We start from the raw sequence: 57671 nt of genomic DNA, 5'->3' as shown, positions 1-57671 counted from the left end.
CCGTCCAGCCCGGAGCAGATCGCGCCCACGTCGGCGGCGTTCTCCTCGGTCAGCGCGAACTCGTGGTTGACCGCCGTGCAGCGGTCGACGAAGAGGCGGACGGCATCGGCGCGCAGGCAGCCGTCGAGGGGGTCGCCGGCGTCCGGGCTGGGCAGCGAGAGCCCGGAGAGCCGGTAGACGACCTCGCCCGACAGGCGCCAGGGCTCGCGGCTGGTCGCGACCACCCGCAGGCCGGGGAACCGGAAGAGCAGGCCGACGACCGAGGGCCCGCACACCTCGAGGACTCGCTCGCAGTTGTCCAGCAGGATGAGCTGCTCCTCGGTGCGTGCCGCGTCGCGCCGCAGCACGGGCGCGACCTGCTCCTCGACGGTCGCGGTGAGCGCCTCGACCATGCCCGCGGGCTCGAGCGCGGCCATCTCTGGGGCGCAGAAGTCGATGACCACGGTGCCCCGGTGGCTGGCTCGCTGTTCCTTCTTGGCCAGTTCCATGGCGACCCGCGACTTGCCGACACCGGGCGCCCCGGTGAGCGTGAGCAGGCGGGTGTTGCGCAGGATGCGACGCAGCTCCACCAAGTCGTACTCGCGCCCGATGAAGCTGCTCAGCTGGGTCGCGTTGTTGGCCGAGGCCACCACGGTGCCGACCTTCACCCGGCGCCGATAAGCGCGCTGACGGCAGGCGTTGGAACAGTAACGCGCGAGGGTCGTATTCTTTCTGACATTTCGCTGCGGGGCTATGGCCGCCTCGCAGGTGGCGCATCGTGGTGTCTCGTCGGCTGTTTTTTGCATACGCTTTCCCCTGCGGTGGAATTGTTTGCTGAACGTTGCGACCGGCGGTGACGGGAATTCATCTTCCGTGCCGCTGCCATTTTCCGGGAAAAGTGCTGATCGGCGGTGCCGAACCTCTGAAGGCGTTAGTCGAGCGATGGCTAGTCGATCAATGCCGGATTCTCTCGGCCTGAGTCAGCCGTCCGCCTGTCCATCCACGGTAGAACGCTCGCTCCCTTGGGTCGAAGACCTCCGCACCGGCTGGACGCGTTTGACTCTCCCGACATCGGCACCAACCGGCAAGATCGACCCGGAAAATGCTATCCCGGCGGTCAATTCCATTGCCCGATGGGGCAATTGAATTGCCCGATCGATCAATTCCATTGCCCGATCGGTCGGTCAGGCTTTCAGTGGGTGTTCTGCGAGACTTCGTCTCTTTTTAGCTTGAGTTGGCCTCTGGGGTGGCCGGTGGCCGTTTAGTGAGGGTGAACAGGCCGGATTCGGTGAGGATGCCGCGGTTGGCCAGGCGGTTCGGCTTGGCGCGCATGCCTTCGGTCTGCCGCGGTTCGGTGCCGGTGCCGAGGGTGCGGCAGACATCCCTGGCCCGCAGTCCGTCCCCGTTCTGCCCGAACGGGAGGCTGAACGGGACCTGTGCGGAAAGCCCGCTCCCGCGCGCCGGACCGATCGCCGTAACGGCGGCTGGCACCGAGGCAGCCGGGTGGATCAAGCCGGTTACCGTGGCCCGGTGAAGTTCGTGCGGTACGAGAAAGACGGTCACGTCGCCCGCGTCACCCTGGACCGGCCCGAAGTGCTCAACGCCATGAACCTCGCCATGCACGCCGAACTGGCTGATGTCTGGGACGACTTCGAGCGCGACGACGAGCTGTGGGTGGCCGTGCTGACCGGCGCCGGCGACCGGGCCTTCTCGGTCGGGCAGGACCTCAAGGAACTCGTGGAGCGGACCCGCGCGGGGACGGCGGCGCCCTCGACCTTCGGCAGCCGCGGCAAGCCCGGCTGGCCCCGGCTGACCGAGCGGTTCGACCTGGTCAAGCCGGTCGTCGCCCGGGTGCGCGGGTGGGCCCTGGGCGGCGGCTTCGAGCTTGCCCTGGCCTGCGACATCGTCGTCGCCGACGACACCGCGACCTTCGCGCTGACCGAGGCGCGGCTCGGGCTGATCCCGGGGGCCGGTGGCGTCTTCCGGCTGAGCCGGCAGCTGCCCCTCAAGGCGGCCATGGCTTATTTGCTGACCGGCCGGCGGCTCTCCGCCACCCGCGCCTGCGAACTCGGCCTCGTCAACGAGGTGGTGGCGCCGGAGGACCTGGATGCCTGCGTCGACGGATGGATCGCCGACATTCTCGCCTGCGCGCCCTTGTCCGTGCGTTCGATCAAGGAGGTCGTCGGCCGGTCGGCGCACCTGCCGCTGGCCGAGGCGTTCGCGGGCCACTACGACGCCGAGGACCTGCGGATGCACAGCAACGACGCGCTGGAGGGCCCGCTCGCGTTCGTCGAGAAGCGTGCGCCGAAGTGGACAGCGACCTGACCGGCCGCTCCGTCAAGCGCTGAGCGGCGCCGACTGCTCGGCGACCAGGGCCGCGAGCCGGTCGAGGCCGGTGTCGATCTGATCGGGGTACAGGGCGCTGCAGGACAGTCGCAGGCTGCGCGCGCCGGAGTCCGACCCCGGATAGAACTGGCTCATCGGCGTCCACAGGATGCGGTGCCGGCGGGCCGAGTGCTCGAGCAGCGCCTCGTCGGCCCGGAACGGCACCCGTACCGTGATGAAGAAGCCGCCGTTCGGCGACGTCCAGCTCAGGTCCGGCCGGCCGCCGAACCGCGCCTCGAGCCCGCGCAGCATCCGGTCCAGGTTGTCCCGGTACACGGCGGCGACCCGCTCGTTGGCGCGGACCAGGCTGCAATCATGGGCGAGCAGCCGGCCGCCGACGACGGCCTGACCCACTGCCGACGTGTTGACGGTGACCATGCTCTTGATCTTGGCGAGCTCGTCGGCGAGCCGGCCGATCCGGCGGCCGCCGTCGGTCACCGGCTGGTCGGCCACGACGAAGCCCACCCGGGCGCCGGGCATCACGGTCTTGGCGAACGAACCGAGGTAGACGACCTGGCCGCCCCGGTCGAGCGCCTTCAGGGTCGGCAGCCGTTCCCCGTGCGCCACATAGGTGCCGTACGGGTTGTCCTCGATCAGCAGCAGGCCCTGTTCGGCGCCCACCTCGATCAGCCGGTGCCGGTCCGCCACCGGCAGACACAGCCCGGTCGGGTTGGCGAAGTCGGGGATCACGTACAGGCAGCGCGGCCGTAGCCCGTCGGCCCGGGCCCGCGCGGCCACCCGGCGCAGGTCGTCGAAGTCCACGCCGTCCGGACCGGACGCCACCGGCAGCACCGGCATCCCGACGATCCGGGCCGCCCCGGTGAAACCCGCGTAGGTCGGCGCGACCGCCAGCGCGACGTCCGTGCTCTCCCGGCGCAGCGCGCGCAGGACGAGCACCATCCCCTCCTGTGCGCCGACGGTGACCACGAGCGACTCCGGCCCGGTTTCGATCCCCTCGTCGACCCGCAGGTACCGGGCAACCAGGTCGTTGATCATGCCCTTGGCCGGTCCGTACGAGAACAGCCTGCCGATCACGGCCCGTTCGTCGCCGCCGGAGGACTCCATCAGATGGGCCCGGTAACGCCGCAGGTCCTCCTCGGCGTCCTCCAGACCGGCGAACCGCTCGTCAGGCCGGCCCGCGGCGAACGAGATGGCGTCGGGGAACCGCATGGCGACCTCGTTGAGGAAGTTCATCGCATCCAGCAGCGGGTCGGACAGGGCGTCGGCCAGCTGCGACCGGGTGAGCTCCATGGCGCCACTGTTCGCCTGCCGCCGGCCGGCGCAGATCGGTACTGGCCCCCGTTACGAGCGGGCCCGGCGGCGCGCACCGTGTAACGGGGGCCAGTACCGATCTGCGTGCGTCGGCCCGGCTCCGACCATGAGGTCCCGGCGACCCATCCGGAAGCGAGTGCCACGCGTGGCGGGGAGACAGGTGATGTGGTGCGGCCTGCGCCGACGACGACAAGCGGGCGGAGCCTCGCGACGATCGGGCTCGACCTGGCCCGGGGCCTGACCCCCGGCGTGGTGGCCGGCCTCGTGCGGGCGGTCGAGACCGCCGAAGCGGGCACGGTCCTGGTCGTCCGCCTCGACGGCACGACCGGCGCCCCGGACCCGTGGCCCGGACCCGTCGGGACCGACCTGGTCGAGGACTGGGAACGCGCGCTGCACCGGCTGGAACACCTCGACGCCTTCACGATCGGGGTGCTCTCCGGCCGTGGCACGCAGGGCGCGCTGGAGGTGCTGCTGGCCACCGACCACCGGCTCGCGCTGCCGGACGCGGTGGTCGAACTCGCCGGCCGGCCCGAGGGCCTGTGGCCCGGGCTCGGGCTGCACCGGCTGGTCCAGCAGGCCGGGCTCGCCGGCGCCCGCCGCCTGGCCCTGCTGCCGCGCGACCTCGACGCGGCCGCGCTGCTGGCGGCCGGGCTGCTGGACGGCGTGGTCCCGGACGCCGACGCGGAGGTCGCCGAGATCGCCCACCGGCTGGCCGGTACGGAGGTCGCCGTCCGCCGCGGGCTGCTGCTCGACGCCGGGACCCGGGAGTTCGAGGACGCCCTCGGCGCCCACCTGACCGCCTGCGACCACGCCCAGCAACGATCGGCCGGCGCGCCGGACGGGGCGCGGGCATGACCCGGGCGATCGCCACGACCCCGGTCCTGTCCGGTGACCTCGCGACCGACCGAACGCTGCTGCGCGAGTTCCTCGGCGAGACCGACGAGCGGCTCGCGGCCCTGCCCGAGCCGTCGCAGCGGGACGAGGCCACCCGCGCGGAGGCCCGTGACCTGCACTCGGTCGCACGCCACCTGCGCACGGGCTTCCTGGCCGCGTACGCCGATCGGGTCTATGCGGAATTGACCGCGGGCCCGGCCGGGGCCGGCTACCGGGGCCTCGCCGACCTCGCGCAGAGCGCCGCGGAGTTGTTCCCCGGCCTCGCGCCGACGCCCGCCCAGATGGCCGAGGAGGCCCGGTTCGCGCAGAGCCACCGGGAGGGCCGCGAGATCGACCAGGGCATCCTCTTCGGCGGCCTGCTCGCCTCGCCCGGCTCCGGCCGCGCGCTCACCCGCGCGATGCTGCTGCCGGTGCCGCGGGCGATCGACCTGCTCGACGCGTTCCGCACCCGCGGCGAGGTCGTTCTCACCGCCGCCCGCCTGGAGCGCCGCGGCCGGGCCGGCCACATCACGATCACCAACGCGCACTGCCTGAACGCCGAGGACAACCAGCTCGTGGCCGACCTGGAGACGCTGGTCGACCTGGTGTTGCTCGACCCCGGCATCACCGTCGGCGTGCTCCGCGGCGGGGTCATGACCCATCCCCGCTACGCCGGGCGGCGGGTGTTCAGCGCCGGCATCAACCTCAAGGAGCTCAAGGCCGGGCGGATCTCCTTCGTGGACTTCCTGCTCCGCCGGGAGCTGGGCTTCCTCAGCAAGATCATGCGAGGGTTGCGGACCGGCGACGACTGGCACTCGGGCACCGTCCAGAAGCCGTGGCTCGCGGCCGTCGACACCTTCGCCATCGGGGGCGGCGCCCAGATCCTGCTGACCTGTGACCGCGTGGTCGCCGCCGGTGATGCCTTCTTCAGCCTGCCCGCGGCCCGGGAAGGCATCGTCCCCGGCGTGTCGAACCTGCGCCTCACCCGTTTCCTCGGCGCCCGCCCGGCCCGCCAGGTGATCCTCGGCGGACGCAAGGTGTGGGCCAAGGAACCCGATTCACGGTACGTGTTCGACGACGTCGTCGAACCGTCCGCGATGGACGCCGTGGTCGACGCCGCGGCGGCGGAGCTGGACAACCCGGCGGTGGCGGCGAACCGCCGGATGCTCAACCTGGCCGAGGAGTCCGAGGACGGCTTCCGGCTCTACCTGGCCGAGTTCGCCGTTCAGCAGGCGCTGCGCGCGTACGGCCAGGACGTTCTCGCCCGGATGCCGGGCTGACCGGGCGTAACGGTGGCGGGCGCCGATGCCCCCGCCTCGCGCCAGCACCGAGACTCGCAAAAGACCGACGTAGGGAAAGGGGCCCGGAAATGGTCGAGCTTCACGACGAATCCGTCTCTGGCAAGGCCACGGAGCCGCTCGGCATGCACGGACTGTCGGCCATTCTGTTCGGTCATTCGGCCTTTCAGTATCTCAACGCCGCCAACGAGCTAGGGCTGTTCGAGGACCTGCTGGCGGCCCCCGGGTCGAACCGGGAGCAGGTCGGCGCCCGGCTCGGGCTGGGCCGCCGTCCCATCGAGATGCTCCTGCTCGGCTGCACCGCGCTGCGGCTGCTGACCCGCGACGCCGACGGCGGTTACCACGTCTGCCCGGAGATCCGGCAGTTGGCCGACGACGGCGACTGGCAGCGCTTCAAGGACGTCGTGGACTTCGAGCAGCGCATCACCTACGAGGGACAGGCCGACTTCACGGAGTCCCTGCGGCGCGACACCAACGTCGGGCTCGACCGCATCCCCGGCACCGGCCGCGACCTCTATCACCGGCTCACCGAGAACCCCCGGCTCGAGACGGTGTTCTACCGGTACATGCGCTCCTGGTCGGAGCTGGCCAACCGGCACCTCGTCGAACAGGTCGACCTCGGCTCGGCGACGAGCCTGCTGGACTGCGGCGGCGGCGATGGCGTCAACACCATCGCCCTCGCCAAGGCCAACCCGCACCTGCGCGCCACCATCCTCGAGATCGAGGCCACCGCGCCGATCACCGAGAAGCGGATCATCGAGGCCGGCCTGGCCGACCGGGTGAACGTCCAGGTCTGCGAGATGTTCGAGGAACCGTTCCCGGCCGGGCACGACACGGTGCTGTTCGCCCACCAGATGGTCATCTGGCGCCCGGAGGACATCACCGTGCTGCTGCGCAAGGCGTACGACGCGCTGCCCGAGGGCGGCCGGGTCGTCATCTTCAACTCGATGTCCGACGACACCGGCGACGGCCCGCTGATCGCCGCGCTCGACAGCGTCTACTTCGCCTGCCTGCCGGTCGAGGGCGGGATGATCTGGCCCTGGTCCCAGCACGAGGAGTGCCTGCGGGAGGCGGGTTTCTCCGGCATGGAGCGCTTCAAATGCCCCACCTGGACCCCCCACGGCATCATCGTCGCCACCAAATAGCCCTCCACAGGAAGCGCGGCAGCGGTCGGCGGCCCCTCGCCTGCTGTGTCGCGCTGTTCTGTGTCATCGCGTATCTCACCGGGACAGCGAGGTGGAGCGGGTGTTCGCCGCCGATCAGGATCTCTTTCCGCTGACGAGCGCCCAGGAGGGCCTCTGGTTCGCCAACAGCCTGGCGTCCTACAGCAGCTTCCACCGCGGCGCCGAGATCGTCGAGATCCACGGTCCGATCGACGAACGGCTGTTCCGCTCGGCCGTGGACCGGCTGCTCGACGAGGCGCAGGCGGCCCGGCTGCGGATCGTAGAGGCCCCGGACGGACTGCGCCAATATCTCGGCCCGGCCGAGCCGCTGCAGGTCGTCGACATCAGCGCCGAGAGCGACGCGCGGCAGGCGGTGCGGGACTGGTTCGCCGCCGACGTGGGACGGCCGGTCGACCTGGCCAACGGCCCGAACCACACGCTCGCGCTGTTCCGGGCCGCCGACGACCACTACTTCTGGCTGCAGACCTTCCACCACTGCCTGATGGACGGCTTCGGCAACGCGTTGTTCGTCTCCCGGCTGGCCGAGATCTACACCGCGAGCGCCGTCGGGGCGGGTATCCCGCCGAACCCGTTCCCGCCGTTCGCCCGTCTGGTCGAGCACGACCTCGACTACCGTGAGTCGGCCCAGTTCCGCGCCGACCGCGACTTCTGGCGGGAGCGGCTGCGGGACCGGCCCGAGCCGGTCTCGCTGTCCGCCTCGGCCGCGGCCGCCGCCACCGTGAACGTCCGCGCGGTGGTCGAGATCCCGCCGGCCGACGCGGCGCGACTGCGCGCCGGCGCGGAACGGCTCGGCGTGCGCTGGTCCGCCTTCGCCTTCGCCGCGACCGCCGCCTACCTGAACCGGTGCACCGGCGCCACCGACCTGATCATCGGGATGGCTGTCAAGGCCCGCAACTACCCGGACGCCCGCGAGACACCGGCGATGCTGTCGAACATGGTGCCGCTGCGGCTGTCCGTCGATCCCGCGATGCGGGTCGGCGACCTGGCCGGGCAGACCAGCGCGGCGATGACGGCCGCGCTGCGCCACCAGCGCTACGGCTTCGACCGGATCCGCCGGGACCTCGGCCTGGTCAACTCGACCGAGATGCTGGTGCCCCTGATCGTGAACATGCTGTCGTTCCACCCGGCGATCAGATTCGGGGAGGCGGCCACCGAGGTCGTCGACCCGACCAACTTCCCGGTCGACGACCTCACGTTCCTGCTCCACGGCCACCGGGCGGTCGACGACGGCATGCGCCTGCTGGTCGACGGGAACGCAGCCCGCTACCGGCCCGCAGTCGTGACCCAGCACGCCGAGCGCTTCGTGGAATACCTGCTGCGCCTGGCCGACGCCGGCCCTGACGCGGCGCTGGACTCGGTGCCGGTGCTGGGCGCGGCCGAGCACGAACGGGTGGTGTCCGGCTGGAACGCGACCGCGGCGCCGGTCCCGGCGGTGACGCTGCCGGAGCTGCTCGCCGGGCCCGCGGCGCGTACGCCGGACGCGGTGGCCCTGGTCTCGGACCGGGAGCCGATGACGTTCGCCGAGTTGGATGCGCGGGCCAACCGGTGGGCGCGGTTCCTGATCGGTTGCGGGGTGGGCCCGGAGTCGGTGGTGGCGGTCGCGTTGCCGCGCTCGGTGGACCTGGTGGTCACCCTGCTCGCGGTGGCCAAGGCCGGCGGCGCGTACGTGCCGGTCGACCCGGACTACCCCCGGGAGCGGATGGAAGCGATGGTGGCCGACGCGGACCCGTCCTTGCTGGTGCTCGCACCCGAGGTGGCGGCGTTCGCCGGCCGCCGCTGCCTGAGCGTCGGCGACCCGCAGGTGACCGGCGCGGTGGCCGGACTCCCTGCCCATCCGGTCACCGACGCCGACCGGCGCTCGCCCCTGCGGGTGGAGCACCCGGCGTACGTGATCTACACCTCCGGCTCGACCGGGGTGCCCAAGGGCGTCGTCGTCTCGCACGGTTCCCTGGTCAACCTCATCACCTGGGTGCAGAACCGTTACCGGCTGACGCCCGCCGACCGCGGCCTGATGAACCACTCGCCGAGTTTCGACCCGTCCGCGCTCGAGCTGTTCTGGCCGCTGTCGGCCGGGGCCCGCGTCGTGCTGGCCAAGCCGGGCGGGCAGCGGGATCCGGAGTACCTCGTCGAGCTGATCCGCGACGAGGGGGTCACGGCCGCCCAGTTCGTCCCCTCGATGCTCGGTCACGTGCTGGACGTGCCCGGGGTCGCCGCCTGCCGGACGCTGCGCGTCGTCATCTCCGGCGGGGAGAGCCTGTCGGCCGAGCTGCGCGACGACTGCCGGCGCACGCTCGGCATCGACGTGCAGAACGCGTACGGTCCGACCGAGACGACCGTCGCCGTGTCGATGTGGGGCTGCACCGCCGAGAAGGACGGGACGTCGCTGCCGATCGGCGCGCCGGACCTCAACAACCGGGTCTACGTGCTCGACGCCGGTCTGCGGCCGATGCCCGTCGGCATGACCGGTGACCTCTACATCGCCGGGGCGCAGCTGGCCCGGGGCTACCTGCGCGCACCCTCCGGCACGGGGGCGCGGTTCGTGGCCAGCCCGTTCGCCCCGGGCGCCCGGATGTACCGGACCGGGGACCGGGCGCGCTGGACACCGGACGGCGTCCTGGAATTCGCCGGCCGAAGCGACGACCAGCTCAAGATCCGGGGCTTCCGGATCGAGCCGAAAGAGATCGAGGCGGTCGTCGTCACCCACCCGGCCGTCGCCTCGGCCACGGTGGTCGCCCGCTCCGAGGGCTCGGGCGACCTGCGCCTGGTCGCCTACGTGGTTCCCACGGCCACCGGCGGGGACGCGCCCGCACCGGCGGAGCTGCGCGCCTACGTGGCCGGCCGGTTGCCCGCGCACATGGTTCCGGCCGCCTTCGTGCTCCTGGAGACGCTGCCGTTGCTGGTGAGCGGCAAGGTCGACCGGGAGGCACTGCCCCGGCCGGACTACGCCGCCGGTCAGGCCGGCCGGGGTCCGCTGACCATCCGCGAGGAGGTGCTCTGCCAGGCCTTCGCCGAGGTCCTCAAGACCGATGTGACCAGCGTGCACGACAGCTTCTTCGACCTCGGCGGCCACTCCCTGCTGGCCGTGAAGCTGATCGAACGGCTGCGTACGGCGGGCGTCGCGATCGACATCCGTACGCTGTTCGCCGCGCCCACCGTGGCCGAGCTGGCCACCGCCGCCGGGCGTGCCGAGGTCACCGTGCCGCCGACCGTGATCCCGCCCGGTGCCACCGCCCTGACCCCGGAGATGGTGCCGCTGGCCGGCCTCGGCCGCGACGACCTCGCCCGGGTGGCCGCCGCGGTGCCCGGCGGGGTGCCGGAGATCGCCGACGTCTACCGGCTCGGCCCGTTGCAGGAGGGCTTCTTCTTCCATGCGCGCCTGGCCGGCGACCGGGCCAACCCGTACCTCACGCCGTTCGTGTGGGTGTTCGCGTCGAAGGACGGGGCCGACGCGTTCCTCGCCGCCTGGCAGCAGGTCGTCGACCGGCACGACGTCCTGCGCACCGGGCTGGTCTGGGAGGGCATCGAGCACCCGGTTCAGGTGGTCCGCAAGCGGGCGCGTCTGCCGGTGACCGCGCTGACCTTGCCACCGGGCGACGGCGACGACGACCTCCAGGCCGACGCGGACCGGCTCATGGCGATCTGCGACGGCCCGATGGACCTGCGGACGCCACCACTGCTGGACGCGTACGTGGCGGCGCGGCCGGGAACCGGGCAGTGGCTCGTGGTCCTGCGCCCCAACCACCTCGTCGCCGACCACGAGGGACTGGACGTCCTGCTCACCGAGGTCGACATGATCGTACGGGGCCGGGTCGGGGAACTGGGCGAGCCCCTGCCGTACCGCACGTTCGTCGGTCAGGCCCGGCTCGGCGTGCCGGAGCGGGAGCACCTGCGGCACTTCGGCGAGGTGCTCGGCGACGTCACCGAACCGACCGCGCCGTTCGGCCTGCTCGACGTCCACGGCGACGGCAGCGGTGTCGCGGAGGCACGGCTCCCGCTGACCGGCGAGCTGTCCGACCGCGTCCGCCGGCTGGCCCGCGCGTGCGCCGTCACGCCGGCGACCCTCTTCCACGTCGTCTGGGCGCGGGTCCTGATGGCGATCTCCGGCCGCGACGACGTGGTGTTCGGGACGGTCGTCCTCGGCCGGACCCAGGGCGGCTCCGGCAGCGACCGGGTGCCCGGACTGTTCATGAACACCCTGCCGGTACGGGCCAGGTCCGCCCGCCGTACGGTCCGTGAGAGCGTCCGCGACATGCAGCTGTCCCTGGCCGACCTGATGGTCCACGAGCACGCGCCGCTGCCGGTCGCCCAGCAGGCCAGCGGGCTGCCGGCCGGGGCGCCGCTGTTCACGAGCATCTTCAACTATCGGCACCTGAGCGAGGCCGACGGTACGCGCGACGGGCGATGGCCGGCCTTCTGGAAGGACGGCACCAACTATCCGCTGGCCGCCGCGGTCAACGACGCCGGCCCCGGGCACCCGTTCCTGGTGAGCGTGCAGTCGGTGCCCCGGATCGACGCCGCCCTCGTCGCCGCCCTGATCCGTGCCACCACCGAGCACCTCGCCGACGCGCTGGAGGACCGGCCGCGGGCGCCGCTGGGCTCCGTGCAGGTCCTGGGCGGCCCGGAACGGCGTCGGGTGCTGGACGAGTGGAACGCGACCCGGGTGGAGGTGGGCGAGGCGTGCCTGCCCGATCTGCTCGCGGCCCAGGTCCGGCGTTCCCCGCAGGCGACCGCCCTGGTCTTCGGCGGCACCGAGATCTCCTACGCCGAGCTGGATGACCGCGCCAACCGGCTGGCGCGGCGGCTGATCGACGCCGGGGTGGGCCCGGAGTCGCTGGTGGCGGTCGTGCTCCCCCGATCGGTGGAGCTCGTCACGGCGCTCCTGGCCGTCCTGAAGGCCGGCGGCGCCTATCTGCCCGTGGACCCGGAGCTTCCGCGTGAGCGTGTCGACGCCGTGCTGCGGGACGCGAACCCGGTGGCGGTCGTGTCGGACGTGGACGCCCCCGGGTTCTCGCCGGAGCCGGTGACCGACGCCGAGCGCCGCGGCCCGCTGAGGCCGGACCATCCGGCGTACGTCCTCTACACCTCGGGGTCGACCGGTGCGCCGAAGGGCGTCGTGGTGCCGCACGGCGGCGTGGTCAACCTGCTCGCCTGGATGCAGCGCGCCTATCCGCTGACCGCCGCCGACCGGGTCCTGCAGAAGGCACCGGCCGGTTTCGACGCGTCGGTGTGGGAGTTCTTCTGGCCGTTGGCCGTGGGCGCGCGGATGGTCCTGGCCGCACCGGGCGGGCACCGGGACCCGGACTACCTGGTCGAGCTGATCCGCCGGGAGGGCGTCACCGTCGCCCAGTTCGTCCCGTCGGCGCTGGAGATGTTCCTGGCCGCCGAGCACGTCACCCAGTGCACCAGCCTGCGCCTGGTCTACGCCGGAGGAGAGGTGTACTCCCCGAGGCTCGCCCGCGCGGCGCTGACCCTGCCCAACGCCACCCCGGTCAGCCTGTACGGCCCGACCGAGACGATCGTCCAGATGACCTCGTACGTCATCGCCGACGCCGACGTCGAGACCATCTGTCTCGGCCGGCCGGCCGACAACGTCCAGGTCCGGGTGCTCGACTCCACGCTGAGCCCGGTGCCGCCGGGCGTGGCCGGTGACCTGTACGTCAGCGGTGCCCAGCTCGCCCGGGGATACCTCAACCGGCCCGGCCTGACCTCGGGGCGTTTCGTGGCCGACCCGTTCGGCTCCGGCGGCCGGCTCTACCGCACCGGCGACGTGGCCCGCTGGACCGCCACCGGCGAGCTCGACTTCGTGACCCGCGCCGACGACCAGGTGAAGATCCGTGGTTTCCGCGTCGAGCCGGGCGAGGTGGCCGCCGTCGTCGGGCGCTGTCCCGGGGTACGGCAGGCCGTGGTCGTGGCGCGCGAGGACACCCCGGGCGACCGGCGGCTGGTGGCCTACGTGGTGGCCACCGCCGGCGTCGCGGACATCCTGGCCTGGGCCGGCGACCACCTGCCGGAGTACATGGTCCCGTCCGCGGTGGTCGTGCTGCCCGCGCTGCCGCTGACGGCCAACGGCAAGGTAAACCGCCAGGCTCTGCCGGCGCCGGAGTTGGCCACCGACGACGAGCGGCCCGGCCGGGGACCGTCGGATGCCCAGGAAGAGCTGCTGTGCCAGGTCTTCGCGCAGGTGCTGGGCGTGCCCGCCGTGGGTCTCGACGACAGCTTCTTCGACCTCGGCGGCCACTCCCTGCTCGCGACCCGACTGGCGAGCCGACTGCGCTCGGTGCTGGCGGCCGAGATCCCGATCCGGGCGGTGTTCCAGAACCCGACGGTGGCCAAGCTGACCCGATGGCTGCATTCGGCGGCCGGTACGGCACGGGCGCGGGTGACGGCGGAGCCGCGGACGGGCCCGGTGCCGCTGTCCTTCGCGCAGCAGCGGCTGTGGTTCCTGGACCGGCTGCACGGCGCCTCGTCGACGTACAACATCCCGTTCGTGGTGCACCTGGCCGGCGCGGTCGACGTGCCCGCGCTCGAGGCCGCGCTGTCCGATGTGGCCGGACGGCACGAGAGCCTGCGGACGGTCGTGACCGAGGAGGGCGGCGTGCCGTGCCAGCGGGTGTTGCCGCTCGCCGAGATCCCGCCGATCCTGTCCGTCCTCGACGTTCCCGCAGCCGGCCTGCGGGAAGCCGTCGCCGCCGTCTGGGAGGTCCCCTTCGACCTGGCACGCGACGTGCCGATCCGGGCGCGCCTGCTCGTACTCGGCCCGTCCGAGCGGGTGCTTGTCCTCGTCACCCACCACATCGCCGGGGACGGCTGGTCGATGGACCCACTGTGGCGGGACCTGTCCACGGCGTATGCCGCCCGCCGCGAGGGCCAGGCGCCCGGGTGGCCGCCCCTGCCCGTCCAGTACGCGGACTACACCCTGTGGCAGCGGCGGCTGCTGGGCTCCGCCGACGATCCCGGCAGCCTGGTCTCGGCCCAGATCGCCTACTGGCGGCGGGCGCTGGCCGACGCGCCCGAGGAGATGCCGCTGCCGTTCGACCGCCCCCGTCCGCCGGTCGCCTCGCACCGCGGGGCCCTGTCGCCGCTGTCGGTGGACGCCGGCCTGCACGCCCGCCTGGTGGAGCTGAGCCGGCGGCGCGACGTCACGCTCTTCATGGTCCTGCAGGCGGCGCTGGCGGTGGTGCTGTCGCGCTCCGGGGCCGGCGACGACGTGGTCATCGGGTCGCCGATCGCCGGGCGCACCGACGAGGCGCTCCACGACCTGGTCGGCTTCTTCGTGAACACGCTCGTGCTGCGTACCGATCTGCGTGGTGACCCGTCCTTCGACGAGGTGCTGGACCGGGTTCGCGAGACCGGGCTGGCCGCCTTCGAGCACCAGGAGCTGCCCTTCGAGCGGCTGGTCGAGGAGCTGGCGCCGGCCCGCTCGCTCGCCCGGCACCCGTTGTTCCAGGTCAGCCTCACGCTCGAGAACTCGGGCGGGCGGGAACCGCACCTGAGCGGAGTCGAGGCCGCCCTGCTGCCGCCGCAGGGCCCGACGCCGGTGCGGTTCGACCTCGACATCAGCCTCACCGAGAAGCACCACGAGCGGCACACCGCGGCCGGCCTGGACGGGGTGATCGTCTACTCCACCGACCTGTTCGACCGCGACACCGTCGACGCTCTGGGCCGCCGCCTGCTCACCGTCCTCGATGCCGTCGCCACCGACTCCACCGTGCCGGTTTCCGGCGTACCGGTGCTGAGCGAAGAGGAACAGCGCCGGGTGATCGAGCTCTCCGCCCCCCGGCCCGCCGCCGGCTTCTCGCCGCTCACGCTGCCTCAGATGTACGCGCGGACAGTCGCGCGTCCGGTGAATGCCGTCGCCGTGCGGCACGGCGACCGGGAGTTCACCCACGAGCGTCTGCGTGAACGGGCGAACCGGCTGGCCCGGCTGCTGATCGAGCGTGGCGTGGGCCCCGAGTCGTTGGTCGCCGTCCTGATGGACCGGGGCACCGAGGTGATCGTGGCACTGCTGGCCGTGCTCGAGGCCGGCGGCGCGTACGTCCCGATCGACCCGGCGTATCCCCGCGAGCGCATCGGCGCCACGCTCGCCGACGTCGCACCGGTGGCGGTGCTGACCACCGAGTCGTTGATGGACAAGGTGCCCGAGACGTTCGCCTCCGTGGTGCTGGACGATCCCGGTGTCGAGTCGGACCTGGCGGGCCGGCCGGGCTCCGCGGTGACCGACGACGAACGCCGCGCCCCGCTGGCCCCCGCCCATCCGGCGTACGTCATCTTCACCTCCGGCTCGACCGGGCGTCCCAAGGGCGTGGTCGTGCCGCATGCCGCTGTCGCGTGGCTGCTGGCGGCGACCCGGGAGCGCTTCGCGTTCACCGCCGGCGACGTGTGGTCCTGGTGCCACTCGTACGCCTTCGACTTCTCGGTCTGGGAGATCTGGGGCGCGCTGCTGACCGGGGGCAGGGTCGTCGTGGCCGACCGGGACGTGGCCCGCTCCCCGGATGACCTGCTGCGCCTGCTCGCCAGGGAACGGGTCACGACGCTCAGCCAGACGCCGTCCGCCTTCTACGAGCTGATCGCCGCCGACGCCGCCGCGCCCAGCACCGGCCTCGCCCTGCGCACGGTCGTCCTCGGCGGTGAGGCGCTGGAGCACGCCCGGCTGCGCGACTGGTACGGGCGCCACCGCGCGGACGCTCCGGCCCTGTGCAACATGTACGGCATCACCGAGACGACCGTGCACGTGACCGCCGCGTCCGCGTCCGTGACCGGTGCCGGGGAGGCCGCGGCCCGGACGGGATCGGCGATCGGCCACGGGCTGCCCGGCACCGGCACCTGGGTGCTCGACTCCCGGCTGCGGCCCGTCCCGCCGGGCGTCGCCGGCGAACTGTACGTCGCCGGCGGCGGCCTGGCCCGGGGCTATCTGCGGCAGCCGAGCCTGACCTCGGGACGGTTCGTGGCGAGCCCCTTTGCCGCCGGCGAACGGATGTACCGGACCGGCGACGTCGCCCGCCGCCGGACGGACGGAACGCTGGAGTTCCTCGGCCGCGCGGACGAGCAACTGCAGCTCCGCGGGTTCCGGATCGAGCCGGGCGAGGTCGAGGCGACGCTGCGCCGCTACCCGGGCGTGACGGGGGCTGCGGTGGTGATGCGCGAGGACGCCGCGGGCGATCGGCGTCTGATCGGCTACGTCGTGGCCCTCGGCGACGCGATCGAACCCGCGGCGGTGCGTGCCTTCGCCGCCGCCCGGCTGCCGGAACACCTCGTGCCCGCGGCGGTGGTGCCGTTGCCCGAGCTGCCGCTGACGGTCAACGGCAAGCTCGACCGGCGGGCCCTGCCGGCGCCGGTGTACGCGCCGGCGAGTACCCGCCGACCGGCGACCGACCACGAGAAGCTGCTCTGCGGCGTGTTCGCCGAGATCCTCGGCCTGCCCGCCGTGGGCCTCGACGACAGCTTCTTCGACCTCGGTGGCCACTCGCTGCTCGCCACCAGGCTGGTCAGCCGCCTGCGGTCGGTCCTCGGGGTCGAGCTGTCGCTGCGTGCCGTCTTCGAGAACCCGACACCGTCCGGGCTGGCCGGCCGCACCGCCGCGGGCACGGGCAAGGCCCGCAGCCGGCCCCGCCCGACGCCCCGCCCACGCCTGTGACCGGCGCGATCGTCCGGCCCGGCGTAACGGTGGGCAGCGCTGAACCGGTTGTTTCCGAATCGCCAAAGGATGGTTCTGTGGCCGCCGCACGGCGACGCCGCGGGACACGGCAGAGGATGGATGGTCGTATGGACGCTACGCGGACTGCGGAGTCGGCCGTCACGCGCGGCGGCCCGGCGGTGCGGCAGTCGCCGGTGATGACCGGTCTGGGTACGGCTGTGTCGCCGGACAGCTATACCCAGGCGGAGGTCCTCGACTACTTCGGCGTGACGGACCGGCGGGTGCGGCTGCTGTTCCACAACAGCGCTATCGAGACTCGCCACCTCACGCTGCCGGCCATCGGCCCCGACGGGCGCCCGGTGCACGAGACCCAGGGCGAACTGCTGCGCAAGCACGCGACGATGGCGGTCCGGATGGGTTCACAGGCCGTCCGCGCATGCCTCGCCGATGCGGGCCGGGACCTGTCCGACATCGACTACCTGTGCTGCGTGACGACCACCGGCCTGCTCTCGCCGGGACTGAGCGCCCTGCTCATCGCCGAGTTGGGCCTCGGCGGCGAGGTGGGCCGCCTGGACGTGGTCGGCATGGGCTGCAACGCCGGGGTGAGCGCGCTGAAGGCCGTGGCCGGCTGGAGCGCGGGCAACCCCGGAGCGCTCGCCGTGATGGTCTGCGTGGAGGTCTGCTCGGCCATCTACGTGTTCGACGACACGATGCGGACCGCCGTGGTGAACAGCCTGTTCGGCGACGGCGCGGCGGCCGTGGCCATCCAGACCGGCGTCTCGCCGCCACTGGCGACCGGCGGCCCCGAGGTGCTCGCCTTCGCCGGTCAGGTGCTGCCGGAGTTCTCCGACACGATGCGCTTCGACTGGGACGACGAGCAGGGGAAGTACAGCTTCTTCCTGAGTCCGGACATCCCGTACATCATCGGGGCCAACGTGGACGGCCTGGTACGCCGGTTGCTGGCCGGTGCCCTGGTCGACCGCAGCGACATCAAACACTGGGTCGTGCACTCCGGCGGCAAGAAGGTCATCGACTCCGTCCGCGTCGGCCTCGGGCTGACCCGGCACGACGTACGCCACAGCGTGGCCACGCTGCGCGACTACGGCAACCTCTCCAGCGGCTCGTTCCTGTTCACCTACGAACGGCTCCGGAGCGAAGGGGTCTGCTCGCCGGGCGACTACGGCGTCCTCATGGCGATGGGCCCCGGCCCGACCATCGAGACCGCCCTGGTCCGCTTCTGAAGGCCGCCCCGGCCGCGGTGAATCGGTGAGGCAATCACACTCGAGGAGGCACGATGGGAGTCTTCGACGACCTGACGATCGACCACGTCGGCATCGCGGTCACCGACCTCGTCGCGGCGGCTGAGTGGTGGACCACGCGGTACGGGTTCGCCGTGCTGCGGCCGGCCGCACCGGACGACGACGGCACCGGCTCGCGCTCGACGGATATCGGGTCGGCGCGGTTCACGCTGCGCCTGACCGAGGCGGAGGGCCTGGACCACCCCGCCGCGGCCTACCTGGAACAGCACGGCGAGGGCGTCTACGACATCGCGCTCGGTGTGCCGGACGCGCGGCAGGCCTTCGCCGAGGCCGTACGCCGGGGCGCGCAGCCGGTCCGGACACCCCGTGACGGCGCGGACGGCGACGTCACCGCCTCGATCATCGCCTTCGGTGACGTCCTGCACACGTTCGTCGAGCGGCCCGGCGACCCGCGCCCGGCCGCCCCCGCCGGCGAGGGGCTGCACACCATCGACCACTTCGCGGTGTGCGTGGAGCCGGGCCGGCTGGAGCCCACCACCGAGTTCTACGTCGACGTCCTGGACTTCGAAGCCGTCTTCACCGAGCACATCGTCGTCGGCCGGCAGGCGATGAACTCCATCGTGGTGCGCAGCCGCTCCAAGCTGGTCACGCTGACCGTCCTCGAACCCGACCTGACCCGCGATCCCGGGCAGATCGACCAGTTCCTCAAGGACCACGACGGCGCCGGGGTGCAGCACGTCGCGTTCGCCACCGACGGTATCGTGGCCGAGGTCGCCCGCCTCAGCGAGCGGGGAGTGGAGTTCCTGTCCACCCCCGCTGCCTACTACGACCAGGTTCCCGACCGGCTCGAGCTGCGGCGCTACTCGGTCGAGGACCTGCGGGGGCTCAACATCCTGGTCGACCAGGACCACAACGGGCAGCTGCTGCAGATCTTCGCCCGCAGCGTGCACCCGCGGGGCACCCTGTTCTTCGAGGTCGTCGAGCGGCTGGGCGCCCAGACCTTCGGCAGCGGCAACATCCACGCGCTCTACTCGGCCGTGGAGCTGGAACGGGCCCGGAATGGCTGACCCGATGGACCCGGCACCCCAGCGCGTGGAGGACCTCGAGGCGGCGGCCCGCGACCGGCTGCCCGCGCCGATCTGGGACTACCTCAGCGGCGGCAGCGGGACCGAGGCGACGCTGACCTCCAACCGTGCCGTTCTCGACGCGTACGAGCTGCTTCCCCGCGTCCTGGTCGACGTCTCGGCCACCGACCCGGGCTGCACGCTGCTCGGCCGTGAGCTGGCGCTGCCGGTCGGCATCGCGCCGATGGCGTATCACCGCCTGCTCCACCCGGAGGGCGAGGTGGCGACCGCCCGGGCCGCCGGCGTGGCGGGGGCCCTGCTCGTGGTCAGCATCTTCGCGAGCCGCACCGTCGAGGAGATCGCGGCGGCGGCCACCGGCCCGCTCTGGCTGCAGCTCTACTGGCTGCACCGGCGCGAGGAGCTGGCGACACTGATGCGCCGGGCCGAGGACAGCGGCTTCGAGGCCCTGGTACTGACCGTGGACACCCCGCGGGTAGCGGTGCGGCTGCGCGACCGGCGCTCGGGCTTCACCCTGCCCGGCGACGTCCGGGCGGTGAACGTGAGCCCGTCGGTGATGGCCGCCTCACACGCCCACGCCGGTGACACCTCGGCGATCGAACGGCATTCCGCCCAGCAGTTCGATCCGTCGCTGGCATGGCCGGACCTGGCCTGGATCCGGGCCCGTACCGGCCTGCCGCTGGTGCTCAAGGGAATCCTGACGGCCGCCGACGCCGAACTCGCGGTGGAGCACGGGGTGGAGGCGATCGTCGTGTCCAACCACGGCGGCCGCCAGCTCGACGGGGCCGTCCCCAGCATCCGGGCGCTGCCCGAGATCGCCGCCGCCGTACGGGGTCGCTGCCAGGTTCTCGTCGACGGCGGCATCCGGCGGGGAGCCGATGTCTTCAAGGCGCTGGCCCTGGGCGCGGACGCCGTGCTGATCGGCCGCCCGGCCCTGTGGGGCCTGACGGCGGCGGGTGCGGACGGGGTCGCCGCCGTCCTGAGGATGCTCGGCGACGAACTGCGGGAAGTGATGATGCTGGCCGGTCGTCCTTCCGTCGCGAACGTGGGCCCCGAGGCCGTGCGTGAGGTGCCTCTGTCATGACCACTCAACAGACATCCGGCCTGCTGCTCGCCCTGGGGGCCATCGCGCTGCTCGCCTTCGGGGCCGGCGCGCTGGCCCGCCGGTTCCGGCAACCGCCGGTCATCGGCGAGGTACTGCTCGGCGTCCTTCTCGGACCCACCCTCTTCCACGGTGCCGTCGCGAACGCCCTGTTCCCGGCGGACACCCGCCCGTTCCTGACCGCGCTGGCCGACATCGGCGTGGCCCTGTTCATGTTCACCGTCGGCGCCGAACTGGACGCCACACTGCTCAACGGGCGCAAGGTCGTGGCCGGGACGGTCGCCTCCGGCTCGATCGCCCTCCCGTTCGCTCTGGGCAGCCTGCTGGCCCTGTACCTGTTCTCCGGCCACCCGACCGGCAACAAGACCAGCTTCGTCCTGTTCATGGGCGCGGCCATGTCGGTGACCGCCTTTCCGGTGCTGGCCCGGATCCTGGTCGACCGCGGCATGAGCCGTACCTGGCTCGGCAACATCGCGCTGGCCTGCGCCGCGATCGACGACGTCCTCGCCTGGACCCTGCTCGCCGTGGTGGTGGCCATCTGCGGGGCCGCGACCGGATCCCAGTGGCTGCTGCTGCTCTTCATCCCGTACCTGGCGCTCATGGTCGCCGTCGTACGGCCGGGCCTCAAGCGCCTGATGTCGTCGCCTCGCGTCCTCGGCTCCCGGCAGCCGGTCCCGCTGGTCGTCACGCTCGTCGGCCTCCTGCTGTCCGCCGCGTTCACCGAGTGGATCGGGCTGCATTTCATCTTCGGTGCCTTCCTGTTCGGTGCCGTCATGCCCCGCGGCATCGCCCGGACGGCGCGGACCGAGGATCTCAGCGAGGGGATCGTCGGCCAGATCTCCGATCTGACCGGCATCATGCTGCTGCCGATCTACTTCGTCGTGGCCGGTCTCAAGGTGAACCTGTCCGGCATGAACGGCAGGGACTTCGTCGACCTGGGCCTGATCCTGGCGGTGGCGGTCGGCGGCAAGTTCCTCGGTGCCTATCTCAGCGCCCGGCTCGCCGGCATGGGCACCCGAGCCGCGACCGCCCTGGCCGTGCTCATGAACACCCGGGGCCTGACCGAGCTGATCATCCTCACGGTCGGCCTGCAACTCGGCGTCCTGGACGGACAGCTCTACTCGTCCATGGTCGTGATGGCCCTGGTCACCACCGCGCTGGCCGGACCGCTGCTGCAGGCGCTCTACCCGATCCGTACCCCGGGCGCTGCCATCGAGATCGCCGCCGACGGCACTCGGACCGCGGTGGTCTCGACCACGGGCCTCCACCGCTGAGATTCCACGGGAGATTGGGTCGGTGAGTTCCGTGAAGGTGCCTCCGGCCTGGTATCGGGCCAGGTCAGAGGCACCTTCAGGGATGCCTAGAAGAAGCCTAGCTTCTTCGGGGAATACGACACGAGAAGATTCTTGGTCTGCTGGTAGTGCTCCAGCATCATCTTGTGGTTCTCCCGCCCGATGCCGGACTGCTTGTAGCCGCCGAAGGCGGCGTGCGCGGGATAGGCGTGGTAGCAGTTGGTCCACACCCGGCCGGCCTTGATCTCGCGGCCCATCCGGTACGCGGCCGTGCCGTCGCGGGTCCACAGGCCGGCGCCGAGTCCGTACAGCGTGTCGTTGGCGATCTTCAGCGCCTCGTCCGCCGAGTCGAAGGTGGTCACCGACACCACCGGGCCGAAGATCTCCTCCTGGAAGATCCGCATGTCGTTGGTGCCGTGGAAGATGGTCGGCTCGATGTAGTAGCCGCCCTCCAGGCCCTTGACCGTACGGGTCGCCCCGCCGGTCAGCACCCGGGCGCCCTCCTGGCGGCCGATGTCGAGGTAGGACAGGATCTTCTCGTACTGGTCGTTGCTGGCCTGCGCGCCGATCATGGTGGCCGGGTCCAGCGGGTCGCCGCCGGTGATCGCCTCGGTGCGGGCGATGCAGCGGGCCATGAACTCGTCGTAGATCCCGGAGTGGATCAGTGCCCGGGACGGGCAGGTGCACACCTCGCCCTGGTTGAGGGCGAACATCACGAAGCCCTCGACCGCCTTGTCCAGGAAGTCGTCGTCGGCCGCCATCACGTCCGGCAGGAAGATGTTAGGGCTCTTGCCGCCCAGTTCCAGGGTGACCGGGATGATGTTCTCGCTGGCGTACTGCATGATCAGCCGCCCGGTGGTGGTCTCCCCGGTGAACGCCACCTTCGCCACCCGCGGGCTGGACGCCAGCGGCTTGCCGGCCTCCACGCCGAAGCCGTTGACCACGTTGACCACGCCCGGCGGCAGCAGGTCCGCGATCAGGTCCATCACCAGCAGGATGCTGGCCGGGGTCTGCTCGGCGGGCTTGAGCACCACGCAGTTGCCGGCGGCCAGCGCGGGCGCCAGCTTCCAGGTCGCCATCAGGATCGGGAAGTTCCACGGGATGATCTGCCCGACCACGCCCAGCGGCTCGTGGTAGTGGTACGCCACCGTGTCCGCGTCGATCTCCGCGATGCTGCCCTCCTGGGCCCGGATCGCGCCGGCGAAGTAGCGGAAGTGGTCGATCGCCAGCGGCAGGTCGGCGGCCAGCGTCTCGCGCACCGGCTTGCCGTTGTCCCAGGTCTCGGCCACGGCGAGCATCTCCAGGTGCTCCTCCAGCCGGTCGGCGATCTTGTTGAGCAGCACCGCCCGCTGGGTGGTCGAGGTACGGCCCCAGGCCCCGGCCGCCGCGTGGGCCGCGTCCAGGGCGCGCTCGATGTCGGGGGCGGTGGACCGGGCGACCTCGCAGAAGGTCTCGCCGGTCACCGGGGAGGGGTTCTCGAAGTAGCGGCCCTCGGCGGGCGCGACCCATTCCCCACCGATGAAGTTGTCGTAACGCCGGGCGAAGCTGACGAGGCTGCCCTCGGTTCCGGGCTGCGCGTAGACCATGACGGCGGCTCCTGAAAAGGGGAGGTGACGGAACGGCGGCGGACATCCGCGCTTTCCACTGTGGTCGCGCGAGGTTGGCGAAAGGTTGGTGTACGGGCGCGGCTCCGGGTGCCGGCCGGGCCCCGGTCAGCTCCGGGAGGCCCGCAGCCTGCTGCCGGCGATGCCCCGGCGGGGGTCGGCCGGGCCGAGCAGGCGCAGCGCGTGTTCGTGAACGGCGCTGTCGTACGGGGCCCGCGCGCCGTAGCGCAGCGCGTGCTCGGGGCGGGCGGAGGCGAGCACCGCCTCGCGCACCCCGACCTCCAGGTGCTGCCGCCAGGCCCGGACGCCCGGTGCCTCGGACAGCGGCAGCAGCGGGCCGCGGTAGCGCTCGACCGCGGCCGTCGTGTCACCGCGTTCCAGGGCGCGCAGCACCTCGGCGGCGTCGCAGGTCAGCGGCACCGCCAGCGCGTACCGGCGGGTGGTCAGCGCGCCGCCGAGGGCCCGCCGCAGGTGCGAGACCTCGGCCTTGAAGGTGGAGGCGGTCACCGGCCGGTCGCCGTAGAGCGCGTCGCGCAGCCGCTCGGGCGCGAAGCCGTCGGGCTCCAGCGCCAGCAGGGTCAGGATCTCCACCTGACGGGGCGGCAGGTGCAGGTCGGTGCCGCCGCGCCGGGCCCGCGCGGCCGGCCCGAGGCAGGTCAGGGACACGGCCGCGGTCGTCGCGTGGGCCGCGGGCAGGGCCGTAGCCGCGAGTGCGGCGGGTACGGGTGTCGCGCCGCGCGGCAGCCGCGCCTCGATCGCCGAGGTCAGGGTGCGTACCGTCGGCAGCGCCAGTGGGTGCGAGCGGTCCCAGGTGGTGGACAGGTCCAGCACGCCCAGCACCCGGCCGTCGGGGGCGTGGATCGGCGCGCAGTAGCAGACCCAGCCGTGCAGCGCGGCCACCAGGTGCTCCGCGGAGAACACGGTGGCCGGGCGGCCGGTGCGCAGCGCCAGGGAGAGCGCGTTCGTGCCCATCGCCGGCTCGTCCCAGCGGCCGCCCGGCGCGAAGTTGACCCGCTCGGCCCGGCGCCGCATCAGGGTGCCGCCGCAGGTCCACAGGATGGTCCCGGACGCGTCGGTCACCGCGGCCACGAACCCGGCGTCCTCCGTGATGCAGCGGATCTCGTCGGCCAGTTCGGTGACCGGGCCGCGCAGCGGGGAGCGGGCCCAGCCGGCCGCGGGGCCGCCCGGCGGGGCGCAGGCCAGCCCCGGGTCCACCGAGGCCAGCGACCGCGCCCAGGACTCGGTGATCTCGTGGCGTACCGCCACCTCGGCGCCCGCACCGGCCCGCCGCTGCGGCACCATGCGCGCCCACTCGTGCTCCAGCACGGTCCGCCGCTGCCGGAGCGCACCCTGCTCTGCCATGCCCGTCACGACTCCGTTGTCGTTCCTCGCCACTGCTCTCGCGCGCCCGCCGCGCCCCCGGCAGGGACGGGATCCCCCTATTCAAGGCGCGGTTGGGCGGTCCGTCGACCCCTGCCGCAGCGGCATGTTTTCGGCCGGGTGAAATGCGGGCGGGCGGGGGGCGTGGTGCCTTGAGGTGTGCTGTCTCCGGTCCTGCGGCCGGCTGCCTGCCGGCAGCAGGACCGGCCGGGGGCTCCGCTCGGACGCCCCGGGCGCGAACGGCCGCTGCGGCGAAGGGCGGTGGTGGCCGGGAGGGTGCCGCGAGGCATCGTTCATCGGCGGCGATGACCGCGGACGGGCCCATCACCACCGCGGAGGTGCGGACGGACCCACTCGTGACGGGCTTACGCGGGTGCCGGCCCGGCGGCCGGTTCCTGCGCCGGGACCGCAGTCACGGGAGCGGCCTGGTGGGTTGTGCTCTTCGCGACGGCTCAAGGGACGAAGGGCGGCCGCAGTGGCGTGGGCTTACGCGGGTGCCGGCTCGGTGGCGGTTCGGGCGCCGGGATCATCGTGACGGGAGCGGCTGCGGCGGTCGTGCCCTTCACCGCAGTAGCCGCGGCTTTACGCGGGTGCCGGCTCGGTGGGTGGTTCCTGCGCCGGGATCGTCGTGACGGGAGCGGCTGCGGCGGTCGTGCCCTTCACCGCAGTAGCCGCGGCTTTACGCGGGTGCCGGCTCGGTGGGTGGTTCCTGGGCCGGGACCGCAGTTACGGGAGCGGGCTCGGCGGTCGCGGCCTTCACCGCAGTGGCCGCGGCTTTACGCGGGTGCCGGCTCGGTGGGTGGTTCCTGGGCCGGGACCGCAGTTACGGGAGCGGGCTCGGCGGTCGCGGCCTTCCCGGCCGTCGCCCTCACCGGAGTTGCCTTGCCGGAGGCCGGCTTCACCGGGAACCTGGCGGACGCCGCCTTCGCCGGGGCGAACACGCGCTGGGCCGCCACCGCCGCACCGCCGCGGGCCCATTCCTCGAACGGGAGCGGCCGGACGACCAGGTCGCAGTCGGCGGCGGCGCCGAACGCGTGGGCGGCAAAGGTCTGCCGGATCTGGTCCTCGTAGAGGTCGTAGGAGGCCACGCCCTCGCCGGAGATGATGATGCGTTCGGGGCCGATGAGGTTGGCGACCGAGGCCAGGGCCAGGCCCATGGCGTGGCCGGCCCGGGAGAAGACCGCGCGTACCGCCGGGTCGCCGGCGTGCGCCAGCCGTACCGCCTCCGCCATGGTCAGCTCCGGGTCGCCGGCCGCCCGGCGGGCCTGCTCGGTGATGGCGTGGGTGGAGGCCACCGCCTCGACGCAGCCGGTGTTGCCGCAGGTGCAGGTGCGGTCGGTGCCGCCCACCGGCAGATGGCCGACCTCGCCGGCCACCCCGTGCGCCCCGGAGACCACGCGGCCGCCGATGGAGAGCCCGGCCCCGATGCCGGCGCCGACCGTGACCAGGGCGAACGACGACAGGCCGACGCCCGCGCCGTACCACTGCTCGGCCACCGTCAGCGCGCGCACGTCGTTCTCGATCACCGTCGGCAGGCCGGTCGCGGACTCCACCAGCCGGGCCAGCGGCACCCGCCGCCAGTCCAGGAACGGCGAATACTGCACGGTGCCGGTCTGCCCGTCGACGTCGCCGGAGATGGTGACGCCGATGCCCTGCAGCGGCGCCCCGCCGTCCGCGACGGGCCCGGCCGCGGCGATCAGCTGGTCGATCAGCCGGGCGATCGCCAGCACCACGGTGCCGACGTCGCGCGAGCCCAGCGGCGCGCGCCGGGCGGCCAGCGGCTGGGCGGTCAAGTCGGCCAGGACTCCGATGAGTTCGTCGCCGGTCACCTTCACGCCGGCGAACCGCGCGCGCTCGGCGCGCACCGCGATCAGGGTGGCGGGGCGGCCGTTGGCGCGTTCCACCGCGGGGCGGCCGAGTTCGGTGATCCAGCCGTCGGCGAGCAGGGGAGTGGCGACCTTGGTGACGGCACCCGGCGACAGGCCGGTGCGGCGTCCGATCTCGGCCCTGGTCAGTGGGCCGTGCGCCAGCAGGGTCTGGAAGACCAGGACCGCGGCCGGCGGTTGGTCGGCGAGGCTCATGACCGGACCTTACCTTTCCAGTGGAAAGTATGAAAGCCGCAGGGTTCTCCCCGCTGGCGGTCGACGAGCGGGCACCAGCGGTCGCCCGATGAGCTGCTCCAGCCCGCGTGGCGGCATCGCGGCAGGTGACCGCGCGCCGACGAACCGTATCCGCCTGATCCCGCCATGATCAGATGTCGGGTTTTTGCCGCCGATTATGTTGACGATGGAAGGAAACCCTGGCTAGATTCGCGGCATTCCTTGTCGGGGCGGCCAGGGACGGTGCCGCCCGGCCAGGACCGCGACCGGGATTTCCTCCCGCCGGTCGCGACCCGCCCCTCGGTGGTGTTCCGGGACGACCACCACCGAGGGAGGTTCCCACCACCCTCGATACCCCAGGCGGGCGCCGCGTCCGCCTGCTGTCGCGCCGAGATGGAGTACATCCATGGCTCGTCCAGCTCGACCCGCACGTCTGAGAACCCTCACCTGCGTGACCGCGCTCGCGGCCGCGTTCGCCGTGCCCGCCGTGGCATCGGCGGCGCCCGCGAACGCGGCCGCGGACAGCACCGCCGCACCCCTCCTGGCCGCCAAGCCGTACATGGGCTGGAGCAGTTGGAGCCTGGAGTCCACCAACTTCCCCGGGTACGGCGGGGAGAACTGGCTCACCGAATCGCATGTCCTCCAGCAGGCGGACCAGGTCGCCTCGAAGCTGAAGTCCCACGGCTACGAGTACGTCAACGTCGACGCAGGGTGGAACGTCGACAACGGCAAGAACGTCGGCGACGCCTACGCCCGTCCGACCGCCGACCTGAAGAAGTTCCCGCACGGCATGAAGTACGTCGGGGACCAACTGCACAGCAAGGGCCTGAAGTTCGGCCTCTACCTGGCGGTCGGCCTGTACCAGGACTACTACAACAACGGCAACACGCCGATCTACGGCGCCCCGGGCTGCACCACCAAGGACATCGTCTACCCGGACCTGCGCAAGACCAGCGGCTGGGACAACGTCTCGTACCAGCTCGACTTCGCCAGCCCCTGCACCACCAAGTACATCCAGTCCGTCGCCGACGAGCTGGCCGGCTGGGGCGTGGACTTCCTCAAGATCGACGGTGTCGGCCCCGGCTCCAACCAGGGCGACGCGGCGCACGACAACGTGCCCGACATCCAGGCCTGGCACACCGCGCTGCAGAAGACCGGGCGGCCGATCCAGCTCACCCTGTCCTGGTCGCTCAGCCACAGCCAGGTCGCGACCTGGAAGGCGAACTCCAACGGCTGGCGCGTGGACACCGACGTCGAGTGCTACTGCGACACCCTGGTGACCTGGAACAACTCGGTCAAGGGCCGCTTCAACGACGTCGTGCCGTGGATCGACGACGCCGCCCCCGGGCACTGGAACAACCTGGACTCCCTGGACGTCGGCAACGGCGCCATGGACGGCGTCAACGACGTCGAGCGGCAGACCTACGAGACGCTGTGGGCGATCGAGTCGGCGCCGCTGTACACCGGTGACGACCTGACCAAGCTGGACTCCTACGGTCTGAAGCTGCTCACCAACGACGAGGTCATCGCGGTCGACCAGGCCGGCAACCCGGCCCGCCCGGTCAGCCAGGCCACCCCGCAGCAGACCTGGTACGCCCGCAACGCCGACGGCACCTACACCGTCGCCCTGTTCAACCTGGGCTCCGGCTACAGCGACGTGACCGCCGACTTCTCCGACCTCGGCATCACCGGCAAGGCCGCCGTCCGCGACCTGTGGAGCCACAACAGCCTCGGCACCGTCGGCGGCTCCTTCACCGCCAACCTGCCCCCGCACGGCTCGCGGCTGCTCAAGCTGACCCCGGCCACCCACGGCACCGGCCCCGGCGTCGTGCTGGGCGTCCACGGCACCGCCTCCACCGCGAACAGCGTCTCGCTGGCCTGGCAGCCGGTGAACACCGGCTCCGCCACCACCGGTTACGACATCTACGCCGGCGCCACCAAGGCCGCCACCGGCACCGGCACCTCGGCCACCGTGACCGGCCTGAACGCCGCCACCGGCTACTCCTTCACGGTCGTGGCCCACGACGCCAAGGGCCGCACTTCGGCGCCGAGCAAGGCCGTGTCCGTGACCACCCCGGCGGCCGGCGGCCCGGTCTCCTACGAGGCCGAGGCGCCCGGCAACACCCTGGGCGGCAACGCGGGCATCTCGGACTGCGGCGAGTGCTCCGGCGGCAAGAAGGTCGGCAACCTCGGCAGCGGCGGCTCGGTGGCGATCAACAACGTCACCGTGCCCAAGGACGGCACCTACCTGATGAAGCTCGACTACACCGACGGCTCCTCGGGCCGCACGATGGTCGTCACCACCGGTGCCACGTCCTTCCAGGTCCCGCTGCCCGGCAGCAACGACAACAACTGGGGCACGCCGCACTCGATCACCGTGCCGGTGACCCTCAAGGCGGGCGCCAACAGCATCACCTTCGGCAACCCGTCCGACTACGCCTCCGACGTCGACCGGATCACCCTGTGACCGCCGGCTGACCCCCGGGGTCCGGCGACCGGTCCTCCCCGATGACACCGGCCGCCGGACCCCGGCATCCGTCCGCCTTCCGGCCGCGGCACTGGACCTGTGCGGCGGCGGGTAGGTACGGGTTCGGAGGCGGGCCGGTCCGAGGCGTCCACGACCGGTACGTTCGTGCTCTGCCCGTCCCCGGCGAACGGCAACGGCGCCGCCGTCAAGGACGCGATCGAGCCGCAACGACGCGGCTCGTCCAGAGCCGAACGACAGACAGCAACCGGTGACCCGGCGCCGGACGCGGCCCCCACCGGGCCCGTCCGGCCAGCCGGACAACAGAAAGGGACCTCCCTATGGCAGACAGCACCGCGCGGATCGTGGCCTTGCGCGCGGCCGGTACCGCACTCGTGGTGGAGCTCAGCGAGCCGGTGCCCAGAGTCCTCCACTGGGGAGCGGACCTCGGCGACCTGGGCGACGCCGGACTCGCGGCACTCGGCCTGACCGGCGAGCCCGCGGTCCTCAACAACTCCATCGACATCCCGCGCCGGTTCACCGTCTGGCCCACCGAGGCCGACGGCTGGTCCGGCACCCCCGCCCACCACGGCCACATCGCGGGCACCACCGCCGCCCCGCGGCTGATCCTGACCGGCACCGAGGTCCGCGGCGGCTCCCAGGCCACCCCGGGCGACCAGGGCGGCGAACTCGTCCTGCGCCTCGGCGACAGCGCGGCCGGCCTCGACGTCACCGTCACCTACACCATGGAGCCCTCCGGGGTGCTGTCCGTCGGCACCCGCCTGGACCGGCGGGCCGACGCGCGCCCGGAACCGTACGACCTCACGCAGGTCACCACGCTGCTGCCGCTGCCCCGCCGGGCCGCGGAGATCCTGGACTTCACCGGCAAGTGGAGCCGGGAACGCTCCCCGCAGCGGCGCCCGCTGGGCTTCGGCACCTACTCGCGCGAGGTGCGCCGCGGCAAGCCCGGCCTGGACTCGCCGTATCTGGTCACGGTCGGGGTGCCCGGCTTCGGCTTCCGGCACGGCGAGCTGTGGGGCATGCACATCGCCTGGAGCGGCGACCAGCGATATCTGGTCGAGCAACTGCCGGAGGGCGCCGGCACCCACGCGGCGGTCCTCGGCGGCGGGGAACTGCTGCGGGCCGGCGAGGTGCGGCTCGCGCCGGGGGAGTCGTACACCACCCCGGTGTGCCACTTCACCTGGACCGACCAGGGCCTCGACGGGCTCGCCGACCGCTTCCACACCCTGCTCCGGTCGCGCCCGCAGCACCCGGTGCGGCCGCGCCCGGTGATCCTCAACAGCTGGGAGGCGGTCTACTTCGACCACGACCTCGACCGGCTGCTGGGGCTGGCGGAACGGGCGGCCGAGGTCGGCGTCGAGCGGTTCGTGCTGGACGACGGCTGGTTCCGCGGGCGACGCTCGGACCACGCGGGGCTCGGCGACTGGACGGTCGACCCGGTGGTGTGGCCCGAGGGGCTGACCCCGCTGGTGGACCACGTGCGCTCGCTCGGCATGGAGTTCGGCCTGTGGGTCGAGCCCGAGATGGTCAACCTCGACTCCGACCTGGCCCGCGAGCACCCCGACTGGGTGCTGGGCCCGGCGGCCGGCGTCGGCCCTGCCGCCCGCCACCAGCACGTGCTGGACCTGTCCAACCCCGGCGTGTGGGACTACCTGCTCCAGGCGCTGGACGCGCTGGTCGACAAGTACGAGATCGCGTACCTGAAGTGGGACCACAACCGCGAGCTGCACGAGGCCGTGCACGGCCCCGGGGACCGCCCGGTCGGCCACGCCCAGGTGCCCGCCCTGTACCGGCTGCTCGACACGCTCAAGGAACGCCACCCCGGCCTGGAGATCGAGAGCTGCGCGAGCGGCGGCGGCCGGGTGGACCTGGGCATCCTGTCCCGCACCGACCGGGTGTGGGCCTCGGACTGCAACGACCCGGTGGAGCGCCAGGCCATCCAGCGCTGGACCGCTCAGCTGCTGCCGCCCGAGCTGATCGGCGCCCACGTCGGCCCCGCCACCAGCCACACCACCGCCCGGGTCAGCAGCGACACCTTCCGGCTGACCACCGCCCTGTTCGGCCACGCCGGCATCGAGCAGGACCTCACCCGGTGCGCGCCCGAGGAACTGGCCCACCTCACCGCCTGGACCGCGCTCTACCGGGAGCTGCGCCCGCTGCTGCACGGCGGCCGCACGGTGCGCGCCGACCTCGGCACCGACGCGAATCTGCTGCACGGCGTCGTCGGCCACGACGGCTCGCACGCCCTCTACTGCTGGGCGCGGGTGGCCACCAGCCCCGAGGGCCAGTCCGGCCGGGTCCGCCTGCCCGGGCTGGCCGCTGACACCCCCTACCGGGTCCGGGTCCGGACCGACCTCGGCCTGCCGTCCCTGAACCAGACCGGCGGCCCCGCCTGGTTCACCGCCGCGCTGGAGGACTGGGTCACCCTGCCGGGATCGGTGCTGGCCGTCGCCGGTGTGCCGCTGCCCAACCTCAACCCGGAGCAGGCGCTGCTGCTGGAGGTGCGGCGCGCGGACTGAGCCGACGGTCCCTGACGAGCGCCCGGTGCTGCCGGGCGCTCGGTGGTTTACGGCTGCCGGCCCCGTGTGAATCGACGGCTGCGGGCCCGACAGGGCTGACGGCTGCCGGAACCGGCGGGGTCGGAGCGGGCGGGGTCGGAGCGGGCAGCGTCAGAGCGAGCGGGGCCCCGACCAGGTGGGATCGGGGCCGGTCAGGCGGGCCCACACGGTCTTGCCCCCTGGCACCGGCGCCGTGTGGCCCCAGGATTCGCTGAGTTCGGCCACGATGCGCAGGCCGCGGCCGGACTCGGCGAAGGGCTGCGGATCGGCCGGCACCGGCAGCTCCGGGCTGGGGTCGGCCACCGCGCACACCACCGCCCGGTCCAGCCGCAGCAGCGCGAGCCACGCGGCGGGCGGCGGGACCGTCCCGTGCGGGCAGGGGCGGGGCGCCGCGGCCGGGGAGCGCAGCGCGTGCGTCACGGCGTTCGCCACCAGTTCGGCCGTGACCAGGGCCGCGTCCTCCACCAGGTCCGGCAGGTGCCAGGCGCCCAGGGTGCGGCGCAGGAAGGGCCGGGTGCGGGCGGCGCTGCCCGGGCCGGCGTCGAACCGCAGGGCGGCCAGGCCGCTGCCGTCCGAGCCGTGCGGCAGGCCCCACTGGCCGGCCCCCGAGCGCAGGAACACGTCGAGCGGGCCGACCTCCGGGCCCGGTGCCACCGGGGTCCGGGCCCGCGGGCCGCTCACGGTGTCGGACCACTGGGCGGTCATGACGGGTCATCCCTTTCCGAACCTGCCGGGCAAAGCGGGCGCACCAGGCGTGCTGCCACGCCCCTGCCGTCACATCGGCAACGGCAGTACAACGGCCCCGAGCGTAGCGCTCCTTGGCGCATCTTCGCTGCAATTGCATTCGAAATTGCATCCGCACGTGCGCCGTCTGGTACGAGTGAACCTATGGTGGTTTCCGAACCGGAACCACGCTCGCGGGACCACAAGCCCACGAAGGAGTGATGCCAAGTGCAGCAGTTCGAGAACGGGATACCGGCCGACTCGATCACCGGAGCGCACTGGATCAAGAGCGGCCGCAGCAACCAGAGCGGCAATTGCGTGGAGCTGGCCCAGCTCACCGACGGCTCCGTCGCGGTGCGCAACTCCCGCCACCCGCAGGGTCCCGCCCTGGTCTACACCCGTGCGGAGATCATCGCCTTCGTGACCGGCGCCAAAGACGGGGACTTCGACGCGTTCACGAACTGATCGTCGCGGCCGCGCGCAGCGATCGATCAAGCCGTTTTTTCACCGGCCGATCAGGCCGGACCGTCACGCGGTGCACGTGCCGTGGTCCGACCGGGCCGAGCCCGGCGGCCCGTGGCCCCGGCGGAAAATCGGGGCGTGACCCCCGGGCCGTCCGGCCCGTTGAGGAGGTGGGGCCGACCAGGTTCACCCGATGAAGTCGGCCGATAACACCCCCTGTTGGGAAGTGGGGGCGGGCTCCGCGGTGCAATACTGGCGCGTCCGGTATTTCCTTGGAGCCCGCATGCCCGCATCCGTACAGCCCGTCTCACCCATACACCTGGTCGAACGCCGACCGGACATGGGTACCAAAGCCCTGGCCCGGGTGCTCGGCCACTACTTGCGGGCAATGCGGGAGAGCCGCGGCATCAGCCCGGCGGCCGCCGGACACCACATCCGGGCGCACATCTCCAAGATCAGCCGCATGGAGACCGCCCACGTCTCGCTCAAGCAGCGCGACGTGGACGAACTGCTCAGCCTCTACGGCGTGCCCGAGACCGAGCGCACCGAGATCGCGGAACTCGTCAAGCGCTCCGCCCTGCCGGAATGGTGGCACCCCTACGGCGAGGTCGTCCCCGACTGGCTCCAGCAGTTGATCGGCCTGGAGCGGGACGCCCACATCATCCGCACGTACGAGACGCAGTTCGTGCCCGGACTGCTCCAGACCCCCGCCTACGCCCGGGCCGTGGTCCGCAGCGGCCACCGGCTCGCCCCGGACCAGGACATCGACCGGCGGGTGGAGCTGCGGCTGGAGCGCCAGCGCCGGATGGCGGAGCCGGGCGCCCCCGTCCTGTGGGCGATCGTGGACGAGGGCGTGCTGCACCGCCCGGTCGGCGGCCGCGACGTGATGCGCGACCAGCTGATCCACTTACTGACCATGCTCCGCCAGCCGGGCGTGCGGCTGCAGGTCGCCTCCTACGAGGCCAGCGCCGCGGCCACCCCCGGCGCCCCGGTCACCTACCTGCGGTTCGCCCAGGGCTTCCTGCCCGACGTGGTGTACCTGGAGCACATGACCAGCGCGGTCTACCTGGACCGGCTGGAGGACCTCGACAAGTACCGTGCCGCGCTGGACGAGTTGAGCGCGCTTTCCGCCACCCCGGCCGCGAGCCGGGCGATGCTGGAGGACGCGCTGCTGCGCTACGCGTAGCCGGGCGTGTGGATCGCGGTACGGGCCCGGGCCCGGGCTGTGTGCCGGTCCCGGGCCCGGGATGACCTACCGGTCAGACCAGCCGGCCGACCCCGCCGTACTCGATCCACTCGAAGCTGGGCTGCGTGAGGGTGAGGTCGCTGTCCTGCCGCCAGGTGGAGACCTCGACCAGGCCCGGCTCGAGGATCTCGGTGCCCTCCAGGAAGCGCCGCACATCGGCCTCCTGGCGCACCTCGCCCCAATTGCCGCCGGTGGAACGGTCCATGAAGTCGGTGACGAACCGCCGGGTCTCGGCGTCCTCGCTGACCAGTTGGCACACCACCAGGAAGCTGCCGGGCGCCAGCCGCTCGGCGACCCGGCGGATCACCCCGGCGGGGTCGTCGGAGTCCTTGATGCAGTGCAGCACCGAGACGAACAGCGCGGCCACCGGCTCGTCCGGGTTGATCAGCCGCCGGACCTCGGCGCTGTTCCATATGGTCTCGGTGTCGCGGAAGTCGGCCTGCAACACCGCGGTGTTCTCGTTCTGCTCCAGCAGCGCCCGCCCGTGCGCCAGCACGATCGGGTCGTTGTCCGTGTAGACCACGCGGGCGTCCGGGTGCACGCGCTGCGCCACCTCGTGCACGTTGTCCTGCGTCGGCAGGCCGGAGCCGTGGTCGACGAACTGCTTGACGCCGTAGTCCTCGGCGAGCACCCGCACCACCCGGCGCAGGAACTGCCGGTTGTTCAGCGCCAGGACCTTCATGCTGGGGACGGCCTGCAGTAATTGCTCGGTGGCCTCCCGGTCGGCCGGGTAGTTGTCCTTCCCGTCCAGCAGGTAGTCGTACATGCGGGCCACGCTGGGCACCGTCACGTCGATCCTGTCCGTCAGCGGTGTTTTCCCGTTCGTCATCCGGGCCCCTCGTGGCGTCTCGACCGTGCACACCCCCGCAACTGCCGCGGAAGTGCTGCCATCCTAGGGAGCGTTGATCGCCGGGTCGATACCGGGCCCCACTCCTCGTCACGTCCCGGCTGCGGTCCGCGACGGGTATGTGTGACGGCATGTGTGACGGTACGTCAGGTCGTCCCGCCGCGGCCTCAGTGGCCGCAGGCGCCGGACGTGTAGGAGTGGCTGGAGCCGTCGCTGCGGGCCAGGGTGAGGGACAGGACCAGGCCCTCGTCGGTGGCCTTGGCGCCGGTCAGGGACACGCCGTGGGGGAGGGCGGGCAGGGAGACCGTGCGGGGGGCCAGCTTGCGGGCCAGGGCGGTGGCGTTGGGGGCGGTCGCCGCCCTGCCGAGCGGGATGTCCTGGCCGAAGAAGGACAGCACCACAGGGGTGACGGTCAGGGTGCCGGCGTCGGTGGTGAGCCTGGTGCGGACGGTGACGGGCAGCGGGATCCCGGCGAAGGTGCCGGTCAGCACCAGTCCGCCCGAGCCGTCCGGGCCCGGCGCCAGCCCTGCCGCCGCGCTGCCCAGGTGTGTGCGCAGCTGCCCGTAGCCGATGGTGGCCCGGGCCCAGCCGCCGCTGGTGGCGCCCTTGGTGGTCACGTCGTGCAGTTCGGCGGCCACCGACATGCCGATGCCGTCGCGGCGTACGTCCCCGGCACTGATCTTTACCGTGCCGACCTCGCCGGTGATCAGCCGCAGCCCGGCGAAGGTGCCGTCCAGCCCGGCCGAGACCGGGCCGGTGGGCCGCAGTTTGCAGGTCGCGGCCTGTGCGATCCGGTGCCGCGCCACGTGTTCGAGCGTCACGTCGGCCGTCGCGCTCAGCCCGGCCAGCACCGCCGCCGTCCCGCCGGCGATCAGCGCGACCCTGCGCCCGCGCCGCCGAGGACGCCCCGGCCGGCCCGCGGGTCCGCCTTCGTCCGCGACGCCGCTCCCGTCTCCGCCCCCGTCGGCGGTTTCCGGCGCGCCGGCACTGTCGTCCGCGCCGCCCGGCCGGGCCCCGGCACCGCGCAGCGCGGCCACCCGGGCCACGAGTCCCCGCGCGCCTGACGCCGGGTCGGCGCCGCCGCCCACGCGGAGAATCCGCGCCGCGCTCTCCCGGAGCGTGCCGCGGGTCCGTATCGGTGCTTCGGTGCCGTGCTGATCAGCCACGACGACAGCGTAGTCACCCTGTCGCAAACGTCCATTGGCGGCCCGGACACCTGGCGGGAGGCAAAGTCATGTGACATTTCGTCACTTTTGTCACTGATGGTGGAGGCGGTGTGCCTTCGTCCCCCGAGCCGGCGCCGGGGCCCGGCGGATCGGTCCCCGGTGCCGGCCGGGAGCCGCCGCCGGCCGGTACATCGACCGGGTACGGGTCCGGCGCCGGCCCGTGGCGGAGAACGCGGGGCAGAGCGACCAGTGGCACCGCTGCGCCGCCTTTGCCGCCTGCCACCCCACCGCCTTCCTGACCGGCGGGACCTGGCCGTCAGGGTGGTCCGGGACGCCACCGTGGTCCGGCTGATCCTGGCCCCGGCCGCCATGTTCCTGATGGGCCGGGCCAATAGGTGGTTCCCGCGCCGCCTGGACATGGTCCTGCCACGGGTGCGGATCCGATGCGCGCCCGGAATCGTACGGGCGGCCGTACCACCGGGCGCAGGACCCGGCGTACGGAATGGCCGACCGCCACGGGTCAGGGCAGCAGCATCCCCGTCGCCATCCGCGTCAACTCCCGCTCGGCCGCGTCCCAGTCCCAGCCGCACTCGGCGACCAGGGTGCGCCACGCACCGAAGCCGAAACACAGCCACAGCAGGTCCGCGCAGCGGGCGGCGTCGAGATCCGGGCGCAGCGCGCCGGTGGCCGCGAGGTGATTGGCGACTTCGCCGAGCGCCTCCCGGTAGCCGGTGGTGGCCTGCGCCCACAGCGCCTCCGCGCTCTCGTGCACCGGCAGCGCGGAGTACAGCACGCTCACCGCCTCCCGGTGCTCCTCGTTGCCCCGGCGCGTGCCCCGGGCGAGTTCGGCCAGGGCCGACGCGCCGTCCGGGCAGGCCCGCACCCGCCGGAGCGTCTCCTCCGCGTCCGACCCGGCGACCCCCGCACCCACGATCTCCCGCAGGATCTCGGCCTTGCCGCCCGCGCTGGCGTAGACCGTCTTGACCGCCGTGCCCGCCGCCTGGGCGATGTCGGCCACCGTGACCTGGGCGTATCCCCGGTCCAGGAACAGCCGGCGGGCCGCCTCGACGATGTCGCGCCGGGTCGCGGCGGCCGCCCGGGTCCGGCGGGGCGAGTGATAGGCGCGCGTCTGGGACATTCCGGCAGTCTATCCTGCCTATCTCCGACGCGGCATTCAATGCAGTAGCCTGATTTCATTGCACAAAGCCTCACCTTAATGTCAGGCTGCACCCGAACGGCCGAACCCCCGGCCGCAGGCACCACTCCATCCCCACGAAGCGAGGCAGTACGCATGTCCGCCCTGTCCCCGGCGTCCTCCGAGGGCGCCGGCCTCTACGAAGAACTCCTCGCCGTGCACGGGATCATGCGCCGCGGCTGCGACCTGGTCGCGGACGCCTACGAGCGGCTCGCGGCCGGCGATCCGGTGGACCCGACCGCGCTGGCCGCCACCACCCGCTGGCTGGTCGCCTTCGTCCATCACCACCACAGCAGCGAGGACGACCTGCTCTGGCCGGTGCTGCGCGAGCGCTTCCCGGACGCCGTCGCCGACCTCGACCGGCTCACCAAGGAGCACGAGGCCCTGGACGCCGAACTCGACGCCCTCACCGCGGCCACCGACGCGATCGCCGCGGCCGGCGGAGGCCGCGGCAACCCGGGCAACCCGGTCCTGGTCGTCGGCCACGCGGCCGTGGCCGGCAACCCCGCCGCGCAGGAGGTCCGCGACATCCTCGGCAACCACCTCGGCGCCGAGGAGCCCGTGCTGAAGGAACTCTTCCCCCAGGTGCCCGACCCCGATGTCGTCCGGCTCCGCAGGGCCGTCGTGGCCGGCGCGCCGCGCAGTGGCCCCCACCTGGTGCTCGGGCTGATGGCCGACCCGGAACCGGTGCCCGGCGCCGCCCGGATGACCGCCCACTTCCCCGCACCCGTGCGCTGGGCCCGCCCGCTGCTGCTCGGCCGCTACCGCCGCAACCTGGCCGCGCTCCTCGCGTCGTAGACCCGCACATGCCGGAGCCGCCGCATCCCCCTCGGACGCGGCGGCCCGGTCCGTCCGGCGAGCCGTCAGGACGCCGGGTAACTCACCACGTCCACCGGTACGGTGTCGGTGCCCTGCGCCGGTCCGCCGAAGTCGTTGATCACGTTGTCGATGACGCCGGCCCCGTTGAGCGAGACGGTCAGCAGGTCGTGGAAGCGCACCTCCGGCCGGTCCGGCACCTCGAAGCTGTGCGCGTTGTGGATCGTCGGGTCCACGTTGAAGAAGCAGTAACTGCCCAGGCCCCAGCCCTCGTGGTGACGCACCCGGTCGCCCACCTTGTACGCCGCCCAGCCGTTGACGCCGTGGTGGGTGTACGCGGCCTGGTTGGGCGGGTCGTACGGCAGTTCGTTCTGGAACTTGACTTCGTCCCCCCGCCCGAAGGTGGGGGGTTCCTACGGCTTGCGCTGTAGGGGTTTCTGCTTCGTCGTCGACTGCCCGCCCGGAGTGCTCCGTTGAGGTCTTACACCGGCTCCACAGACAGACACGGCCAGCCCGGCCGCCCGAAGGTTCTTCGCCGCGTTCACGTCCCGGTCATGGGTCGCGCCGCAGTCGCACGTCCAGGTGCGGACGTTGAGGGGCATCCTGTCCTGCAGTCTGCCGCAGGTGGAGCAGAGTTTGGAGGAGGGGAACCAGCGGTCGACCGCGATCACTTCGCGGCCGTACCAGGCGGCCTTGTATTCCAGCATGCTCCGGAACTCGCTCCACGATGCGTCGGAGATGGCGCGGGCGAGCCGGCTGTTCTTCAGCAGGTTCCGGACGGTCAGGTCCTCGATCACGATCGTTTGGTTGTCACGAACGAGCCGAGTGGTGAGCTTGTGCAGATGGTCGCGCCTGCGGTCGGCGATGCGGGCGTGGATGCGGGCGACCTTCCTGCGGGCCTTGGCCCGGTTGGAGCCGTCGCCCTTGGCCTTGCGGGACAGTTCCCGCTGCGCCTTGGCCAGGCGGGTGCGGTCGCGCCGCTCGTGCCGGGGATTGGTGATCTTCTCCCCGGTGGAGAGGGTCAGCAGGTGGTCCAGTCCGGCATCCACACCGACGGCCGTGTTCGTGGCCGGGAGCGGTGTGATGGACGGGTCCTCGCACAGCAGGGACACGTACCAGCGTCCGGCCGCGTCCTGCGAGACGGTCACCGTGGACGGCGACGCGCCCTCGGGTAGGCGACGGGACCACACGATGTCCAACGGCTCGGCCATCTTGGCCAAGGCCAGCTTGCCGTCCCGGAACCGGAACGCGGACGTGGTGTACTCCGCCGATTTCCGCGAGGTCTTCTTCGACTTGAAGCGGGGGTACTTGGCCCGCTTGGCGAAGAAGTTGGCGAACGCCGTCTGGAGGTGGCGCAGGGCCTGCTGGAGCGGAACGGAGGACACGTCGCCCAGGTAGGCGAGTTCCTCGGTCTTCTTCCACCCGGTCAGCATCGCCGACGTGGCGTTGTAGTTGACCCGCTCCTGCCGCAGCGTCCACGCCTCCGTGCGCGCCGCGAGCGCCAGGTTGTAGACCTTCCGCACACACCCGAACGTGCGCGACAGCTCAGCTGCCTGCGCATCCGTCGGATAGAAGCGGAACTTGAACGCCCGCTTCACGTGAGTGATCACGACTCACACGGTATCGCACTATTTGGTGAGCGCTGAGCGGTCCGGCTGCTGACTGGCTCTCGGCCCACCTCGGGTCGAACACGGTGACGTTCGGGCCGAAGTCCGGCTCGGCCGGTGACGCGGCGGCCCCGGTCGGGCCGGCGGCCGCCACGGGCGCGGCGGTCGCGGCCGCTCCCGCGGTGGCCAGAGCGGCTGCGGTCACGAAGGAACGGCGGCTGAGCGGCGGCTGTCTGTGGCGCGGCTCGGACGAATCGGTGTCTGCGGCCCGGAAGGACATCGGGTAACGACCCACTTTCTGCGCTCAGTCACCGGCCGTCTGCGGCTGCGGCCTCGGTGAGAGCGCTCTCTCGGAGACGTGCCCTGATGCCGCGCCAGGTCGGGTGTCAAGCGTCTTGGAGAGCGCTCTCACTCAGGTGGGACACGGCATGACCTGCGGTGTGAGTGTGATCGGTGTGGTCGCCCGGCACGCGGCGTGCGGGCCGCCGGGGTCACTCGCCCGCCGGGCTCAGCGGTCCTCCGCCTCGGCTGCCTCGGTCCACGTCATCTCCTTCAGCTCCATTCGGGCCGCCGGGGCCGTGCCGGGCAGGGTGGTCCAGAACGGGTGGGCGGTGATCCGCACCGAGAGCCGGACCAGGCGCCGGCGCAGCACCGTGGTCTGGGCGGGGGCGCCGCCGGCCGTGGCGAGCCGGCGGTAGGTGGTGTACCAGTCGCGCTGGGCCTGGATGAGGTCGTCGGGAAAGGCGTGGGGCATGCCGAGATTCTGGCATACGTTCGAACGGATGTGCGATATCAGGGTCGGGGTTCACTCGAGCGAGGGATAACGAGGGATTCAGTCGGTGCGGTGACGACGACGCGGCAGCCGGACCGGCGGCAGGACGCCCGCCAGCACCGCGCCCGTGGTGAGGGCGACGGCGAGCACTACGCACCCCGCGATGAGCCAGGACTGGAGCGTGACGACCGAGCCCAGCGAGCCGTACATCGCCAGGCTCCGGTTGAGCGCGGTCGGCAGGTAGAGCCGGGCCGTCGCCGACAGCGCGGTCATCGCCGCGGCGGTCAGCAGCGCGCCGGGCAGCAGGCGGCGCCCCTGTGCCCGGCGGCCGAGCAGCAGCCACTGCGTCCACCACCACAGGCACACGTCCGTGACGAAGGTCAGTACGGTGCCGAGCGTCGGCCCCAGGCCGAACCCCGTGCGCAGCGGCCCCTGGAGCAGCAGGATGACCAGCCAGCTCGCCAGCCAGGCGAACCACCGCCACACCGCCAGCCGGGCCGGCGTCCGCGGCAGGTGCCACGCCCGCTCGCAGATCCGGGCCATCGCCCGGCTGGTGGCCGTCGCCGACAGCAGGGCCACCACCAGGCCCACCGCGCCGGTGGTCTGCTCCAGCTCGCCGCCGCCGGCCCCGTACACCTCGCGCAACTGCTGTTCGGAGGCGCCGGTCAGCCCGAACACGTCCCGCGCGGAGCTCAGCAGCTGGTTCCGTACGGACTGCGGCGCGAAGGCCGCCACGACGAACAGCAGCGGCACCGCGGTGAGGAACACCTGGGCCGCCAGTCGGGTGCCGGACTCCAGCAGGTTGGCCGAGACCAGCCGGGCCGTCACGTCGGTGACGACCGGGAAGCGCCGCTCGGTCGCCGCCCACCCCTGCCGGGCCCGGTCGGCCACGGCCCTCGACAGCCGCCGGACGCCCCGGTCCGCCCGCCGTCCCCGTGGATCCCGCCGGCCCGGTCGGTCCCGTCGGTCCCGTCGGTCCCGGCGTGGCGTGCGCCGCCGGTCGTCAGGGCTGGGGGTCGGCACGTCCACCTCCAGCGCTCCGCCGGGCCGGCGCCGGGGCCACCGCATCCCGGTCACAGCATTATGCGATGAATTGCCCGACTTTACGGTGTGTCCGGCCCCGGGTGGCGCGGCGGTCGTGGTCCGGGTTGCCGGCGGCCACGGCTTGCCCGGCCTGCGGACTCAGTTATTCTTAGCGCCCGGCGCGGTGTCGGTGACCATGACCTGTCACCGCCTCAGCCGCGCTGTCAGCCCTGCCCGTTCACGGCTGTCGCCGCCGTCCGGCGGCCGGCCCGGGCCCCGTACACGAAAACGGAGACGCACCATGCCGAAGCTGGGGATCATCGTGGCGAGCACCAGGCCCGGCCGGGTCGGACTGCCCGTGGCCCAGTGGATCGAGGCCGAGGCCCGCACGCACTCGGGCTTCGACGAGATCGACCTCATCGACCTGGCCGAGGTCGGCCTGCCGTTCATGGACGAGCCCAACCACCCCCGGCTCGGCCGCTACACCCACCGCCACACCATCGAGTGGAGCGCCCGGGCCGGCGCCGCGGACGCCTTCGTGTTCGTGATGCCCGAGTACAACCACGGCTTCACCGCGCCGCTGAAGAACGCCCTCGACTTCCTGCACTACGAGTGGCAGTACAAGCCGGTCGGCCTGGTCAGCTACGGCGGGGTCTCGGCCGGCACCCGCGCCGTACAGATGATCAAGCAGGTCCTCGGCGCCCTGAAGATGACGCCGGTGCTGGAGGCCGTCTCCATTCCCTTCGTCCAGCAGTTCCTCGACGACGAGGCGCAGGTGGTGCCCAACGAGGTGCTCACCTCCTCGGCCAAGGCCATGCTGGACGAACTCGTCCGCATCGAGGCCGTACTGCGTCCGCTGCGCCCGGCTCTGGCAGAATCGGTCAAGAGCGAGTAGCGGAGGCGAGGACCCAGGTGGCGGAGTCGGCCGCGGTGGAGGTCCACCGGGTGTGCGAGCGGTTCCATGCCGCCATCGAACTCATCGGCGGCCGCTGGACCGGCGCCATCCTGCGCGCCGTCTTCACCGGCCACCACCGCTTCGGCCGCATCCGCGAGGCCGTGCCCGGGCTCAGCGACACCATGCTCGCGCAGCGGCTGCGCACCCTGGAGGCCGAGGGGCTGGTGGAGCGCCGCGGCACGGGCCAGGCGCCCGCGGAATACCACCTCACGCCGATGGGGCGGGAACTCGAACCGGTCCTGGCGGCCGTGACCGACTGGGCGCACCGCTGGATCCCGCTGGCTCCGACCGGTCAGGACCCGGACCTGGCGCCGGCGGCCGGTCCGGCCGCCTCCCCTTCGTCGCCGGCCGGCGAGGCGCCCGCATCTGTGTCGGTTTCGGTGTCGGTGTCCGCGGCAGAGGCGTCGGAGGCGCCGGAGGTGTCCGAGGTGTCGGCTTCCGGCGCCGCGCCGGGTTCCCCCTCCGGCGCCGGTTCGCGGTAACGCAGCAGCAGCATCGCCGCGTCGTCGTGCAGCGGCCCCTGCGAGTGCCGGATCAGGTCCTCGCGCAGTATCTCCAGGGCCTGCTGGGGATCGGGCTCGCGCAGCAGGTAGGCGCGCAGGCCCAGCGGATAGAAGGCGCCGGCCGGGTCGCGGGCCTCGGTGACCCCGTCGGTGTAGAGCAGCATCTGGTCGCCGGGCCGGAAGTCCACCGCGAACGGCACCGGGGTGTCGTCCTCCCGCATCCCCAGCCCCAGCGGCACCGCGAACTGCGGCGGTTCGGGGAAGGACACCTGCCCGTCCGGGCCCAGCACGAGCGGCGAGGGATGCCCGAAGTTGAGCAGGGTGGTGCCGTGCAGCGGGCTGATCTCGGCCATCAGCGCGGTGACGAACTTCTCGCCGCCCAGCGCCCGGTCCGCGGCCCGCCGCACCCGCTCGCCCACCCCCTCCAGGGTCTTCTCGTCGAACGCGGCCTCCCGGAAGGCGCCCACCACGACCGCCGCCGTCTCCACCGCGTCCAGGCCCTTGCCCTGTACGTCGCCGATGATCACCCGAACTCCGGCCGGCGACGGCACCACCTCGTACAGGTCGCCGCCGATCCGTGCCTCGGCCACCGCCGAGGTGTACGACACCGCCACCCGCAGCGGACCGGCGATCAGCGGCACCGGGCGCAGCAGCACCCGCTGGGCGACCTCGGCGATCGACCGGACGTTGGCCAGCTCCGCCTCGCGCCGCTGCCGGGTCACCGCCGCGATCACGCCCGCCACCGTGACCCCGATGACCGCGCCGATCGCGGCGAACCCGCGGCGCTCGGCGAACAGCCCGTCCACCACCCCGAGTCCGCACACGATGGCCAGCGACAGCACGCCGATCACCACCGTGCGCCCCCAGGGCCCCACCAGCCCGGCGAACGCCGGCCCGAGCGCCACCAGCGGCAGCAGACCGACACTCGGCCCGACCAGGCCGTCCACCACTGCGACCACGGCCATCACCGCGTACGGCAGCACCGTCAGCGGCAGCGGGCGGCGGCTCACCGGCGCGCCGGAGCCGGCCGGGTCCGGGGGAGTACGGGGACGGCGCCCGTCCCGGGCCAGTCGCGCCAAGGTGCCCTCTCCCTTCCCCCGGCTCCCCCCGGGCCGTGCGGTCCCGGACCGGGCGCTGATCCGTGCGCCTGATGGAGGACACCTTACTTTCCGTCACCTTGTCGCGAGGCGGCCCGCCGACGATCGGGTGAACGCGTGGCATCCGTGTGACCGCGCGGTAGTTTGCTCCCGCTTTCGCAAGTTTCATCAGTGATGGGAGAGATATGCGTACCCGTAAGGTTCTGGCGGCATGCGGACTGGCCGCGACAGTGGTCGCCGCAGGCGCCGGAAGCGCGTCCGCGCTCGGTGACGACCACGGTTCCACCACGGTCAACGGCAACCTCGCGACGCAGGAGTACGGCAACACGGTCACCGGCGGGCAGCTCAGCCCGCAGGTCGGCCTGGTGCAAGGGTCGCTCAACAAGCTGTGCGCCGGCGTGCCGGCGAAGGCGAACGTCGGTTCGCTGGTCGGCCTCCTGCTGCCGGTCACGGCCCAGGACGTCAACGTGCTGTCCTCGCCGCAGACCCAGCAGTGCGCCGACAACTCCAGCCAGCTCAAGGGCGACGAGCCGGCCTCCCACGTGCTCGACGACATCCCGGTCCTGTCGGCCAACGGCACCGGCAACGGCTGACGGCTCCACCGGCCGGGCCCCCGCCGCATCCCGGCTGGGGCCCGGCCCGCGTCTGGTCCCGGCCCGTCTCAGGACCTGGGCACGGTACGGCGCCGGGCCGGATCAGCCGAACAGGTCGTGGTCGGCCAGGACTTCGGCGATGACCCGCCGGTTCTCCGCGGCCCGCGACGGCTCGGCGGCGGGAGACCCGGCAGCGGACTCCGACCCGGAATCAGCCAGGGACCCCGACCCGGAATCGGCCGGGGACGCTGCGGCGGCCCGGGGAGTGGACTCGGCTGCGGACTCGGCCCGGGACCCTGCCGCGATCCCGGCCGCGGCCTCGACCGTGGACCCCGACCCGGACTCCTCCCGGGACCCGGCCAGGGCTTCCGTCAGCACCAGCATGGCCTTCCACAGTGCCCAGCCGCGGGCCCGCGCCCAGGTGCCGGCGTCAAGGCCGACCGCCTCGCGGAACACCTCCCGGGCCCGGCCGGACAGCATGGTCCAGGCGATCACCAGGTCGCACGCCGGATCCCCGACGCCGCTGGTGCCGAAGTCGATGACGGCGGTCAGCCGGTCGCCGTCGACCAGCAGGTTCCCTGCCGCGATGTCGCCGTGGAACCACACCGGTGGCCGGTCCCAGCCCGTGGCGAGCGCGGCCTCCCACACTGCCGCGGCCTTCGCGGTGTCCACCTCACCGGACAGCAGGTCCAGGCAGCGCCGGGTCTGCTCGTCGTAGTGCGCCGGCGACGTGCCGCGGTACCAGGAGTGCTCACCGGCGAGCGGCCCGCCGGTGGCGTCGCAGCCCCGCAGCGCGGTGACGAACCCGGCTACCGCCAGGGCGAATCCGGGCCGGTCGGCGAGTTCGGCCGGGTCCGCGGTCGTCCCGGGCAGCCAGCCGCGCACCGACCACGGAAACGGATACCCCTCGCCCGGGGCGCCCATCGCCAGCACCGGCGGCACGGCGACCGGCAGCCGGGGCGCGAGCCGGGGCAGCCAGTGGTGCTCCTTGGCGACCGCGGGCACGTATCCGGCGGCGGTCGGCAGCCGTACGGTCATCCGCTCGCCGAGCCGGTAGGTCCGGTTGTCCCAGCCGTCCACCTCGACCGGCCGTACGGGCAGGCCGCTCCACTGCGGGAACTGGGCCGCGATCAAGCGGGCGACCAGGGCGGCGTCGATCCCGGCCCGGCCGTCGGCGGGGGTGGCGGTCATCCCGCGATGATCGGCCGGGCGCGGCGCGGCCCGCAACGCAATTACCGCGCCGAAGCGGCGTACCCGCGGGCCCGGCACCGGCCCGGCGTCCGGGGTCAGTCCAGGTGGAAGACCTCCTCCAGCGGCGCCCACCACTCGCCCTCCGCCGCGGAGTCCACCGGCTGCTGGCAGGGATCGGTCAGCGCCCACCACTCGCGGGTCACCGGGTCCTCCCCGATCCGCGCGGTGTCGGCGGCGTAGTCCTCGCCGTAGTACTCCAGGTAACTGAACAGGAGTCCGTCCCGCAGGAAGATCGAGTAGTTGCCGATGTTGGCGCGCTTGAGCGTCTCCAGCACACCCGGCCACGCGGCGGCGTGCAGGGCACGGTATTCGGCTTCCTTCTCCGGCCGCAGCCGGATGATCGCGGCGTGACGCTGCACGGTTCGTTCCTCCTGGTCGGAGCGGTCGCGCGGGCTCCGGGGCCGGGCGCTCGCCGGTCAGGGTACCGGCAGCCCCGGACCCGTCCGCCACCCGTACGGCCCAGCCGATGGGGGGCGCGCCGCCGTACCGGATACACGTCAACGGCGGGAGCACAAGCGCCGCCGGCACCCGGCGGGGGAGCAGACCGGGCCGCACGAGCAGAAGGGTCACCCGTGGCGAACGACGAGCAGCCGCCGCACGTACCGCCCATGGCGACCGCACGGCAGGTCCTCGGCACCTGGCCGGTGTGGGTGGTCCCCTCGGTGCTGGTCACCCTGCTGTCCTTCGTGCTCGCCCTGATCTACTCCGGCGGCATCGCCGACCCGCAGGGCTCGGTGCGCAACCTGCCGATCGCCCTGGTCGACCAGGACACCGGGCCGGCCGGCGGGCAGTTCGTGGACGGCATCGCCACCGCCCCAGACCCGCACCACCGCGTCTCCTGGAAGCTGCTCACCCCGGCCGCCGCCAAGGACCGTTTCGACTCCGGCCGGGTGTACGGCGCGATCGTCGTCCCGCCCGGGTTCACCGCCTCCCTGACCGCGATCGTCGCCCCGCCCGGCGGCACCGCGCCCGCCCGGCAGCCGTACGTCACCCTCCTCACCAACCCCGGCGCCGGCAGCCTCGCCTCCTCGCTTGCCTCCACCGCCGAACAGCAGGCACTACGGGCCGGCTCCCGTCGGCTCGGCGCCCAGCTGACGGCGCGGCTCGCCGCCACCGGCGCCCGGCCGACCACCACCCAGCACATGCTGCTCGCCGACCCCGTGACCTCGGTGACCGCCCCCGGCCACCCCATCGGCGCCCGCACCGGACTCGGGCTGACCGCCTTCTACTACAGCCTGCTGGTGGTCCTCACCGGCTTCATCGGCGCCAACATCGTCAGCAGCGGAGTGGACGGCGCCCTCGGCTACGCCCCCAGCGAACTCGGGCCGCTGCGGCGGATGCGGCGCACCGTGCCCATCAGCCGCACCCAGACCCTGGTGGTCAAAATGGTGATGTCGGTGGCGCTGTCGCTGATCACCTCCAGCGTGGTCCTGCTCGCCACCGCCGCCATCGTCCGCCTCGACCTGCCGCACCTGTTCCAGCTGTGGGTCTTCACCACCTGCGCCAGCGCGGTGGTCGGCCTGGGCGCCCAAGCCGTCGTGGCGATCTTCGGCAGCCTCGGACAGATCGTCAACATGCTCTTCTTCGTGGCCCTCGCCATCCCGTCGGCCGGCGCCACCATCCCCCTCCAAGCGGTCCCCGGCTTCTACCGCGGCCTCGCCCTGTTCGAACCCCTGCGCCAGATCACCGGCGGCGTCCGCGCCATCATGTACTTCGACGCCCGCGCCGACGCCGGCCTCGCCCGCGCCTGGCTGCTGCTCGCCATCGGCCTGGTCATCTCCCTCCTCCTGGGCTTCGGCGTCGCCCACTTCTACGACCGCCGCGGCCTGCACCGCATCCACCCCGACGACCTGACCCGTCCCTCATGACCCGACAGCCGTGGCCACTGCGGCGGCGCCACGGACCCCCCGCCCGGAGCGGTCAGAGCGCGAACCAGCCGGTCCCCCCGTACCAGTGCCCGCCGGACATGAGGTGGTCGGTCACCGCCCGCTGGAGGGCAGTGACCCGCGGGAGATCCGAGAGCGGCCGGTCGGAGGTGCCGAACACGAAACGCAGCGGCGCGTCGTCGTCGGGGGCCTCGCCGACCGGCAGGAGCCGGAAACGGCGCTGAAACCGGACGATGTTCGAGCCGGCCGGCAGGCGCTCGGCGAGCTGCGGGTCGAGCAGCCACGAGTGGCAGGTGGCCACGGTGTGGGGACCGTCGGAGAAGTGGCGGGCGAAGAAGGCCCGGGCGCGCTCCACCGATTCGTCGCAGGCCACCGGCGTCAGCGGACCGGAGAAGTCGGGGATGTGGACATTCAGCGACAGGTCGCCCGGTCCTGCGGGCCCACCGGCCTCGGCCACGGCGCGCCCGGTGCGCCCGCCCAGCCGCGTCCGCTCGTACTGCAGCCGGCCCAAGTGATAAAGGACGCCCCGAAAGTGCCGAGTGAGCCAGCTCGTATTGACGATGCCCGGCGTGCCGTGGCGCCGGTAGTGCACGGCGCACTGCCGCCCCACATCCGCGAAGGTACGGCGGGAGACCTCAGCGGGGATGCCGCGCCGCAGATGAAAGGCGAGCGTATGCCGGACGGTCGCGGCGAACACCAGCAGCGCGAACCAGTGCCCCGCCGGCCCGGTGCCGGACGGCAGCGCGGGCAGCCGCGGACCGAGCTGCGGCCCCCCGCCGACCACCCCCATGTCCCGGACGAAGGTCCGGACACAGCGCTCCAGCAACTCGGCCAGCACCGGATCGGCGCCCAGCTGCTCACGTGCGCCCACGACCGGATTGATGTCCTCATGCGCGACGGCAAGATCGAGCAGCACCTCCGCCAGAGCCTCCCCGTGCGGCAGCCGTACATCGGCGCGCGGCAGCTCCGCGGCCATCAGCTCCCGAACCCACCCGGCCGTCCCGGGATCCGCAAGCAGCACCTGCGCGGTGGGCCCGGCCGCCAGCAGGCCGGCATCGTCCGACGACGGGCGAAGGCTCTCCATACCCTCAACCTAACGCCCACGGACCGGCAGCCCACGTACCGCACACGGACCGGCGCAGGCCGGGTGCGGACTGCCCACGGACCGCACCCTGCAAGCGCACCCCCCACGGACCGTACGGCGACAACGCACCGCACACGCACCGGTCGCCCATCAGGACAACGCACCGCACAAGGACCGGTTGCCCTCCGACGAGCGGGAGGGGCCGCAGGGGCAGGGGTCCGAAATGCTGCCGTATATTTGTGGGCCGCCAGGCCCGTAAATATACGATTTCGGACTCCTGCCCCGGAGGTCCCGACCCCGGAACGCCAGACGCCAGGCCCCCGACAACCGAGCCGAGCCGAACCGCGATGGAGCCAGAATGACGCTCATCCTCCCCGCCCGCTCCACCCTGCTGTTCCAGGGCGACAGCGTCACCGACGGCGAGCGCCTGGCCGACCCCGAAGGCCTGGGCATCGGATACGTACGAGCGGTCACCGAACTGCTGCGCGCCGCGCACCCGGACGCCCACCCGACCGTCCTCAACCGCGGCGTCAACGGCCACCGCGTGGCCGACCTGCGCGCCCGCTGGGACTCGGACGCCGTCGCGCTGCGCCCCGACCTGGTCTCGATCATGATCGGCGTCAACGACACCTGGCGCCGCTACGACTCCGGCCTGGTGACGACGGCCGAGGCGTACGAGAAGGACTACCGCCACATGCTGGCGAGGCTGCGCGACGAGACAACGGCGCGCATCGTGCTGGTCGAACCGTTCCTGGTGCCGGTCACCGAGGAGCAGTGGTCCTGGCGGGCGGACCTGGACCCGCGGATCCAGGTGGTGCGGCGCCTCGCCGCGGAGTTCGGCGCGCAGCTCCTCGCGGCGGACGGCCTGATGAACCAGGCGGCGCGTACGGCCGGCGCCCCGGAACTGATCGCCTTCGACGGCATCCACCCCACGGCCCTGGGCCACCAGGTGCTCGCCGAGGCATGGACCGCCCTGGTCACGCTCGCCTGATACTTCACGCCGGGCCCCTTCCCGGTGAGGCTCGCCGCGAGGCGTCCGTGTCCGCCGTGGCGGTCATCCCCGCATGCCGCCCGAGACGCCCGCACACCCTCCCCAACTCCCGCCCACCGCTTGCCGATCGACACAAACAAGCACCCCCGCCCCTGCGCCCGCCCGCCGTAAGGCGACCCGCGCTCCACCCGGATGGCGGCCCCCGGATGACCGAGCAGGAATGGCGGGTGCCCCGGGCCGACCATAGCTTCGAGTCGCGCGGGCAACGCCGCTCCACCTGACGGGGCGTCGCACGGAGCCGCGCGGTAATCGACTCGACCGGTCGCGCAGCGCCTTCCGCTCCGACCGGGTCACAGGAAGGCAGGAATGGGCAATGCCCGTACGACAGGGGAAGTATCTCGCAGGGGTCATGACGGTCGCGGCGCTGGGCGCCGGGTTCGCCACCGCGCCGGCCGCGCACGCGGCCATGGGCGTGCACGTGGTGCGGGCCGGCCAGTCCATCCAGCGAGCCGTGAACGCGGCCCACGCGGGTGACACGGTGTACGTGATGCCGGGCGCGTACCACGAGAGCGTGCAGATCACGAAGCAGCTGACGCTGCGTGGCGCGGGCGCCGGGCTGGTCACCCTCCAGCCCGCCGGTGCCAAGGCCGCCGTAAAGGCCAACGCCTGCGCCGCCGCCGGCCACGGCATCTGCGTCACCGGCACGGCCGGCCGCGCCGTACGGGACGTGCACATCGAATCCCTGACCGTGCAGGGCTTCACCAAGGACGGCATCAACGCCTCCGGGACCGACCGGATGGCGGTGCGGCACACCGTGGTCAGCGGCAACGGCCAGGAGGGCATCAGCCAGGAGAAGTCGACCCGCGCGGTGCTCGCCGACAACCGGATCGTCAACAACGCCCAGTCCGGCGTCATCGTGGCGAACGCGATCAGCGAGGAGGGCGGCGCCCTCGACACGCAGGGCACGGTGGTCTCCGGCAACACGCTGACCGGCAACCGCATCGGCGTCACCGTACGCCGCGTCCGGACGCTGCAGGTGCAGAACAACCAGGTCACGGGCAACTGCGGCGGCGTCTTCGTGGTCGGCGACGAGAACAGCCCCAAGGCCGGCGACATCGACGTCAAGAACAACACCGTCACGGCCAACAACAAGTACTGCGCGGCCACCACCCGCATGCCGTTCATCCAGGGTGTCGGCATCCTGCTGACCGGCGCCGAGGACACCCGTGTCACCGGCAACCAGGTCAGCGACAACGTCGGCACCTCCCCGATGTCCGGTGGCGTCGTCCTCTACCCGAGCACCGTGGGCGCGACCAACCAGCGCGACCAGGTGAGCGGCAACACCCTGTCCGGCAACGGGCCCGCGGACGTCGCCGACCGCGACACCACCGGCTCGGGCAACACCTTCACCGGCAACACCTGCAAGGTCTCGGAGCCGGCCGGACGCTGCTGACCGCGGACCCCGCGGCACGGCCGACGACCACCCCTGACCCGACCCGAGAAAGGCCGCCCATGACCATGACCCAGCCGGCCGCGCCGTCCTCGGCGCCGCCGCCCGCCCAGCCGCAGCAGACCACACCCTCCATGGAGCTGCGGGAGATCGTGTTCGGCGCCGCCCGGGCGGGCGCGGTGCGCGCCGCGGCCCGGCTCGGCGTCGCCGACGCGCTCGGCGAGGAGCCGGCCACCGCGGAGGAACTCGCCGCGGCGGTGGGCGCGCAGGCCGGACCACTGCGCCGGCTGCTGCGCGCCCTCACCACGTACGGCATCTTCGCCGAGACCGGTGACGGCCGGTACGTCCACACCGAGATGTCCCGGTTGCTGCGCGACGACGCTGCCGCCAGCCTGCGGCACATCGCCCTGTGGTGCACCGAGCCGTGGACGTGGGAGGTCTGGCCGAACCTCGATCAGGCGGTCAGGACCGGCCAGGAGGTGTTCACCGGTCTGCACGGCAAGGGCTTCTTCGAGTGGCTGCACGCCGACGCGCCCGAGTCGGCCGAGGTGTTCGACAAGGCGATGACCCGCTCCAGCATGCAGTCGGCGCGGGACATCGCCGAGCACCTCGACCTGACCGGCGTGACGTCGGTGGCCGACATCGGCGGCGGCCAGGGCCATGTGCTGGCCGCCCTGCTGGAGAAGCACCCCGGGCTGACCGGCACGCTGCTCGACCTGCCCCAGGTGGTCGAGGGCGCCGACCCGCGGCTGCGTCGCGGCGGCGCCCTGGCCGACCGCGCCCGCCTGCTCCCCGGCGACTGCCGGCGGAAGATCCCGGTGGACGCGGACCTCTACATCATCAAGAACATCCTCGAATGGGACGACGACAGCACCCGCCGCACCCTCGACAACGTCGTGGCCGCCGGGCGGTCCGGCGCCCGGGTGCTGGTCATCGAGAACCTGGTGGACGACAGCGAGTCCATGCGCTTCACCACTGCCATGGACCTGCTGCTGCTCCTGAACGTCGGCGGGCACAAGCACACCGCCGACGGCCTGGCCGCCCGGATGACCGACGCGGGCCTGACGGTCGGTGACATCCGGCCGGTCAACCCCTACCTGCACGGCTTCCACGCGACGGTGCCGTAGATCCACAACGCGCAGGACGCACGTCCGGGCCCCCGCGCCGACACGGCGCGGGGGCCCGGGCGCGTGCGGAGCCGAACGGGCCCGGAACGGACCCGGACGGTCACGCCTTGCGCGAGGACTCCAGGTGCGCGAAGACCACCACATTGCTGTTGTAGTCGTGCTTGCCGCGGTCGTAGGTGCCGCCGCAGGTGATCAGGCGCAGTTCGGCGTCCTGGGTGTCGCCGTAGACCCGGTCGTCGGGGAAGTTGTCCTTGGCGAAGGTCTCCACCGAGTCCACCCGGAAGGTGGCCACCGTGCCGTCGGCGCGGGTGATGTCGGCGGTGCTGCCCGGCTTGAGCAGCCGCAGGAACAGGAACACCGCGGGGCCCTTGGTGGTGTCCACGTGGCCGTCCACGAGCGCGTTGCCGCGCTCGCCGGGGGTGGGCCCGTCGGCGTACCAGCCGACCAGGTTCGTGTTGTTCTCCGGCGGCACGTCCAGCTTGCCGGAGGGGTCCAGGTGCAGGTCCATGAAGGGCGCGTTGACCCCGATGGCCGGGATCGACAGCTTGGTCGGCACCGAGCGGGGCAGCGCCGGGGCGAGCGGCCCGGTCGGCGCGGAGCGCGGGGTGACAGTCGGCACGGCGGCCTGCTCGGCGAACTGCGGAGGCGGCGGGGGCAGCGCGCTGCTGCCCTTGCCCTCGGCCGAGTTGTAGATCAGCAGGGCGCCGAGCAGCGCCGCGGCGACCGCCCAGCGCAGCGTGGAGGAGGTGCGCACATCGGAACCCGGGGCGCCGGCCTGCGCCGCGTGGGGGTGCTTGTCCATGGGGCGATGCCTTTCGTCGGCTCGCGGATGCGCGGGGTGTCACGGCCTGTCGCGGGGACAGCGGCGGAACCGCCGTGGCCACCGGCGCGGGGTGCGCCGGGGCCCACGACAGGTACGGGAGGGTGCAGCCGGCCCGTGGCCGGTCGTCAGGCGGCGATGCCGGAGACGGTCCGGCGGCGGCGCAGCACCATCGCGCCGGCGCCCAGGCCGCCGAGCAGCAGCACCGAGCCGGCGGCCATGCCGCCGCCGGACATCGCCATGGCGCCGCCACCGGTGTGCGGGCCGCCGTGCGGCTTGCGGCCGTGCTCGCCGTGGTCCTCCTCGTGCTTCTTCCCGTGCTCGTCCTGCTTCCCGTGGTCGCCGCCGGACCACGAGCCGCTGCCCGAGCCGGAGCTCGAGCTGGGGTCGGAGGCGCTGCTCGAGCCGGAGCCGGAGGCGCTGCTCGCGCCGGAGCCCGAGTCGCTGTTCGCAGCGGAGCCCGAGCCGGAGTTGCTGCTCGCGCCCGAGCCGGCGCTGGGGTCGCTGCTGGAGTCGCTCGAGGAACCGAAGGCCGACGAGTTGTCACCCGAGGAGCCGGCGGCGGACGGCGACGAGGAGGAGCCGTTGCCGTGGGCGCTCGGGTCGTACGCGTTCACGGCGCCGGTCGCGTGTGCGGCCGGGGCGGCGAGAGCCAGAACTGCGGAGATCGCGGCTCCGGCGAAGAGCGTGCGGGCAGTGCGCATCGATACGTTCCTTCCGCCGTGACATGCGCCGGCTGACGGAATGTCGGCCGCGGGTATCGCAGTGACGGCTCCTTCACGTTCCGTCACCCGCGGCGGCCCTGCCACCGGAGAGCCCGGCAAGAGAGTGACGCTGTGGGCTCTTAGGGTGGCGGGGTCCGCCCGATGGAGGCGCGCGGCCCTGCCCGCGGGGCCGCGCGGGTCAGGCCGGCAGCCGCTCCCACCGGTAGAACTCGGTGGCCATGGCGTCCTTCGGGGACTTCCAGGTGGCCGGGTCGTATGCCGCCACGTGCACCTGCAGCCGTTCGCTGATGTCCTTGAACGCCGGGTGCGCGGCGTATTGCGCGACGGCCGGGCCGGGCGGCCGGTCGGCCTCGATCAGGTGCAGGTACACGTCGCCGAACTGGAACAGGCTGCGGCCGCGCACCCCGATGAGGTGCGGCAGCTCGCCCTGGTCGGAGGCGGCGAACAGGTCGGCGATGCCCTGCGCGGAGCCGGGCTTCATACGGGCGACGATCAAGGCGCGGTGCACGGTGACGGGTCCTTTCGAGGGTCGGGTGCGAGGGATCGGGGGGCCGGACGGGCAGGTACGGCCGGGCACGCGGCGACGTCCGCGTGCCCGGTCCCGGTCAGCCGGCGACGGGGAGCTGTTCGCTGGCGCGCTGCTCGACCTTGTCCCGGATCAGCTCGAGCTGGATCTTCGAGTTGGCGTTGATCCGCTCGGTCATCCCCGCGTCGTCCACCGGCGCCTCCGGTTTCATCGCGAAGTCCTGCACCCAGCGCATCCGGGTGCCGCCGCGGACCTCCTCGTACGCCCAGAAGATCTCCATGAACTCGAACGGGCCGGTCTCCACCCGGCGCGCGGTCACCGTCCTGGTGGCCTTGACGGGCTCGCGCTCCGAGACCCACGACCAGACCGTGCCGTTCTCGTCCGGGTGCATGGTCAGCCGGAAGCGGGTCTTGCCGCCGTCCCGGCCCAGGATCTCCACGGACGCGTACTCGCTGAACAGCTGCGGCCAGTTCTCCAGGTCGTTGGTCATGTCCCAGACCAGGTCGAGCGGCGCCTTGATGATGATCTCGTTCTCGGTGTGTCCGGACATGGTCACGCCCTCGCCTTCAGCACGTCGTTGACAACGGTGAGGAGTTCGGCCGGGGTCTTGCAGGCGTCGGCGTCGGCCGGGATGCTCGCGCCGTACTCGTTCTCCAGCGCGCCCACGATGCCCAGCAGGCCGAGGGAGTCGAGGCCGAACTCGGTGAACCGCTCGGCCGACCGGAGTTCGAGCTGCAGCGGTTCGACGGACACTCCGGCACGCCGCTCCATCATCGAGGCCAGCTCCGCGTAGGTCAGTTGCGTGTCCATATGGCTCCTTGCACTAGTGGGGGGAATCAGCGGGCGCCGGGCTCGTCCTGCCGGAGCACCAGCGCCGAGTTGGAGCCCAGCAGGCCGCGGCTGAGCACCAGGACGGTGCGCAGCTCCGCCGGCCGGGCGTGGCCCGTCACCAGGTCCAGGCCGTAGTCGGCCTCGGTGACATGCGGTGTGGGCGGGAGGGTCGAGTGCTCCATCGCCAGCACCGCGCCGGCCACATCGAGGGTCGAGGCGGCGCAATAGGCCCGCCCGATACCGGTCTTGGGCGCGGTGACCGGCACCCGCGCGGCGTGCTTGCCCAGCGCGTCGGCGAGCGCGAGGGCCTCGGCGCGGTCGGCGGCCGGCACCGCGAGCGCGTCGGCGAAGACCGCGTCCACGTCCTCCGGCGCGCAGCCGGCCTCGGCCAGCGCGCCCTGGATCGCCCGGGCCAGCCCTTCTCTCGAGGCGGCCCAGTCCTTGGACCCGGTGAAGGTCGCGGCGTGCCCGGCGACCAGCGCCCGGCTCCGCGCCCCGCGGCGGCCGGCCGTCTCCGCCTCCTCGACCACGAACATCGCGCCGCCCTCGGCCGGCACGAAGCCGGCCGCCTCGCCGGTGAACGGCAGATACGCCCGGTGCGGCTCCTCGATCCGGCTCAGCTCCGGGTAACCGAGCTGGCACACGATCGAGTACGGCGCGAGCGGCGCCTCGGCCGCCCCCACCACCATCGCGTCCGCCCCGCCCCGGATCGAGCGGGCGGCGTGCGCCATCGCGTCCAGCCCGCCGGCCTCGTCACCGGCGACCACCCCGCTGGGGCCCTTGAAGCCGCCGCGGATCGAGATCTGGCCGGTGCTGGCCGCGTAGAACCAGGCGATGGACTGGTACGGGCCGACGAACCGCGGCCCGCGGCCCCACAACTGCTGGAGCTCGCGCTGGCCGAACTCGCCGCCGCCGGAACCGGCCGCGGTCACCACGCCGATCGCATACGGGGAGTCGGCGCCCTCGGCGCTCAGCCCCGCGTCCTCGAGCGCGAGTTCCGCGGCCGCCATGGCGAAGTGGCTGAACCGGTCGGTCTGCACCAGAAAGCGCTCCTCGACCAGCGCCGCCGGGTCGAAGCCGCGCACCTCGCCGGCCACCCGCAGCGGAAGGTCGGCACAGCCCTCCCGGGTGACCCGGTCCAGGACGCCGACCCCTTCCCGGGTGGCCTTCCAGAACGCGTCCGTACCTATCCCGTTGGGCGCCACCACCCCCATGCCGGTGATGACCGTACGGCGTCCGGCCGGCGATATGGGGTCCCTTCTCATCCTGCCTTCGCCTCCTCCCGGTTGAGGACCACGGCGGACTGGAACCCGCCGAAGCCGCTGCCCACCGACAGCACGGTGCGCAGCTTCAGCTCCCGCGCGGTGCGCGGCACGTAGTCCAGGTCGCACTCGGGGTCCGGGGTCTCGTAGTTGGCGGTCGGTGGCACCACGCCGCGGGCCAGCGCCAGCGCGCACGCGGCCAGTTCGATCGCGCCGATCGCCCCGAGCGAATGGCCCACCATCGACTTGATGGAGCTCATCGGGGTGCGGAACGCGTGCTGTCCCAGCACCCGCTTGACGGCGGCGGTCTCGTGCCGGTCGTTCTGCTTGGTGCCCGAGCCGTGCGCGTTGACGTAGTCGATCCGCGAGGCGTCGATGCGGCCGTGGGCGAGCGCCTTCTCGATGGCCTCGGCCATCTCCAGGCCCTCCCGGGTCAGTCCGGTCATGTGGTGGGCGTTGCTGAACGAGGCGTACCCGGTCAGTTCGCAGTACACGGTGGCGCCGCGGGCCCGGGCGTGTTCCAGCTCCTCCAGGATCAGCACCGCGCCGCCCTCGCCGAGGACGAAGCCGTCCCGCCCGGCGTCGAACGGCCGGGAGGCATGGGTGGGGTCGTCGTTGTTGGGCGAGGTCGCCTTGATGGCGTCGAAACAGGCCACCGTGATCGGCGAGATGGGGGAGTCCGAGGCACCGGCCACGCAGATGTCCGCGCGGCCCTCCTCGATGGTCTGGAAGGCGTAGCCCACCGCGTCCAGACCGGAGGTGCAGCCGGTGGAGACGGTCTGCACCGGACCGTGCGCGCCGAACTCCTCGGCGACCTCGCTGGCCAGCGCACTGGGCTGGAAGGCCCGGTGCAGGTGCGGCCCGGCCGGCCCCGGCTCCACGTCCCAGCGCTCACCCGAGGAGCTGACCAGCGTGTAGTCGTGCTCCAGCCGGGTGGTGCCGCCGACCGCGGTGCCCAGCGACACCCCGATCCGCCACGGGTCCTCCGCGGTCAGGTCCAGCCCGCTGTCGCGGACCGCCTCGGCCGCCGCCACCAGCGCGAACTGCACGTACAGGTCGCAGCGCGCGACCTGCTCCGCGGTCAGGCCGCCGGCCAGCGGGTCGAAGTCGCACTCGGCCGCTATTCGGGACCGGAATCCCTCCGGGTCGAACCGGGTGATCCCCCGGGTCGCCGTCCGCCCGGCGGTGAGCAGGTCCCAGAACGCGGGCACTCCCACCCCGCCGGGG

44 protein-coding genes and 2 pseudogenes (2 of these 46 cut by a window edge) are annotated in these 57671 nt (G+C 72.7%); 21 read left to right on the top strand and 25 right to left on the bottom strand.

The window, feature by feature from the left end; all coding sequences use genetic code 11:
* Both ITX44_RS42885 and ITX44_RS36285 read right to left on the bottom strand, forming a co-directional pair.
* A protein-coding gene (locus tag ITX44_RS42885; protein WP_205363467.1) for an ATP-binding protein crosses the window boundary here: on the bottom strand, window positions 1-647 show its start. 1642 nt of this gene lie to the left of the window's left edge; only the first 647 of its 2289 coding nucleotides appear in the window; it begins with the start codon at window positions 645-647; its stop codon lies off the left edge, out of view.
* 556 nt (window positions 648-1203) lie between these two features.
* Window positions 1204-1491: a hypothetical protein gene (locus ITX44_RS36285; RefSeq protein WP_205363466.1), complete on the bottom strand. Its 288-nt coding sequence runs from the start codon at window positions 1489-1491 to the stop codon at window positions 1204-1206.
* Window positions 1492-1509: 18 nt separating this feature from the next.
* On the opposite strand from ITX44_RS36285, the gene dpgD reads away from it, so the two are divergent.
* Window positions 1510-2304 carry an enoyl-CoA-hydratase DpgD gene (dpgD, locus tag ITX44_RS36280; RefSeq protein WP_205363465.1) on the top strand — a complete coding sequence of 265 codons (795 nt, stop codon included), beginning with the start codon at window positions 1510-1512 and terminating at the stop codon, window positions 2302-2304.
* A 12-nt stretch (window positions 2305-2316) separates the two neighbouring features.
* On the opposite strand, the gene ITX44_RS36275 is transcribed toward dpgD, so the two are convergent.
* Complete coding sequence (locus ITX44_RS36275) at window positions 2317-3615, bottom strand: aminotransferase-like domain-containing protein (protein WP_205363464.1); 1299 nt, start codon at window positions 3613-3615, stop codon at window positions 2317-2319.
* A 189-nt stretch (window positions 3616-3804) separates the two neighbouring features.
* Here ITX44_RS36275 and dpgB point away from each other — a divergent pair, with 189 nt between their 5' ends.
* From dpgB to ITX44_RS36235, 8 genes are all read left to right on the top strand, one after another.
* Window positions 3805-4491, top strand: coding sequence for an enoyl-CoA-hydratase DpgB (gene dpgB / locus ITX44_RS36270; protein ID WP_205363463.1), 687 nt, complete (start codon window positions 3805-3807; stop codon window positions 4489-4491).
* Window positions 4488-5789: a (3,5-dihydroxyphenyl)acetyl-CoA 1,2-dioxygenase DpgC gene (dpgC, locus tag ITX44_RS36265; protein WP_205363462.1), complete on the top strand. Its 1302-nt coding sequence runs from the start codon at window positions 4488-4490 to the stop codon at window positions 5787-5789. The genes dpgB and dpgC overlap by 4 nt, the downstream gene beginning before the upstream one ends.
* 89 nt (window positions 5790-5878) lie before the next feature.
* On the top strand, window positions 5879-6952 hold the full coding sequence (locus ITX44_RS36260) for a methyltransferase (protein WP_307795649.1): 1074 nt from the start codon (window positions 5879-5881) through the stop codon (window positions 6950-6952).
* Between the two features lie 100 nt (window positions 6953-7052).
* Window positions 7053-16625, top strand: a complete 9573-nt coding sequence (locus tag ITX44_RS36255) for a non-ribosomal peptide synthetase (protein ID WP_205363460.1) — start codon at window positions 7053-7055, stop codon at window positions 16623-16625.
* Between the two features lie 197 nt (window positions 16626-16822).
* Window positions 16823-17866 (top strand): 3,5-dihydroxyphenylacetyl-CoA synthase DpgA, encoded by a 1044-nt coding sequence (dpgA, locus tag ITX44_RS36250; protein WP_205363489.1) that lies wholly within the window; start codon window positions 16823-16825, stop codon window positions 17864-17866.
* 53 nt (window positions 17867-17919) lie between these two features.
* A complete protein-coding gene (gene hppD / locus ITX44_RS36245) occupies window positions 17920-18951 on the top strand; it encodes a 4-hydroxyphenylpyruvate dioxygenase (RefSeq protein WP_205363458.1) in 1032 nt (343 codons plus the stop codon).
* Window positions 18944-20050: an alpha-hydroxy acid oxidase gene (locus ITX44_RS36240; RefSeq protein ID WP_236062308.1), complete on the top strand. Its 1107-nt coding sequence runs from the start codon at window positions 18944-18946 to the stop codon at window positions 20048-20050. Before hppD ends, ITX44_RS36240 begins: the two co-directional genes overlap by 8 nt.
* Window positions 20047-21342, top strand: coding sequence for a cation:proton antiporter domain-containing protein (locus tag ITX44_RS36235; protein ID WP_205363456.1), 1296 nt, complete (start codon window positions 20047-20049; stop codon window positions 21340-21342). Before ITX44_RS36240 ends, ITX44_RS36235 begins: the two co-directional genes overlap by 4 nt.
* A gap of 86 nt (window positions 21343-21428) precedes the next feature.
* Here the strand turns inward: ITX44_RS36235 and adh are convergent, their stop codons facing one another.
* The 3 genes from adh to ITX44_RS36220 form a co-directional block, all read right to left on the bottom strand.
* Window positions 21429-22946: an aldehyde dehydrogenase gene (gene adh, locus ITX44_RS36230; protein ID WP_205363454.1), complete on the bottom strand. Its 1518-nt coding sequence runs from the start codon at window positions 22944-22946 to the stop codon at window positions 21429-21431.
* A 126-nt stretch (window positions 22947-23072) separates the two neighbouring features.
* A complete protein-coding gene (locus ITX44_RS36225) occupies window positions 23073-24326 on the bottom strand; it encodes a helix-turn-helix domain-containing protein (RefSeq protein ID WP_205363453.1) in 1254 nt (417 codons plus the stop codon).
* A gap of 794 nt (window positions 24327-25120) precedes the next feature.
* A complete protein-coding gene (locus ITX44_RS36220) occupies window positions 25121-26425 on the bottom strand; it encodes an ROK family transcriptional regulator (protein WP_205363452.1) in 1305 nt (434 codons plus the stop codon).
* 424 nt (window positions 26426-26849) lie between these two features.
* On the opposite strand from ITX44_RS36220, the gene ITX44_RS36215 reads away from it, so the two are divergent.
* Complete coding sequence (locus ITX44_RS36215) at window positions 26850-28910, top strand: fibronectin type III domain-containing protein (RefSeq protein ID WP_205363451.1); 2061 nt, start codon at window positions 26850-26852, stop codon at window positions 28908-28910.
* Window positions 28911-29248: 338 nt separating this feature from the next.
* A complete protein-coding gene (locus ITX44_RS36210; RefSeq protein ID WP_205363446.1) occupies window positions 29249-31447 on the top strand; it encodes an alpha-galactosidase in 2199 nt (732 codons plus the stop codon).
* 150 nt (window positions 31448-31597) lie between these two features.
* Here ITX44_RS36210 and ITX44_RS36205 read toward each other — a convergent pair whose 3' ends face one another.
* Complete coding sequence (locus ITX44_RS36205; protein WP_205363444.1) at window positions 31598-32191, bottom strand: ATP-binding protein; 594 nt, start codon at window positions 32189-32191, stop codon at window positions 31598-31600.
* 246 nt (window positions 32192-32437) lie between these two features.
* On the opposite strand from ITX44_RS36205, the gene ITX44_RS36200 reads away from it, so the two are divergent.
* Together ITX44_RS36200 and ITX44_RS36195 are read left to right on the top strand one after the other, a co-directional pair.
* Entirely contained in the window at window positions 32438-32674 is a 237-nt protein-coding gene (locus tag ITX44_RS36200) for a DUF397 domain-containing protein (RefSeq protein WP_205363442.1), read from the top strand.
* Between the two features lie 337 nt (window positions 32675-33011).
* Window positions 33012-33857 carry a helix-turn-helix domain-containing protein gene (locus ITX44_RS36195; protein ID WP_236062307.1) on the top strand — a complete coding sequence of 282 codons (846 nt, stop codon included), beginning with the start codon at window positions 33012-33014 and terminating at the stop codon, window positions 33855-33857.
* A gap of 73 nt (window positions 33858-33930) precedes the next feature.
* Here the strand turns inward: ITX44_RS36195 and ITX44_RS36190 are convergent, their stop codons facing one another.
* The 3 genes from ITX44_RS36190 to ITX44_RS36180 all read right to left on the bottom strand — a co-directional run bounded on the left by ITX44_RS36190 (window position 33931) and on the right by ITX44_RS36180 (window position 37068).
* Window positions 33931-34746, bottom strand: a complete 816-nt coding sequence (locus tag ITX44_RS36190; protein WP_205363438.1) for an SAM-dependent methyltransferase — start codon at window positions 34744-34746, stop codon at window positions 33931-33933.
* Between the two features lie 185 nt (window positions 34747-34931).
* A complete protein-coding gene (locus tag ITX44_RS36185; protein ID WP_205363436.1) occupies window positions 34932-35930 on the bottom strand; it encodes an LmeA family phospholipid-binding protein in 999 nt (332 codons plus the stop codon).
* Window positions 35931-36450: 520 nt separating this feature from the next.
* A complete protein-coding gene (locus ITX44_RS36180) occupies window positions 36451-37068 on the bottom strand; it encodes a TetR/AcrR family transcriptional regulator (RefSeq protein WP_205363434.1) in 618 nt (205 codons plus the stop codon).
* 153 nt (window positions 37069-37221) lie between these two features.
* Between ITX44_RS36180 and ITX44_RS36175 the strand changes: the two genes are divergently transcribed.
* Window positions 37222-37923, top strand: coding sequence for a hemerythrin domain-containing protein (locus ITX44_RS36175; protein WP_205363432.1), 702 nt, complete (start codon window positions 37222-37224; stop codon window positions 37921-37923).
* 65 nt (window positions 37924-37988) lie between these two features.
* Here the strand turns inward: ITX44_RS36175 and ITX44_RS36170 are convergent, their stop codons facing one another.
* The 4 genes from ITX44_RS36170 to ITX44_RS36155 all read right to left on the bottom strand — a co-directional run bounded on the left by ITX44_RS36170 (window position 37989) and on the right by ITX44_RS36155 (window position 41211).
* Complete coding sequence (locus ITX44_RS36170; protein WP_205363431.1) at window positions 37989-38225, bottom strand: hypothetical protein; 237 nt, start codon at window positions 38223-38225, stop codon at window positions 37989-37991.
* 129 nt (window positions 38226-38354) lie between these two features.
* Window positions 38355-39551 carry an RNA-guided endonuclease InsQ/TnpB family protein gene (locus ITX44_RS36165; RefSeq protein WP_205363430.1) on the bottom strand — a complete coding sequence of 399 codons (1197 nt, stop codon included), beginning with the start codon at window positions 39549-39551 and terminating at the stop codon, window positions 38355-38357.
* A 505-nt stretch (window positions 39552-40056) separates the two neighbouring features.
* Entirely contained in the window at window positions 40057-40302 is a 246-nt protein-coding gene (locus tag ITX44_RS36160) for a DUF8825 domain-containing protein (RefSeq protein WP_205363429.1), read from the bottom strand.
* Between the two features lie 78 nt (window positions 40303-40380).
* Window positions 40381-41211 (bottom strand): YhjD/YihY/BrkB family envelope integrity protein, encoded by an 831-nt coding sequence (locus tag ITX44_RS36155; RefSeq protein ID WP_307795648.1) that lies wholly within the window; start codon window positions 41209-41211, stop codon window positions 40381-40383.
* Between the two features lie 433 nt (window positions 41212-41644).
* Here ITX44_RS36155 and ITX44_RS36150 point away from each other — a divergent pair, with 433 nt between their 5' ends.
* Complete coding sequence (locus ITX44_RS36150; protein WP_205363427.1) at window positions 41645-42238, top strand: NADPH-dependent FMN reductase; 594 nt, start codon at window positions 41645-41647, stop codon at window positions 42236-42238.
* 17 nt (window positions 42239-42255) lie between these two features.
* Window positions 42256-42516: pseudogene (locus ITX44_RS42880) on the top strand (winged helix-turn-helix transcriptional regulator); the annotation flags it as partial.
* Between the two features lie 74 nt (window positions 42517-42590).
* Here the strand turns inward: ITX44_RS42880 and ITX44_RS36140 are convergent.
* Window positions 42591-43766 carry a PP2C family protein-serine/threonine phosphatase gene (locus ITX44_RS36140; protein WP_236062322.1) on the bottom strand — a complete coding sequence of 392 codons (1176 nt, stop codon included), beginning with the start codon at window positions 43764-43766 and terminating at the stop codon, window positions 42591-42593.
* A 317-nt stretch (window positions 43767-44083) separates the two neighbouring features.
* Between ITX44_RS36140 and ITX44_RS36135 the strand changes: the two genes are divergently transcribed.
* Complete coding sequence (locus ITX44_RS36135; RefSeq protein ID WP_205363426.1) at window positions 44084-44491, top strand: rodlin; 408 nt, start codon at window positions 44084-44086, stop codon at window positions 44489-44491.
* Between the two features lie 315 nt (window positions 44492-44806).
* Here ITX44_RS36135 and ITX44_RS36130 read toward each other — a convergent pair.
* Window positions 44807-45682, bottom strand: a pseudogene (locus ITX44_RS36130) (aminoglycoside phosphotransferase family protein); the annotation flags it as partial.
* 95 nt (window positions 45683-45777) lie between these two features.
* Window positions 45778-46101, bottom strand: a complete 324-nt coding sequence (locus tag ITX44_RS36125) for an L-rhamnose mutarotase (protein ID WP_205363423.1) — start codon at window positions 46099-46101, stop codon at window positions 45778-45780.
* 213 nt (window positions 46102-46314) lie between these two features.
* Here ITX44_RS36125 and ITX44_RS36120 point away from each other — a divergent pair, with 213 nt between their 5' ends.
* The gene (locus ITX44_RS36120; protein WP_307795647.1) at window positions 46315-47610 is read left to right on the top strand and encodes a YhgE/Pip domain-containing protein; all 1296 of its coding nucleotides are present in this window, start codon (window positions 46315-46317) and stop codon (window positions 47608-47610) included.
* A gap of 52 nt (window positions 47611-47662) precedes the next feature.
* Here ITX44_RS36120 and ITX44_RS36115 read toward each other — a convergent pair whose 3' ends face one another.
* Window positions 47663-48712 (bottom strand): acyltransferase domain-containing protein, encoded by a 1050-nt coding sequence (locus tag ITX44_RS36115; RefSeq protein WP_236062305.1) that lies wholly within the window; start codon window positions 48710-48712, stop codon window positions 47663-47665.
* 358 nt (window positions 48713-49070) lie between these two features.
* Between ITX44_RS36115 and ITX44_RS36110 the strand changes: the two genes are divergently transcribed.
* The 3 genes from ITX44_RS36110 (at window position 49071) to ITX44_RS36100 (ending at window position 52280) form a co-directional block, all read left to right on the top strand.
* Complete coding sequence (locus ITX44_RS36110; RefSeq protein ID WP_205363422.1) at window positions 49071-49703, top strand: SGNH/GDSL hydrolase family protein; 633 nt, start codon at window positions 49071-49073, stop codon at window positions 49701-49703.
* Between the two features lie 373 nt (window positions 49704-50076).
* Entirely contained in the window at window positions 50077-51156 is a 1080-nt protein-coding gene (locus ITX44_RS36105; RefSeq protein ID WP_205363419.1) for a right-handed parallel beta-helix repeat-containing protein, read from the top strand.
* Window positions 51157-51221: 65 nt separating this feature from the next.
* Entirely contained in the window at window positions 51222-52280 is a 1059-nt protein-coding gene (locus ITX44_RS36100; RefSeq protein ID WP_236062320.1) for a methyltransferase, read from the top strand.
* A gap of 100 nt (window positions 52281-52380) precedes the next feature.
* On the opposite strand, the gene ITX44_RS36095 is transcribed toward ITX44_RS36100, so the two are convergent.
* The 7 genes from ITX44_RS36095 to ITX44_RS36065 form a co-directional block, all read right to left on the bottom strand.
* Window positions 52381-53082, bottom strand: coding sequence for a class F sortase (locus ITX44_RS36095; RefSeq protein WP_205363418.1), 702 nt, complete (start codon window positions 53080-53082; stop codon window positions 52381-52383).
* 146 nt (window positions 53083-53228) lie between these two features.
* On the bottom strand, window positions 53229-53804 hold the full coding sequence (locus ITX44_RS36090) for a hypothetical protein (RefSeq protein WP_205363416.1): 576 nt from the start codon (window positions 53802-53804) through the stop codon (window positions 53229-53231).
* Window positions 53805-54003: 199 nt separating this feature from the next.
* Window positions 54004-54333, bottom strand: coding sequence for a TcmI family type II polyketide cyclase (locus ITX44_RS36085; RefSeq protein WP_205363414.1), 330 nt, complete (start codon window positions 54331-54333; stop codon window positions 54004-54006).
* 97 nt (window positions 54334-54430) lie between these two features.
* Window positions 54431-54901: an SRPBCC family protein gene (locus tag ITX44_RS36080; RefSeq protein ID WP_205363476.1), complete on the bottom strand. Its 471-nt coding sequence runs from the start codon at window positions 54899-54901 to the stop codon at window positions 54431-54433.
* Window positions 54902-54903: 2 nt separating this feature from the next.
* The gene (locus ITX44_RS36075; RefSeq protein WP_205363412.1) at window positions 54904-55161 is read right to left on the bottom strand and encodes an acyl carrier protein; all 258 of its coding nucleotides are present in this window, start codon (window positions 55159-55161) and stop codon (window positions 54904-54906) included.
* A 26-nt stretch (window positions 55162-55187) separates the two neighbouring features.
* Complete coding sequence (locus ITX44_RS36070; protein ID WP_205363410.1) at window positions 55188-56447, bottom strand: beta-ketoacyl synthase N-terminal-like domain-containing protein; 1260 nt, start codon at window positions 56445-56447, stop codon at window positions 55188-55190.
* Window positions 56444-57671, bottom strand: partial view of a beta-ketoacyl-[acyl-carrier-protein] synthase family protein gene (locus tag ITX44_RS36065; RefSeq protein WP_205363408.1) — the 3' portion only. Its footprint extends 41 nt past the window's final position; the window shows 1228 of its 1269 coding nt (coding positions 42-1269); its start codon lies beyond the right edge, outside the window; the stop codon is at window positions 56444-56446. The genes ITX44_RS36070 and ITX44_RS36065 overlap by 4 nt, the downstream gene beginning before the upstream one ends.

Source organism: Actinacidiphila acididurans, from assembly GCF_016918855.1.
Lineage (GTDB): Bacteria > Actinomycetota > Actinomycetes > Streptomycetales > Streptomycetaceae > Actinacidiphila > Actinacidiphila acididurans.
This window is presented reverse-complemented; position numbering and strand designations above follow the sequence as displayed.

Excerpts from the sequence above, each read along its gene's own strand:
- ITX44_RS36275 (WP_205363464.1), bottom strand. The coding sequence starts at position 3,615 with ATGGAGCTCACCCGGTCGCAGCTGGCCGACGCCCTGTCCGACCCGCTG.
- dpgC (WP_205363462.1), top strand. The coding sequence starts at position 4,488 with ATGACCCGGGCGATCGCCACGACCCCGGTCCTGTCCGGTGACCTCGCG.
- ITX44_RS36260 (WP_307795649.1), top strand. The coding sequence starts at position 5,879 with ATGGTCGAGCTTCACGACGAATCCGTCTCTGGCAAGGCCACGGAGCCG.
- dpgA (WP_205363489.1), top strand. The coding sequence starts at position 16,823 with ATGACCGGTCTGGGTACGGCTGTGTCGCCGGACAGCTATACCCAGGCG.
- hppD (WP_205363458.1), top strand. The coding sequence starts at position 17,920 with ATGGGAGTCTTCGACGACCTGACGATCGACCACGTCGGCATCGCGGTC.
- ITX44_RS36240 (WP_236062308.1), top strand. The coding sequence starts at position 18,944 with ATGGCTGACCCGATGGACCCGGCACCCCAGCGCGTGGAGGACCTCGAG.
- ITX44_RS36235 (WP_205363456.1), top strand. The coding sequence starts at position 20,047 with ATGACCACTCAACAGACATCCGGCCTGCTGCTCGCCCTGGGGGCCATC.
- adh (WP_205363454.1), bottom strand. The coding sequence starts at position 22,946 with ATGGTCTACGCGCAGCCCGGAACCGAGGGCAGCCTCGTCAGCTTCGCC.
- ITX44_RS36225 (WP_205363453.1), bottom strand. The coding sequence starts at position 24,326 with ATGGCAGAGCAGGGTGCGCTCCGGCAGCGGCGGACCGTGCTGGAGCAC.
- ITX44_RS36220 (WP_205363452.1), bottom strand. The coding sequence starts at position 26,425 with ATGAGCCTCGCCGACCAACCGCCGGCCGCGGTCCTGGTCTTCCAGACC.
- ITX44_RS36215 (WP_205363451.1), top strand. The coding sequence starts at position 26,850 with ATGGCTCGTCCAGCTCGACCCGCACGTCTGAGAACCCTCACCTGCGTG.
- ITX44_RS36210 (WP_205363446.1), top strand. The coding sequence starts at position 29,249 with ATGGCAGACAGCACCGCGCGGATCGTGGCCTTGCGCGCGGCCGGTACC.
- ITX44_RS36205 (WP_205363444.1), bottom strand. The coding sequence starts at position 32,191 with ATGACCGCCCAGTGGTCCGACACCGTGAGCGGCCCGCGGGCCCGGACC.
- ITX44_RS36195 (WP_236062307.1), top strand. The coding sequence starts at position 33,012 with ATGGGTACCAAAGCCCTGGCCCGGGTGCTCGGCCACTACTTGCGGGCA.
- ITX44_RS36190 (WP_205363438.1), bottom strand. The coding sequence starts at position 34,746 with ATGACGAACGGGAAAACACCGCTGACGGACAGGATCGACGTGACGGTG.
- ITX44_RS36180 (WP_205363434.1), bottom strand. The coding sequence starts at position 37,068 with ATGTCCCAGACGCGCGCCTATCACTCGCCCCGCCGGACCCGGGCGGCC.
- ITX44_RS36175 (WP_205363432.1), top strand. The coding sequence starts at position 37,222 with ATGTCCGCCCTGTCCCCGGCGTCCTCCGAGGGCGCCGGCCTCTACGAA.
- ITX44_RS36160 (WP_205363429.1), bottom strand. The coding sequence starts at position 40,302 with ATGCCCCACGCCTTTCCCGACGACCTCATCCAGGCCCAGCGCGACTGG.
- ITX44_RS36150 (WP_205363427.1), top strand. The coding sequence starts at position 41,645 with ATGCCGAAGCTGGGGATCATCGTGGCGAGCACCAGGCCCGGCCGGGTC.
- ITX44_RS36140 (WP_236062322.1), bottom strand. The coding sequence starts at position 43,766 with ATGGCCGTGGTCGCAGTGGTGGACGGCCTGGTCGGGCCGAGTGTCGGT.
- ITX44_RS36135 (WP_205363426.1), top strand. The coding sequence starts at position 44,084 with ATGCGTACCCGTAAGGTTCTGGCGGCATGCGGACTGGCCGCGACAGTG.
- ITX44_RS36115 (WP_236062305.1), bottom strand. The coding sequence starts at position 48,712 with ATGGAGAGCCTTCGCCCGTCGTCGGACGATGCCGGCCTGCTGGCGGCC.
- ITX44_RS36110 (WP_205363422.1), top strand. The coding sequence starts at position 49,071 with ATGACGCTCATCCTCCCCGCCCGCTCCACCCTGCTGTTCCAGGGCGAC.
- ITX44_RS36105 (WP_205363419.1), top strand. The coding sequence starts at position 50,077 with ATGCCCGTACGACAGGGGAAGTATCTCGCAGGGGTCATGACGGTCGCG.
- ITX44_RS36100 (WP_236062320.1), top strand. The coding sequence starts at position 51,222 with ATGACCCAGCCGGCCGCGCCGTCCTCGGCGCCGCCGCCCGCCCAGCCG.
- ITX44_RS36095 (WP_205363418.1), bottom strand. The coding sequence starts at position 53,082 with ATGGACAAGCACCCCCACGCGGCGCAGGCCGGCGCCCCGGGTTCCGAT.
- ITX44_RS36090 (WP_205363416.1), bottom strand. The coding sequence starts at position 53,804 with ATGCGCACTGCCCGCACGCTCTTCGCCGGAGCCGCGATCTCCGCAGTT.
- ITX44_RS36080 (WP_205363476.1), bottom strand. The coding sequence starts at position 54,901 with ATGTCCGGACACACCGAGAACGAGATCATCATCAAGGCGCCGCTCGAC.
- ITX44_RS36075 (WP_205363412.1), bottom strand. The coding sequence starts at position 55,161 with ATGGACACGCAACTGACCTACGCGGAGCTGGCCTCGATGATGGAGCGG.
- ITX44_RS36070 (WP_205363410.1), bottom strand. The coding sequence starts at position 56,447 with ATGAGAAGGGACCCCATATCGCCGGCCGGACGCCGTACGGTCATCACC.